The organism is Streptomyces cyslabdanicus, assembly GCF_052663305.1.
Genome location: NZ_JBQRUW010000002.1, coordinates 56,333 through 113,370 on the forward strand (window position 1 = coordinate 56,333; position 57,038 = coordinate 113,370).

Sequence of the window (57,038 nt, forward strand, 5' to 3'; positions counted from 1 at the left end):
CGCTGCCCGTGCTGCCCACGCTGTAGCCGCGTGCGCGGTGGTCCCCGGGCGGCTGCCCCGCTATAGGCTGACGGCCATGACGTACAGCGGAGAGGTGAAGGTCGGCGGCCCGGCGGACGTCCACGAGCTCAAGGACCTGATGATCACGAAGATCGCGGTCGGCCCGATGGACAACAACGCCTATCTGCTGCGCTGCCGGGCCACGGACGAGCAACTGCTGATCGACGCGGCCAACGACGCGCACACGCTGCTCGCCATGATCGGTGACGACGGCATCGCCTCCGTGGTCACCACCCACCGGCACGCCGACCACTGGCAGGCGCTGGCGGAGGTCGTGGCGGCCACGCACGCGCGTACGTACGCGGGACGGGACGACGCCGAGGGCATCCCGGTGCCGACCGACGTCCTCGTGGACGACGGCGGCACCGTCCGGGTGGGGCAGGTGGAACTCACCGCACGCCACCTCGTCGGCCACACCCCCGGCTCGATCGCGCTCGTCTACGACGACCCGCACGGCCACCCGCACGTGTTCACCGGGGACTGCCTCTTCCCCGGCGGAGTCGGCAACACCCACAAGGACCCGAAGGCGTTCGCCGACCTGATCCACGACGTGGAGACGAAGATCTTCGACGCCCTCCCGGACGAGACCTGGGTCTACCCGGGCCACGGCAACGACACGACGCTGGGCGCCGAGCGCCCGCATCTGCCGGAGTGGCACGCGCGCGGTTGGTGAGCGCACGGCGGTTGTGAGCGGACGGCGAGTGGTGGACGGCGGCGTACGGCCGCACGCCGCTACGCGTCCGCCCGCGGCACGCCGGCCAGTGCCGCGACCCGCTCCACCGCGAACGCGTAGCCCTGCACTCCGCATCCGGCGATGACGCCGTCGGCACGCAGGGAGACGTACGAGTGGTGCCGGAACTCCTCGCGCTGGTGGATGTTGGAGATGTGCACCTCCACCACCGGCAGCCCGTCACAGGTGTTGAGCGCGTCGAGGATCGCGACGGAGGTGTGCGAGTAGGCGGCGGGGTTGATGACGATTCCGCAGTGGTTCAGCCGGGCCTCGTGGATCCAGTCGACCAGTTCGCCCTCGTGGTTGGACTGACGGAAGTCGACCGTGGCGCCGTGCGCGGCGGCCGCCTTGACGCACAGCGCCTCGACGTCCGCGAGCGTGCCGGAGCCGTAGATCTCCGGCTGCCGCTGCCCGAGCAGGTTCAGGTTGGGGCCGTTGAGAATCATGATCGGGGCGTTGGCCAGGGTGCGGGGCACGGTTCCTCCGGTCCGTTCGTCCTACGGCGGCCGATGGGCGACTGCCGCTTGGGACCCCGGTCTATCACGACGCGCCGGTCCACCTAGGGGTTGATCGCCAACTCCAGATAGGCCGCGAAGATCACCAGGTGGACGCCGCCCTGGAGCGGTGTGGCCCGTCCCGGCACCACGGTCAGCGAGGTGACCACCACGGTGAGCAGGAGCATCAGCATGTGCGTGGAGCCGAGGCCGAGGACCAGCGGCCCGGGCAGCCACAGCGAGGCCAGCGCGACGGCCGGGATGGTCAGGCCGATGCTGGCCATCGCGGAACCCAGCGCGAGGTTGAGGCTGGTCTGCACCCGGTCGCGCCGGGCGGAGCGCAGCGCGGCGATGGTCTCGGGCAGCAGCACGAGCAGGGCGATGATCACACCGACGACCGCGTGGTGCAGACCGGCGGCCTCCACCGCGGACTCGACTGTGGGCGACACGCCCTTGGCCAGTCCGACCACACCGACCAGGGCCATGCCCAGCAGGCCCAGGCTGATCCAGGCGGTGCGGGAGGACGGTGCCGCCGCGTGGTCCTCGGAGGTGATCACCTCTCCCTGCCGGGTGATCGGCAGGAAGTAGTCGCGGTGCCGCACGGTCTGGGTGGCCACGAACAGGCCGTACAGGACGAGCGAGGAGATCGCGGCGAAGGTGAGCTGCACTCCGGAGAACTGCGGCCCCGGCTGGCTGGTGGTGAACGTGGGGAGCACCAGGCTGAGCGTGGCCAGGGTCGCCACCGTGGCGAGGGCGGCGCCGGTGCCCTCGGCGTTGAAGACGGCCGTGCCGTGGCGCAGGGAGCCGACCAGCAGGCTCATGCCGACCACGCCGTTGCAGGTGATCATCACCGCCGCGAACACCGTGTCCCTGGCGAGCGTCGAGGACTTGTCGCCGCCGTCCGCCATCAAGGTCACGACGAGCGCGACCTCGATGACGGTGACGGCGATCGCGAGGACCAGGGAGCCGAAGGGTTCGCCGACGCGGTGGGCGACCACCTCCGCGTGGTGCACCGCGGCCAGGACCGAGCCGGCGAGGACCAGGGTGACCAGGCCGACGAGCGTGCCGGGCAGGGAACGCCCCCAGGTGAGGATCAGCAGGACGACGGCGAGCAGCGGCACGATGATCGTCCACGCCGCCACGAGTCCCCTGAGCCGCGTGATCATGCTGCGATCGTCGCAGAGTCCGGAGACGTTCGCATGCGCGATCAGGGGGCGGGTGCGCTCCCCCTCACGCTCAGGCATCGGCCCGGCCCTTCGCCGCGACCTCGTGGCGCTCCTGGCCCTCCTGGCGCTGGCGCTCCTGGCGCTCCTCCTGTGCCTGCGTCCGCCGCGCCTCCTCCGCGGTCTGCTTCCTGGCGGCCAGCAGGCTGGTGACGGTGGTGACGGCGAGAACCGCGCAGATCACGCCGAGGGAGACCGGGATGCTGATCTCGGGGACGTGCGCACCGGACTCGTGCAGCGCGTGCAGCACCAGCTTGACGCCGATGAAGCCGAGGATCACCGACAGGCCGTAGGACAGGTGGACCAGCTTCTCGAGCAGGCCGCCTATCAGGAAGTACAGCTGCCGGAGGCCCATCAGCGCGAAGGCGTTGGCGGTGAAGACGATGTACGGGTCCTGGGTGAGGCCGAAGATCGCGGGGATCGAGTCGAGGGCGAACAGGATGTCGGTGGTGCCGATCGCGAGCATCACGACCAGCATCGGCGTCATCACACGCTTGCCGTTCTGCCGGATCCACAGCCGGGTGCCGTGGTAGCGGTCGGTCACGCCGAAGCGGCGCTCGGCGGCCTTGAGCAGCTTGTTCTCCTCGAAATCCGCTTCCTCGTCCCCGCCGGAGCGGGCCTCCTGGACGAGTTTCCAGGCGGTCCAGATCAGGAAGGCGCCGAAGAGGAAGAACACCCACGAGAAGCTCGCGATGATCGCGGCTCCGGCGGCGATGAACCCGGCCCGCAGGACCAGGGCTATGAGGACGCCGATCATCAGCACCCGTCGCTGGTACTGCGACGGCACGGCGAACTTGGCCATGATCAGGACGAAGACGAAGAGGTTGTCGACGCTCAGCGACTTCTCGGTGATGAAGCCGGCGAAGAACTCGCCCGCCGGCCGGCCGCCGCCGAGGACGAGCAGGCCGAGCCCGAAGAAGCCGGCCAGGGCGACCCAGACGGCCGTCCAGATCCCGGCTTCCTTGATCGACACGTCATGGGGTTTGCGGCCGATGAAGAAGTCGACGGCGATCAGCGCGGCGAGGCCGACGATGGTCAGGGCCCACAGGGACAACGAGACATTCACAGGACAAAACGGTACCGGAATGACCAAGGAATGGTAAAGAGCCAGGTAAAGAAAAGTGCAAAAACGGAGGTCAGAGCGGGTTTACGATTCCTTTGGGAAGGGGTGATGCGGGGCGCGTGCCCCGCCTCAGCGGTTCCCGTCGCGACGGGCCGTCGCGACCTCGGTGAGCACCAGCTGAAGCACCTGACTGCCCGGCGGCACCACCGGCGGCTCGTACGTCCAGGCGTGTCCGACCCAGGGGTCGGCCAGGTGGTCGTCAGGTACCGGGGTCAGTCGCATCAGCGAACGCCACAGCGGGTCGAGCAACGGACCGTAGGCGGCGGCGTCCTCGCGGTCGGCGACCATCATCAGGTGGACGCCGACGGCCGGGCCCTCGTCGGCGAGGTAGCGCAACCGGGTCACGGCGCGGTCGTCGAAGCCGTGCGGGAAGTCGTTGACGATCAGCAGCTGTTCGGCCGCGTCGAAGCCGGGCGGCAGCGCGTCCGGCGCGCCCCCGCGCATGGCCATCTGCACCAGGTCGACCCGCTGGGTGAGCCGGCTCAGGACGTCAGCGACCCCGGCGGCACCGGCCGCGGGCGGCCACGCGAGCACGCCCGTGTGCGCCAGGGGCGCGAGTGCCCGCGCACCGGATCCCGCCGGGTCGATGACATGGACGCCGAACTCGCCCGGCGGGTGGACGGCGATCAGCCGGGCCGCGTGCGCCACGGCCGCCTCCATCGCCAGGAGGCGCCGTTCGCCCGCGTCGTCGAAGGAGTCGTCGGGGGACGCCCAGCGGCCGCTGTCGATCCACAGGCCGCGTTCCAGCGGCAGCCGGATCAGCATGGGGATGCGCAGGAACGGGTCCTCGGGCAGGTGGAGGTCGCCGAGGCGTATCGCCATGGGGGGCTCCATCGGCACGCGGTAGCCGTGCCAGACCGGGTTGTCCCAGCGGGCGTACGCCGGCGGCAGGGCCGGCTCGACGACCTCGGACTCGTCGGTGAGCTGGGCCAGGTCTCTGTCCAGCACCGCTCTGGCCTGGTCGACGAGCTGCGCGTGCTTGGCGCGGGCCGCCTCCCGGGCGGCATCGCCCTGACCTCCGATGCGGCTGCGCGGGTCGGACAGGGCCTGGTCCAGCTCCTTGTCCATGCGCGAGTCGGCGAAGTCGACGGCGCTGCGATAGGCGGCCGTGGTGCGAGCCAGGTCCTCGAACATCCCCCAGACCTGGTTGTAGAGCCGCTCCTCCATCGACCACCCGGTCGCGTCCCCCGCGACGGGCCGCGCGGGCTGCTGGTCATGGCCCGGAAACGCGGCCGGCTGCGCGGCGGGGTGTCCGGGCGGGGGCGCGGGCTGTCCGGAGGGGTCCGGGGGTGCGGGCTGTCCAGACGGAACTGGTGCTGCGGGCCCACGCCGCGGATGCCGGTAGTCGATGGTTCCCCCCGTGGATGCCGGGGGCGGTGATCCAGCCGCGGGGGCCCCTCCTCCGGATCCCCCCGGAGCCGCCGGCTGCGGCGCCGAGGATCCAGCGGCCCCGGAGGCCTGTCCGGCGTGGGAAGAACCCTCGTGGGTGGAAAGGGAAGCCGTCGGGCCCGGCCGGGACGGCGCCGGGGCCTGGCGGGAGCGGGCGTCATCCGTCGTACGGGCGTCATCGGTCGTGCGGGGCGGAGGCACCGCCACCGAGCGGGCCAGCCCCTGGGCCACCGCCTCCTCGGCGGCGGCGGCCAGTTCACGGGACTCGGTCAGCCCCAGGTCGGCGAGGAGTTCGGTGAGTCCGCCCGCGTAGCCCTGGCCGACGGCGCGCACTTTCCAGGCACCCTGACGGCGGTACAGCTCCACGGCGATCACGGCGGACTCGGTGTCCAGGCCGGTCACCGTGTAGCTGACGAGCTCGGTGCCGTCGAGGCCGGTGACCGCGACGAAGGGTGCGGCTACCGTGCCGAACCGGGTCGGGCCCCCGCCCTCGGCGGGCAGGGCCAGCAGCACGTCGACGCGGTGCACCGCTTCGGGCATGGCAGCCAGGTCGACGGCGAGCCGGTGGTCGGCGGCGGCCTGGCGGGAGACCTCCAGACCGGGCAGGCCGGGAGCGCCGGGGTGCACCACCCACTCGGCGCCCCGCGCCCTGCCGCTGTCGTCGCTGAGCGCGGCCGCCGCCACGACCGGCCGGCCGGCCGAGATCCGGATCTCCAGGCGAACCTCGGAGAGCGGGTGGTTCTGCCCCCGCACCAACTCGGCCGTCATCGCCTTCGTCCCCCTGGTGTCATGTGCTGTCGTGCGCCACTCACCGGGCCGCCCGGCAGTCAGAACCGTGCGGACAGTCCGAACACCCCGGACAGTCCGAACGCTTCTACAGGTGCGGCAGGATCGCCGGCATCAGGTCCTGGAAGGTGCGGCCGTTGGCGGGGACGCCGAGGGCCGTCATCGTCCAGGCGCCGTTCACTCGGTGGACCTTCGCCATGATCTGGGCGGTGTAGTCGCCACCGCCCGCGAGGGTGTAGCGGGCGAGCTCCTGGCCGTTGGTCTCGTCGACCAGACGGCAGAACGCGTTCTGCACTTCCTGGAAGGTCTGGCCCGTGAAGGAGTTCACGGTGAAGACGATCTGGTCGATGTGGACCGGGACGCGCTGAAGGTCGACGAGGATCGACTCGTCGTCGCCGCCCTGACCCGCGCCGCCGACCAGGTTGTCGCCGGTGTGGCGCACCGAGCCGTCGTCGCTCACCAGGTGGCGGAAGAAGACGACGTCGACCGGCTGCTTCTCGGCGAAGAGCACGGCGGAGGCGTCGAGGTCGATCTCGCGCGTGCGTGAGCCGAACAGTCCCCGGCGCGGGGCCGCCTGCCAGCCGAGACCCATACGGACCGCGCTCAGGCTGCCCCCGTCGTTCTTCTGCAGACTGATGGCCTGACCCTTGGTCAAGTTGACGGTCACGGCTGATTCCCCTCTCGAACTACGCCCCAGTCACCGCCGTTCCGCGGCTGCCAAGAACCCTACGCAGAGGCAGTGACATCACCGCACACGGGTCCGCACTTTGTGTCGGTCTTGCAACACGGCGCAGTCGGTCAGGACAGCCCCGCCTCGCGCATCTGGCGCAGCTCCTTCTTCATCTCCGCGACCTCGTCGCGCAACCGGGCCGCGACCTCGAACTGGAGGTCGGCGGCGGCCGCGCGCATCCGCTCCGTCATCTGTTCGATCTGCTCGGCGAGTTCGGCGGCGGGACGGTCGGTGGGCACCGTCTCCTTCGCCTTGCCCTTGGCGGACTTCGCGGACTTGGCCGGCTTGGCGGCGCCGGCTCCGTCGCCGCGGGCGGGCACGGGGCTCTTCGCGCCCTTGCCGTCCTTCCCCTTGCGGTACCCGGTGCCGAGCAGTTGCTCGGTGTCGACCTCCTCACGGGCGATCTGCGCGACGATGTCGTTGATCTTCTTGCGCAGCGGCTGCGGGTCGATGCCGTTCGCCTTGTTGTACGCGATCTGCTTCTCCCGGCGGCGGTTGGTCTCGTCGATGGCCTTCTCCATCGCCGGGGTGATCTTGTCGGCGTACATGTGGACCTGGCCGGAGACGTTGCGCGCGGCGCGGCCGATGGTCTGGATCAGCGAGGTGCCCGAGCGCAGGAAGCCCTCCTTGTCGGCGTCGAGGATCGCGACCAGGGACACCTCGGGCAGGTCGAGACCCTCACGCAGCAGGTTGATGCCGACCAGGACGTCGAACTCGCCGCTGCGCAGCTCACGCAGCAGCTCGACCCGGCGCAGGGTGTCGACGTCGCTGTGCAGGTAGCGCACCTGGATGCCGAGCTCCAAAAAGTAGTCCGTCAAGTCCTCGGCCATCTTCTTGGTCAGCGTGGTGACCAGGACGCGTTCGTCCTTCTCCACGCGCCCGCGGATCTCGTGCACCAGGTCGTCGATCTGGCCCTCGGTGGGCTTGACGACGACTTGCGGGTCGACCAGGCCGGTGGGGCGGATGATCTGCTCGACCTGACCGTCCGAGCGGGACAGCTCGTAGGTGCCCGGCGTCGCCGACAGGTACACCGTCTGGTCGATGCGTTCCTGGAACTCCTCCCACTTCAGCGGGCGGTTGTCCAGGGCGGACGGCAGTCGGAAGCCGTGCTCGACGAGGGTGCGCTTGCGGGAGGCGTCGCCCTCGTACATCGCGCCGATCTGGGGCACGGTGACGTGCGACTCGTCGATGACGAGCAGGAAGTCGTCCGGGAAGTAGTCGAGCAGGGTGTTGGGCGGAGTGCCGGGCGCACGGTCGTCGAAGTGCATCGAGTAGTTCTCCACGCCGGAGCAGGTACCGATCTGGCGGAGCATCTCGATGTCGTAGGTGGTGCGCATCCGCAGCCGCTGGGCCTCCAGCAGCTTGCCCTGCTTCTCCAGCTCGGCCAGGCGCTCCTCGAGCTCCTTCTCGATGCCCCTGACCGCCCGCTCCATGCGCTCGGGGCCGGCGATGTAGTGCGAGGCCGGGAAGACGTACAGCTGCTGGTCGTCGCTGATGATCTCGCCGGTGAGCGGGTGCAGGGTCGACAGCGCCTCGATCTCGTCGCCGAACATCTCGATGCGGACGGCCAGCTCCTCGTAGACCGGAAAGATCTCGATGGTGTCGCCGCGCACCCGGAAGGTGCCGCGGGTGAAGGCCATGTCGTTGCGCGTGTACTGGATGTCCACGAAACGGCGCAGCAGCTCGTCGCGATCGATCTCGTCGCCGACCCGGAGGGGGACCATGCGGTCCACGTACTCCTGCGGGGTGCCCAGGCCGTAGATGCAGGAGACGGAGGCGACCACGACGACGTCGCGGCGGGTGAGCAGCGAGTTGGTCGCCGAGTGGCGCAGGCGCTCGACCTCCTCGTTGATCGAGGAGTCCTTCTCGATGTAGGTGTCCGACTGCGGGACGTAGGCCTCGGGCTGGTAGTAGTCGTAGTACGAGACGAAGTATTCGACCGCGTTGTTCGGCAGGAGTTCGCGGAACTCGTTGGCCAGTTGGGCGGCGAGCGTCTTGTTCGGCGCCATGACGAGGGTCGGGCGCTGAAGCTTCTCGATCATCCAGGCGGTGGTGGCGGACTTGCCGGTACCGGTGGCGCCGAGCAGGACGACGTCCGGCTCCCCCGCCCCGATGCGCCGGGCGAGTTCGGCGATGGCCTGCGGCTGGTCGCCGCTGGGCTGGTAGGGGCTGACGACCTCGAAGGGCGCCACCGTGCGTTCGATGTGAGAGACGGGCCGCATGACATCCACCGTACGACCCACCACTGACAACGGGTCCGGATCAGCGGCTCTGCGGAGCGCGGGAGCGTTCGTGGACCGTCTCGAGTTCGGGGCCGAGGTGGGCGCGGGCCGGTGGGCGACGGGCGGAGTGGGCGACGAGCTCGCGCGCCGGGACGCCCGGCTTGTCCTCGACCGGGGTCCAGCCGGACGTGCCCGTGATCATCAGCGGATCGAACAGTACGACGGCGCCGGTGAGCAGCAGGAAAAGGAGCGGGCCGATCAGCATCGGCGTGAGCAGGGCCGCCGGCGACTCGCCGGTGCCGACGCCGCCGCTGTCGTGCAGGTGGACGCTGAGCGCGGCCATGCCCGTGTAGTGCATGCCGACGACGGCGAGTCCCATGACGACGCTGGCGCCGACGCTCCAGAGGAATCCCTTCGCCCGGCCGGCTGCCCAGAGGGCCGCGGTCGCCGCGACGACGGCGATCACCACGGAGGCCGCGACGGTGAGGGTGTTGTACTCGAGCGTGCCGTCGAGCCGCATCCCGGCCATGCCCAGGTAGTGCATGCTGGCGGCGCCGAGGCCGGTGATCGTGCCGCCGGTGAACAGGGCGGAGCCGGTCGCGCCGCGGTAGCCCACGATGAAGATCCCGATCCCCGCCATGACGACGGCGACGGCCAGGCTCGCGTACGTCGTCGGCCGGTCGTAGCCGATCGACGCCTCTTCGACGGTGAAGCCGGTCATCGCGACGAAGTGCATGGTCCAGATGCCCGCGCCGATCGCCGCCGAACCGAGGGCGAGCCAGCCGGGACGCCACGAACGGGCGACGAGGAGGGCGCGCGTGGTGCAGCGCAGGCCGAGGGCCCCGCCGAGGCAGGCCATGAGACAGGCCACCACGGGGGTGACGAGCCCGTAGCTGAATCCGTCGACGGTGCCGTGCATGCGCGGTTGCCCTTCCGCCCTCTTGAAGTCCCGGAAATCGTGAATCCCCCCGTCCCAGGACTGCCACGCGAGTCAAGGTTGACGCTGAGAGTATGACTGCCGCCGGAATGGCCGAACGACTTTCCGGCAAAGAAGCACGGCCTCGTCGCAGATGTGCGGCACCCGTGAGCGGGCCGGACCGGCTCCGCGGCGGTCCGTGGCTCCACCCGTAGCCCTTCTGCGAGCGCCTCGTTGACTCTGTGCTGTCACGCTTGAGCTGTCCGTGATCACTCGTCGCGAGGAGTACGCATGCACGCGCGCGCAGTCGCCACCCTGGCCACCGCTCTTGCGGCGGCCGGCGACCTGTTCCTGCCCGTCTCACAAACGCGGGCCGCCGACGCACAGCACCCGCAGCCCGTGGTCGTCGCACAGCGGCGGCCACAGCCTGTGATCGTCGCACACCGGGGCGCCTCCGCCCACGCCCCGGAGAACACGCTGCCCGCCGTCGACAAGGCGGCGGCGCTCGGCTTCTCCTGGGTGGAGAACGACGTCCAGCGGACCAAGGACGGCGAACTCGTGGTCGTCCACGACACCACCCTGAAGCGGACGACCAACGTCGAGCGGATCTTTCCCGGCCGGGCCCCGTGGAAGGTGAAGGACTTCACCGCCGCCGAGATCGCCCGCCTGGACGCGGGCAGCTGGTTCTCCCCCGCGTTCGCGGGCACGCGCGTACCGACGCTCGACCAGTACCTGCGCCGGATCGAACACAACCACGAGAAGCTGCTCCTGGAGATCAAGAACCCCGAGTTGTACCCGGGTATCGAGGCACAGACCCTCAAGGTGCTCGCCAACGACGGCTGGCTCGACCACCGGCACCTGGCGGACCGGCTGATCGTGCAGAGCTTCAGCGCCGACAGCGTGCGGGCCGTGCACCGACTGAAGCCCGCCATCCGCACTGCCTACCTCGGCCACCCGGACACGGCGGAGCTGCGCCGGTACGCGACCTTCGTGGACCTGATCAACCCCTCCTACCCCACACTGTCGGCGGACTACGTGGCGGCCGTCCACGCGCACCGGGGGCCGCACGGCGCTCCCCTGCGTGTCTTCGCCTGGACGGTGGACGACGCCTCCGGCGCCCGGACCGGCGCCGGCTACGGCGTGGACGGTGTCATCACGAACAAGCCGGACGTGGTGCGCGCGGCGCTCAAGGCTGTCTGAGTCCGCGACGGCGCAGGTCAGAGGGTGTTGTCAGTGGCGGGCCGTACCGTAATCGCATGGACAGCCACGAGCAGGACGAGCAGCGGGTCGCTCCGGACGAGCAGCGGGTCGTGTGGGCCGTCGTCGATACCGGCATCGGCCCCCTGCTGCTGGCCGCGACCCCCGAGGGCCTGGTCAACGTCGTCTTCCACGCCACCGACGCGATACGGGAGCGCGCGCTGGACAGGCTGGCGTCCCGACTGGGCACCGAGCCGGTCGAGGCGCCCGGCTCCCCGCTGCTCGCGGAGGCGATACGCCAGGTGCGGGCGTACTTCGCGGGCGAGCGGCAGGACTTCGAGCTGCCGCTGGACTGGTCGCTGATCTCCGGCTTCAACCGGCAGGTGCTGCGCGAACTGGCATCGGGAGTGCCGTACGGCACGGTCGTCGGATACGGCGATCTGGCCGACCGGGTGGGGCAGCCGGGTGCCGCCCAGGCGGTGGGCGCGGCGATGGGCGCCAATCCGCTGCCGGTGGTCGTGCCGTGCCATCGGGTCGTCGAGAGCGACGGGGGCATCGGCGGCTTCGGCGGCGGCCTGGAGGCCAAGCGCAGGCTGCTCGCTCTGGAAGGCGTGCTGCCCGAACCACTGTTCTGAGGCACCCGGCACGAGGCGCACTGCTCGAAGTGGCATGGCGTGTTGTCGTCATGCGTTCCCGGCTGATGCCGTGCGGTACGGGTCGTGAGGGTTTGACCCGGTGCGGCACCCGCCAGAGATGAGGGGGAGCGCGACAGACGGGAGACAGGCACATGCTGCTGGTGTCCGAAGAGGTGCGGGAGGCGCTGGCCGCGCGCCGTCCCGTGGTGGCCCTGGAGTCCACGATCATCGCCCATGGGCTGCCGCGCCCGCGCAACCTCCAGGTGGCGCTGGAACTGGAGGACGCGGTGCGGCAGGAGGGTGCTGTGCCCGCGACCATCGCGGTGCTGGACGGCCACCCTCAAGTCGGCCTGGACAAGGGGCAGCTGGAACGGGTCGCGAACGAGGAGGGGATGCGCAAGCTCGGCCACCGTGACCTGCCGCTCGCGATGGCCGCGGGGGCGAGCGGGGCGACCACGGTGTCGGCGACGGCGCTGCTGGCCTCGCTGGCGGGCATCCGCGTGTTCGCCACGGGCGGGCTCGGCGGAGTGCACCGGGAGTGGACCCGGACGCAGGACGAGTCCGCCGACCTCGGACTGCTGGCGCGCACGCGCATCACGGTCGTGTGCGCGGGGGTCAAGTCGATCCTGGACGTGCCGGCGACGTTGCAGCGGCTGGAGACGCTGGGCGTCGCGGTGGCCGGGTACGGCACGGACCGCTTCCCCGGCTTCTACCTGTCCGACTCGGGTCATCCGGTGGACTGGACGCTGCGGACGCCGGAGGACGTGGCCGAGGTCATGCGGGCGCAGAACGCGCTGCGGGCACCGGAGTCGGCGCTGATCGTCGCGAACCCCGTGCCACGACAGGAGCAGTTGGACCCCGAACTGCACGCGCGTGTCCTCACCGACGCTCTGCACGCGTGCGCGGAGCAGGGCGTCACGGGGCAGGCGGTCACCCCGTTCCTGCTCGACCACCTGGTGCGGCACACCGACGGTGCCTCGCTGCGCGCCAACCTGGCCGCGGTGCGCGGCAACGTACGGCTGGCGGCACGGATCGCGGCGGCGTGGGCCCTGCGGTGACGGCCGGCGGGGCGCTGCTGGTGGTCGGGGACGTCGTGACGGACGTGGTCGTACGGCATCGCGGGCCCCTGGCCACCGGCACCGACACCTCCGCCGCGGTCCGGATGCTGCCCGGCGGGGCGGGGGCCAACGTGGCCTGCTGGGCGGCCCACAGCGGGTGCCGGGAGGTCCGGTTGCTGGGGCGGGTGGGCGCGGAGTCGGCGGTCTGGCACGAACGGGCGCTGGCCGCCTCGGGGGTGCGCCCCCACCTGGTGGTCGATTCCGGGGCCCCGACCGGAACGGTGGTCTGCCTCGTCGACTCGTCGGCGGCGGCCGAGCGCACGTTCCTCACGGACAGCGGGGCGTCGCTGCGTCTGGAGGCGGGTGACTGGTCCGACGCGCTGCTCGACGGAGTGGCCCGGCTGCATCTGTCGGGCTACCTGCTGTTCTCCGGTACGGGCCGGGCGGTGGTGGCGAGCGCCGTCGCGGCGGCCCGCGCGCGTGGTGTGCCGGTGAGCCTGGATCCCGCGTCGGCCGGATTCCTCGTCGCCCTGGGTGTGGACCGGTTCCTCGCGCTCATCGAGGGCGTGGACGTGCTGCTGCCCAGCCGCGACGAGGCCTGCCTGCTGACGGGTCTGCGCGACCCGGCGGACGCGGCGGCCGAGTTGAGCCGCCGTGTACCGCTGGTGGTCGTGAAACAGGGCTCTGCCGGGGCACGGGTGGCGCACACCGGCGCCGTCCGCGCCCACGTACCCGCGGTACCGGCCACCCCACGGGACACCACCGGCGCGGGCGATGCCTTCACCGGCGCCTTCCTCGCCGCCCTGCTGGCCGGCGCCACCCCCGAGACGGCGGCGTCCCGGGGCTGCGCGGCGGGCGCGCTCGCGGTGGCACGGGTGGGCGGGCGGCCTCCACAAGCCCGGTGACCCTCCGAGACCCCGGGGACATTCCGGTCGGCGGCCCAGAGGTACCGCGGCCGGCGGCCCGGAGGTACTACGGCTTGGTGCCCCACGCGGAGATCATCGGCGCGGTGGCCAGGTCCATGGTGCCGGAGGCCACGTTGGTCAGGTGCTGGTCGATCTCCTCGTCGGTGGCCAGGCCCGCGGCGACGAGCCGGGCGCGGATCTGCCGGACCGTGGCGGACTCCAGGGCGGTGCAGGCCGGCGAGGTGACCGGGAAGTAGGCGTCGGCCTCCACCCGGTGCAGACCGGCCTCGCGCAGCAGGCGCGGGAGTCTGCGGCCGTAGGCCAGGTCGGCGCCCCGATCGGCCAGCAGGCGGCAGAAGCCGTGGCGCAGCCGGTTGGCCAGTTCCTCCGCGGGGCCGTGTTCGTCCGGGCAGAGCAGGGGCTGGAGGGCGGGGTCGGCGTCCTCCAGCAGCAGCCGTCCGCCGGGGCGCAGCGCCCTGATCATGGACCGCAGCGCCCGTTCCCGGTCCGGCACGTGGACCAGGACGAGCCGGGCGTGCACGAGGTCGAAGCCCTCCCCCGGCGGCTCCTCGGCGCCCACGTCGTGGACCCTGACCTCCACCGGCGGGTGGGCGGCACCGGCGACCAGCGAGGTGTCGATGTCGGTCGCCACGACCGTACCCGTGGGGCCGACCCGCCGGGCCAGCCAGGACACGACGGAGGTGCCGCCGGCGCCGACCTCCCAGCAGCGCCACCCGGGTCCGACGCCGAGTCCTTCGAGGTGGCGGAACGTCGTGGGGTCGAAGAGGGTCGCGAAGGCGTCGAAACGCTCACCCGCCTCGGTCTGCCGGTTCTCGAGCAGATACCGGTCCCCGTCCGGGCCCTGCTGCCGCCCCTCGTCCCGGCTCTTGTCCCGGCCCACCGCCGGGCCCTCCTGCGGGCCGTTCTGCGGGCCGTCCTTGCCCTGGTAGGTGTCCGCGCCCGAATGCCCGCCCGGATGCTCGTCGCTGTGCGTCATACCGGGATCATCCCAGCCTCGTCCGGCGCCCGCCGCGCCCGTCCACAGGCGGGAACAGAGCGGAATGTGCGGTTTCCACAGGCTTACCCGGCGCTCGCGCGAGCCTGGCAAACTGGCTCGACCAGGCGGCAAGAAGTGCACGCGAGGAGATCCGGATGTCCATGGCGGGGAATCTGCGGAAGGTGGCTCGGCTGGCGCGAGGGCGGCGCCGGGTCGACCTGAGCCACCCTGCCCGGTCCCCGCTGGGCTCCTCCGTGGTGAACTGCGTGGCCTACCAGGACGGCGAGCGGCTCCCGGAGGCCGGCGATCTGGTGGAGGCCGTGACACGGGTGCGCAAGGCCCGTGACGGCTTCGTCTGGCTGGGACTGCACGAGCCGACGGACGAGGAGTTCGCGGGCATCGCGGACCTCTTCGACCTGCACCCGCTGGCGGTGGAGGACACGGTCAAGGCGCATCAGCGCCCGAAGGTGGAGCGGTACGGCCAGACGCTGTTCGCGGTATTCAAGACGGTCTACTACCTCGAACACGAGAAGCTGACGGCGACGAGCGAGGTGGTGAGCACCGGCGAGATCATGGTGTTCACCGGGCAGGACTTCGTGATCACCGTGCGGCACGGCCGGCACGGCTCGCTCGGTCCGCTGCGCGAGGAACTGGAGTCCGCTCCGGGCCAGCTCGCCAAGGGACCGGCGGCGGTGCTGCACGCGATCGCGGACCACGTGGTCGACGGCTACCTGGGTGTCACCGACTCGTTCCAGCAGGACATCGACGAGGTGGAGACCGCGGTGTTCGCGGAGGACGGCGCGCGGGTCGATCCGGGGCGGATCTACCAGCTCAAGCGGGAGTTGCTGGAGCTGAAGCGGGCCGTCGTGCCGCTGAGCCGCCCGCTGGAGGAGCTCTCCGCCCGGCCGATGCGGGTGATCGACCCGGAGATACAGGCGTACTTCCGGGACGTCCTCGACCATCAGACCCGGGCCAAGGAGCAGATAGCCGCCTTCGACGAACTGCTGAACTCGATTCTTCAGGCCCACCTCGCGCAGGTGACGGTGGCGCAGAACGAGGACATGCGCAAGATCACGGCATGGGCCGCGGTGATCGCGGTGCCGACCATGGTGTGCGGGGTGTACGGCATGAACTTCGAGGTGATGCCGGAACTCGACTGGCGGTTCGGCTATCCGCTGGTCATCTGCCTGATATCGGCCGTGTGCGTGTCGCTGTACCGCGGCTTCCGCCGCAACGGCTGGCTCTGAACCGTCGGCCCGCCTCGGGAGACGGCCGCCCCGGGAACCCGGTAGGGCGGGGACCCACAGCCGCGGTGATCGGGGGCGCTGGGCTCAGCCGCTCCAGGCCGGGTGCCGGGGGTCGTCGGCGCGCACCAGGACGTCGGCGGTGCGGGCCGGGTCGGTCTCGGTGTCGTAGCGCGCGAAGGCGGGCAGCGTCCAGTGCTCCGTCTCCGGGGTGCGGCGGCGCAGGGCGCCCGGGGAGAGGAGGACGTGGACGGTCAGGTCGAAGGGGAACCAGTGACGCAGCAGGAGGGGGCCGTGCAGCAACAACAGGGCACCGGGCGGAAGTTGGACGTAGGCGCTGCGGGTGGCGCGGTCGGTGACCGGGTCCCACAGGTCGGGCAGGACGCGGCCGTCACCGCCGGGTTCGAGCGGGCCGAAGACCTCGCGCCACAGGGCGCCGGTGTCGAGCCAGCCGTTGTAGTAGGACTCCTCGTCCCGGTGACCGTGTTCCAGGCGGAGGGAGGCCGGGCGCAGGAAGCCCTCGGTGCCCACGACCAGCGCGGGGCGGCCGAGCGGCCGCAGCGCCTCGGCGACGCGGTGGGCCAGGTCGCCCGGGAGCGCGGCGGGGGCACCGTCGAAGGCGACGCGAGGCCAGGGGCTGCCGTCGGCGGGCTTCAGGTCGAGCAGGCGCTCGGCGAGCAGGTCGCCGAGTCGTTCCCAGGTGATCGCTTGGAGTCGCACACGGCCCATGATGCGCCAGGGCGGGAGCGGGGTGCGGCGTGCGGCGTGCGGCGTGCGGCGTGCGGCGTGCGGCGTGCGGCGTGCGGCGAGAGTGGGAGGTGGCCAGACGGGAGGCGGGAGCGGGAGCGGAAGTCGGAGGCGAGAGTGGGAGTGGGAGTGGGAGGAGGGGCCGGGCGCGCGCTCGGGAAAGCACGTCGTATGGCCCCGCGTATGGCTCCAGGTATGGCTCCCCTTCCGGTTCCCCGGCCCTCCGACGGCCTCCTCGTCGTCCAGCCGCTGCGACGCAAGCGCTGCTCCGTGTGCCGACGCGGCCCGCTCCCGCTGCTCGTACTCGAGGAGGAAATGCCGCGGTGCCTGGACTGCGCCGACCTCGGGCACCTGGTCTTCCTGCCGCGCGGCGACACCGCGCTGACCCGACGGTCGCGACAGGAGAGCGCGCTGTCGGCGGTGGTGGTGCGGTTCAACCGGCGCAGGAGCCGGTACGAGCGGCAGGGCGTCCTCGTCGAGGAGGCGGCGCTCGCCCGCGCGGAGCTGCGCTGCCTGGCCGACTCCGAGGCCCGGCGCCGTCGCCGGGCGCGCGACGCGCGGCGACGGGCGGCGGAGGACATACGCTTCGCGGACGCGTTCACGGCGGAGATCCTGCGGCTCTTTCCCACCTGCCCGCCGGACCGCGCGCGAGCCATCGCCGGGCACGCCTCCCTGCGCGGCAGTGGACGGGTCGGCCGCAGCGCGTCGGGCCGCGCCCTGTCCGAGACCGCGGTCACCTCGGCGGTCGCGGCGTCCGTACGCCACCTGGACACGCCGTACGACCGGCTGCTGATGAGCGGGATGGCACGTCCCGAGGCCCGGCGGCGGATCAGGGCCGGCGTGGACTCGGTACTGAGGGCCTGGCGAGAGCAGGAACCGCACGGGTAGCACCCGCCCGGGCCGGCAGCTCCCCACGTACCGGTATCCGGCTCACCGCGCACCGCCACCCGGCCCCGCGCGCACCGCTCCACGGACGTATCCGGCCCCCCGCGTACCGCTCCACGCGCGTGTACCGCTCCGCGGACGTACCCCGTTCCGCGCGCACCGCGCGAGGGACATCACCAGGGGACGTACCGGGCCCTGCGTCTGCTGCGCGCCGGACGTATCGTGGCCGGAAAGAGGTGGTGCCCGAGGCAAGGGGGACGGCCATGGCCGATCCCAAGGGTTTCATGACCACACCCCGCCAGGAGTGGCCCCGCAGGCCGGTCGAGGAGCGGGTGCGGGACTGGCACGAGGTGTACGTGCCGGGCGGGTTGCTTCCGATCATCAGCAAGCAGGCCGACCGGTGCATGGACTGCGGGGTGCCGTTCTGCCACGAGGCCTGTCCGCTGGGCAATCTGATCCCCGAGTGGAACGACCTGGTGTCCCGGGAGGACTGGCGGGCGGCCGCCGACCGGCTGCACGCGACGAACAACTTCCCGGAGTTCACCGGGCGGTTGTGCCCGGCGCCGTGCGAGGCGGGGTGCGTGCTGGCGATCAACCAGCCGGCGGTCACCATCAAGAACGTCGAGTGCGCGATCGCCGACCGGTCCTGGGAGGAGGGGTTCACCCCGCCGCGCCCGCCGGACCGGCTGTCCGGGCGGACCGTCGCGGTGATCGGGTCGGGGCCGACCGGGCTCGCCGCGGCCCAGCAGCTGACCCGCGCGGGACACACGGTCGCCCTGTACGAGCGGGACGACCGGCTCGGCGGGCTGATGCGGTACGGCATCCCCGCGTTCAAGATGGAGAAGCACCATCTGGAACGGCGATTGGAGCAGATGCTGGCCGAGGGGACGAAGTTCCGTACGTCGACGGAAGTCGGGCGAGACGTCGGGGCCGGGGAGCTACGGGCGCGCTACGACGCCGTGGTGATCGCCACGGGCGCCACGGCCTGGCGGGAACTCCCGGTGCCAGGCCGCGAGTTGACCGGCATCCACCAGGCGATGGTGTATCTGCCGCTGGCCAACCGGGTGTGTGAGGGCGACTTGGAGGCCTCCCCGGTGTCCGCGGCCGGACGGCACGTCGTGATCGTCGGCGGCGGCGACACGGGCGCCGACTGCCTGGGCACGGCCGTGCGGCAGGGCGCCGCGTCCGTGACGCAGCTGGACATCTACGCCCAGCCGGGCGCGGAGCGCGACGAGGACATCGAGCCGTGGCCGACCTACCCGAAGATCTACCGGTTGTCGCCCGCGCACCAGGAGGCGGGCGATCTGGGCACGGCGCCGGTCGCGGACGCCGACGCGCGGCTGTTCGCCGCGTCGACGCTGCGCTTCGCCGGTGACGCCGACGGGCGTGTGCGTGAGCTGCACCTGGTGGAGGTGGACGCGGAGCGGCGCCCCCTGCCGGGCAGCGAGCGCACGATCCCGGCCGATCTGGTGCTGCTCGCGCTGGGTTTCTCCGGCCCGTCCCAGGAGGACGGCCTCATCGACCAGTTGGGTCTGCGACTCACCGACCGGGGCACGATAGCCCGCGACCCCGCCTTCGCGACCAACGTCCCCGGCGTGTTCGCCGCCGGGGACGCCGCCCGTGGCCAGTCGCTGATCGTCTGGGCCATCGCCGAGGGCCGCGCGGTCGCCGCGGCCGTGGACCACCATCTGACGGGCGCCTGGAGCCTCCCGTCCCCGATCGGTCCGTTCGACCGTCCGATGCGGGTGTGATGGCGACGGCGCCCCACCTGGCAGGCGGGGCACCGCGAACATCACTGCGTCATGGCTTCACTGCGTCATGCCGTCACTGCGTCACGGCTTGCGCGCCACCGCCCCGTAGCCCGGGATGACTCCGTCGTCCTGGCCCGGGATCGGTTCGCCCAGTTCCGGGTGCCACTTGTGGACGACCTCCACGCCGGGATCGACGAGTTCCAGGCCGTCGAAGAAGCGGGTGAACTCCTCGCGGGAGCGGAGGGCGAGAGTGACGCCCCCGGCCTTCAGCTTGGCCGTGGCCGCCTCCGACTCCTCCGGGGTGAAGTCGGAGGTGGCGTGGGTCATCATCAGGTAGCTGCCGGAGGGCAGTTCGGCGAGGAGCCGGGCGACCAGGTCATGGGCGCCGTCCTCGTCGGTGATGAAGTGGAGCAGCGCTATCAGGGAGAGCGCCACGGGCCGGTCGAAGTCCAGGACCTTCCCGGCGCCCTCCAGGATCATGGCGGGGTCGCGGACGTCGGCCTGCACGTACTCGGTGATGCCCTCCGGCGCGCTGCGCAGCAGGGCCGCCGCGTGGGCCAGCACGATCGGATCGTTGTCGCAGTAGACGACCCGCGCGTCGGGCGCGACCGACTGGGCGACCTGGTGCAGGTTCGGCTCGGTCGGTATGCCGGTGCCGATGTCCAGGAACTGCCGTACGCCCTGGCCGGCCAGCCATCGCGTCGCCCGGTGCATGAACGCGCGGTTGACCTTGGCCATCACCGGCACCCGCGGCTCGAGTGCCAGCATCTGCCGGCCCAGTTCCTCGTCGACCGGGTAGTTGTCCTTGCCGCCGAGGTACCAGTCGTACATCCGCGCGGGATGCGGCCTGCTGGTGTCGATCTCGGTCATACGGCACCTCGTAAGCGTCTGAAGTGAGCAATGGTCATGATCAAGTGATTACCAAGATTAGGGAGTTGAGTCAGCCAACAGACAGGGGTCGTTCAGGTCAGAAGGAAGTCCGCCTCTCCGGCCTTCGCGCCCTCGATGAACGCCGTCATCTCGTCGGTCGTGTAGATGAGCGCCGGTCCTTCCGGGTCGGTCGACTGACGGACCGCGATCCGGCCGTCGTCCAGCTTCATGGCCTCCAGGCAGTTGCCTCCGTTGCCCCCGCTCCACGGCTTGTGCCAGCCCTCGCTGCCGAGTTCGCCGGCGGGCATGCCGTTGTAGATCCCGCGGCGCAGCCGCGGCTTGGGCTGGGACGTGATGCGTTCCATTCACAGCTCCTTGCGGAAATCCCGGAGGATCTCCTTCGTGCGATGTGCAGTAGCGGCCTGCGCCGCCATGCGGTCCATGACCTCGAGGTGGCTCGCCACCTCCTCACGCGCGTCCAGGTAGACCGCGCCGGTCAGGTACTCGCTGTAAACCATGTCCGGCAGTTCGGGCACGGCGAATCGGAACAGCACGAAGGGTCCGTACGTGCCGGCGTGCGGCCCCGCGGAGAACGGGGCGACCTGCAACGTCACGTTGGGCAGCTTCGCGGCCTCCAGCAGCCGGTCGATCTGAGCACGCATCACCTCGGGGCCGCCGACCTGGCGGCGCAGCGCGGTCTCGTCCATCACCGCCCAGAACCTGGGGGCGTCCGGACGGGTCAGCAGATCCTGGCGTTGCATGCGCAGCGCGACATGGCGCTCTATGTCCTCGGGGCTGGTCTGGCCGACGGCGCCGGACTTGAGCACCCCGCGCGCGTAGTCCTCGGTCTGGAGCAGTCCGGGGACGAAGTGCGGCTCGTAGGACCGGATGAGCGCGGCGGCACCCTCCAGGCTGACGTGCATCGAGAACCAGCCCGGCAGGATGTCGTGGAACCGCTGCCACCAGCCCGGCTGGTTGGCGTCCTCGGCCAGCCGCATGAAGGCCTCGGCCTCCTCCTCGGAGACGCCGTACGCCTTCAGCAGCAGCTGGAGGTACGGGATCTTGAGGGCGACCTCGGCCATTTCCATGCGTCGCACGGTGGCGGGGGCCACGTGCAGGACGCGGGCGGCCTCCTCACGCTTGAGCCCCGCGCTCTCCCGCAGGTCCCACAGGCGCCTGCCGAGCACGACCTGCCCGACGGTCGGCGCGGACCGCGGCTCGCTCACACTCCACCTCCACTGACCCAGGAGCGAACTGTACGGACGGACGTGAGGATTCCGGAGGTTCGGTAAGGAATCCCGCACGGCCCACGGCAATCGTTCGAAGACCTGTTCGAAAGTCCGGGGATCCGGTGGCCTCAACTGGTGCCGTTCGACGTGCTGTTGCGAGCAGTGTGCCATGGCGCCTGAGCGCGACTCCAACACTCTGCAATTTCCAGAGTGACACTTGCCAAGTGTTCACGGCGGGGAGATAGTGGCAAGCGTGATTCCGTCTCCGCCCTTAGGAACAGACGCCGCCGCGAGCCTGCTGAGCCACGGCGCCAGCACGGGAGCGGGCCCCGGCGGGGCCGTTGCCGAGCGTCGGTTCCGTTTCGAACTGGCCGCGCATCCCGGTTCCCCCGCGCAGGCCAGGCGCCTGACCCGAACCTGGCTGACCGGCTGGTCCGTGTGCGAGGACACCTGTGACGCGGCGGCCCTGGTCGTCTCCGAGCTGGTCACCAACGCCATCGTGCACACGGCCAGCAGGCAGATCGTGTGCGAGCTGCACGACGGGGACGAGCTGGTGCGCATAGCCGTGCGGGACGAGGGGTGCGCGCCGGGCGAGCCGCAGCCGTCGCCGCGGCAGCCCGAGGAAGAGCACGGGAGGGGACTGCTCCTCGTCGACGCCGTATGCCTGGCCTGGGGAGCCCAGGAACAGGGCACCGGCCTGGTGGTCTGGGCGGATCTGCCGCGCCGTTCCGCGCCCGTGCGGGGCGATCTGGGCTGGGGCGCCCGCCCCAAGCCGGCTCCCGCCCGCGACACGGGCGACAAGAACGGCCCGCAGGCGCATGGGCACGGGCCGGGGCAGGGGCAAGGACAGGGGCACGGCCAGGCACACCGGCAGGCACATCACGAAACGGGGACCGCATGGCTGTGACCGGCGCCGGCTCCTTGGGCAGCTCAGGCCAGCCGCTCAACCTGGACACGCTCGTACGCCTGGGACGCGGTCTGCGCACCCACGGCGCACCCCGGCGGCTGTCCGTGCCGGAGGGCATGACCGCCCCCCTGGGCTGCGACGCGGTCGCGGTCCCCGCCCACCTCGGTCCGCAGCTGATGCCCCGGCTGCCCCGCGTCGGCTGCGTCTACGCCGACCGCGCGCACTGGTGGTGGGTCGTCCCCGCGGACTCCGACTACGCCCTGCGCTGGCCCGCTCCCGCCCACTACTCCCCGGGCGCGGCGCTCCCCGCCTCGCCGACGGCGCCCTTCCTCGTCCACCGCCCGGCGGGCACGATCCCCTACACCCCGCCGATCCCCCTCTATCTGGCCCTGTGCCGGATCACCGGGACGACCCCGGCCTGGTCGAGCCCCGTCAGCGCGTAACCGACCGGACTGATCCGGTCGACGGCCACGGGGGATGAGGGACTGATCCGGTCGAGGTCGACGCCTGCCGGGTCACGCCGTGGCGTCACCGCCGGAGTCTCCGCCGCGGACGATCACCAGGAACGTGTCTGTCGCGAGGTCCATGACAACCTCGGCGGGCAGGCCTTCCAGACGCCGCGCATGCGCGAACTCCTCCGCCGGCCACGACCCGCGCGGACCACCGGCGGGAAAGCGCTCGAGCACCGTTCGCCCGTTCACCCTGCACCTCCACGTTCACTGCTGTACTTGCAAATTTAAACGCCTAGCAGGGGGCGAACGCCTCTCCTGGTGCCCCTACTGAGACGTACGTGACACCAGCCCCCTACCAAAGGTGCGTCCCACCTCACACTTCCGGCCGACACGAGCACCGTCCGCACCGATCCGCCTACAACCCGTGCTCGACCCTCGCGCCGCGCGCGGAAGCGGGTGTCCCGTGACCCACGACGCGGGTCACGGGACCGCCCGGGAACTGCTGGGCCTGGCGCCGGAACGCGCTGCCGGGGGACGCCCGCACCCGACGATCGGCGCCACCTACCCGCTGGAGCAGGCCGCACCGAAGTTCGAACCTCAAGTCGACCCCCTCCACACCTACTTGGCGTGGAATTGTCGTGAGCACGATCTCTGCATTCCGTTCCGCAAGCGTTCAACTCGGCGTCCCCGCAGGCGTCGTGTGTCGTCCCTACGGTCCTTGAGGGCTGCGAAGGAAGGGACTCATGGACACACTCCTCGCGATCCGGGCGCGCGGGACGACCAAGTGTTTCGGCGATGTCGTCGCGCTCGACGGCGTCGATCTCAACGTGGAGCGGGGAAAGATCCACGGCTTGGTCGGGCCCAACGGCGCCGGCAAGACCACCCTGCTCGGCCTCCTGCTGGGCCTGGCCGTCGCCGACAGCGGGTCCCTCGAAATCCTGGGGACGCCGGCCGGGCGGGCGCTCGCCGCTCCCGACGGTGTCGCCGGGTTCGTGGACGGGCCCGGTCTCTACCCCTCGCTCACCGCACGGCAGAACCTCGCCGCGCTGGCCGCTCTGCGCGGCCTCGACACGCGGACAGCGGGGATCGACGGCGTGCTCGACCAGGTCGGGCTCACCGATGTCGCCGACGACCCGGCCCGCGGATTCTCCCTCGGGATGCGGCAGCGGCTTGGACTCGCCGCGGCCCTGCTCACGAAACCCCGGCTGCTCGTCCTCGACGAACCCGCCAACGGCCTCGACCCGGCCGGCAAGAACCACGTGCACGGTGTCCTCACCCGGCTCGCGGCGGACGGCACCTGCGTCGTGCTGTCGAGCCACCGCATGGAGGACCTGGAGGCGCTGTGCTCCGAGGTCACCATCCTCGCCACCGGACGAGTCGTCTTCTCCGGCCCGCTGGGCAAGCTGGCCGCCGAGAACCGTGAACTCGACTACCGGCTGCTCACCTCCGACCCGCGGGCGGCCCGCCGGCTGGCCGACGGCACGGCCGGGGTACGCGTCGTCGACGACGCCGGAACGCGGCACGGCGCCGACGCGCTCGTCGTCCGCGCACCGGTGCCCGCTCTCGACGAACTGGTGGTACGACTCGTGGGCGCGGGCATCGCGTTGCGCGAACTCGCCCCCGTCGTGTCGCCGTTGGAGGCCGCGTTCCTCGCCCTCACCGAAGAGCGGGAGGCCGGCCGATGACCGCGACCGCCACGCACGAGCACACCGCCGGCACCCACCACGTCCCGGTGACCCGCGCCTACCGCTTCGAACTGGTCAAGCTGGTCTCGCAGTGGCGGATCCGCCTGCTGGTCCTCGCCTGCTGGATCGTGCCGGCGCTCTTCGTCGCCGCGGTGAGCCTCCAGAGCACACTCCCCTCCGACACCCTCTTCGGCCGCTGGATGCACGCCACCGGGTGGGCCGGACCGCTGGTGATGCTCGGTTTCGCGGGCACCTGGGCGCTCCCGCTGCTGACCTCGGTGGTCGCCGGCGACGTGTTCGCCTCCGAGGACCGGCTCGGCACCTGGCGCCACCTGCTGGTGGCGGTCCGCTCGCCCCGGCGGATCTTCGCGTCGAAGGCGCTGGCCGGCCTCACCGTCATCCTGCTGCTCGTGGCCGGACTGGCCTGTTCCAGCACCGTCGGCGGCGTCCTAGCGGTCGGCAACCAGCCGTTGGTCGGCCTCGACGGCCATCTGCTGACGCCGGCGGACGCCGCGGGCAAGGTCCTCCTCGCCTGGCTCTGCGTCCTCGCCCCCACCCTGGCCCTCGCCGCGATCGGACTGCTCGGGTCGGTCGCGCTGGGCCGGTCCCCGATGGGGCTGCTGCTGCCCGCGCTCGCCGCGCTCGCGATGCAGCTCGCCCAGATGCTGCCGCTGCCCGTCGCCATACGCCTCGCCCTGCCCGGCTACGCCTTCATCGCCTGGAACGGCCTGTTCACCAGCCCGGCACAGCTCGGCCCGCTGCTGATCGGCATCGTGGTGGGCCTGGTATGGGCGGTGGCCGCCACGACCCTGGCGTATCTGCTCTTCCTGCGGCGCGACTTCACCAACCCGGCCTACGACGGCTCCGGGCGGCGCGCGATCACCACCGGACTCCTGCCGCTGGCCGGGCTGACCGCCCTCACGGTCGCGGTCGTCGCCGTGGCGACACCGTCGACGGGCTCCGGAATCGAGCAGGCCAAGGTGCAGCGGTCGGTCGCCACGGCGTTCGCGCACCTCTACCGCCTGCAGACCGACCAGCTCAACCGCCCGGCCGTCACCGAGGCGCAGCTGCGGGTCACGGCGGCGTGCGACAAGGGCGGCGGCCAGCTCGCCGCACGGGGGCCGGGCAACGACTGGCGCTGCGTCGTCACCTGGCATCTGCCCGGCGTCGAGGCCCCGGGCACGGCGATCTACCAGCTCGACGTCACCGCGGACGGCCGGTTCGTGGCCGACGGCGACGGACCGAAGGAAGTGAACGGCTACTTCCTGGTGCGGACCCTGACCGGGGACACACCGAACCCGCTCTGGCAGTTCGACGGCAACGTCGAACTTCTCCGGACCACTTCGAAGGGATGATCCATGCAGGTGACTCGGCGCCGTCGGCAGGTCGAGAAGGAGCAGGTCAGTCTGTTCGGCAGACATTTCAACCGCCGGACCTCGCTGGTGACGGCGTGCATCGCCACCGCGGCGCTGGTCGTCTCCGGCACGGCTTTCGCCGACACGCACCAGTTCGGCACCCAGCAGGTCGGCCAGACGACCGACCAGGGCCTGGTCGTCTCCAGCGACCAGTACATCGCCCCGTACGGTGACCGCCTCGTCATCGACAACGGCAAGATCATGTCGTCCTCGGTCAGTCCGGACGGTACCCACGTCGCGGCCTCGGTCACCGACGGTGGAGTGGCGCTCGCCATCGTGGACCTGAAGAACTGGAAGGTGCAGCAGCTCGTCGGCAACAACGCGGCGGCGGACCTGCGCATCAGTGGCAATGACGTGGGCCAGGAAGGCCCTGCGTACTCGCCCGACGGCACGCAGCTGTGGCTGGGCCAGACCGACGGCTACACCAGGTTCACGGTACGGCCGGACGGCAGCGTCGCGGACCCGACGTTCATCACGATCCCGGCGGACGGGTCCAAGCACGCACTGGTGGGCGCGGCGGTGTTCTCGCCCGACGGCTCCACCGTGTACTCCGCGGTCAACGGCCAGAACCGGGTGGTCGCCATCAATGCGGCAACCGGGGTCATCGAGCAGAGCTGGACCGTGGGCAACGCCCCGCGTGGCATGGTCCAGGTCGGCACCAAGCTCTACGTCAGCAACGAGGGCGGACGGCCGGCGAAGCCCGGCGACACCACGATCAACTCGTACGGCACCCAGGTGCCCGCCGACCCGAAGACCGGTGCCACCACCACCGGCACGGTCAGCGTCATCGACCTGGCGGACCCGGCTGCCGCAGTCGGGAGCGTCGACGTCGGTCTGCACCCGACCACCATGTACGCCAGGAAGGGGGCGGTGTTCGTCACCAACACCGCCACCAACGACGTGTCGGTCATCGACACGCGCCGCGACAAGGTCGTGCAGACCATCGCGACCCAGCCGTGGCCGGAGGCGTCGGTGGGCTACCACCCCAACGCGGTGACGCTCACCGACGACGGTCATCTGCTGGTGACGCTCGGCGGCGCCAACGCGGTCGCCGTCTACCGGTACAAGACCCCGCAGGAGCCGGTCAGCTACGTCGGCCTGCTCCCGACGGACTACTTCCCCGCGGAGATCGCCACCGTCGGCAACGAGGTGGTGGTCTCCAACACCCGTGGTATCGACGCCCGCCGCCCCACCAACAGCGCGGGGCGCGGCACCCACGACACGACGTCGAGCGTGCAGCGGTTCACGCTGCCGTCCGACAAGGTCGTCAAGTCCGAGACGTCCAAGATCTTCGAACGGAACGGCTGGACCAAGAACTCGGTCAAGCCGGCCCAGGGCAAGGGCCTGGGCCGGACTCCGGTGCCGGTCCCGGAGAAGCTCGGCGATCCCTCGACGATCAAGCACGTGTTCATGATCGTCAAGGAGAACCGGACCTACGACCAGGTCTTCGGTGACATCCCGCAGGGCGACGGCGACCCGTCGCTGACGCAGTTCGGCGAGAACGTGACGCCGAACCAGCACGCACTGGCCAAGCAGTTCGGGCTGTACGACAACACGTACGACATCGGCACCAACTCGGCCGAGGGTCACAACTGGCTGATGCAGTCCGACAACCCGGAGTACACCGAGTCCTCGGCCGGTGAGTACGCGCGCAGCTACGACACCGAGGACGACGCCCTCGGCCACCAGCGGACCGGCTTCCTCTGGACCGGCGCGCAGGCGGCGGGCAAGTCCGTGCGGAACTTCGGCGAGTTCCACCAGTTCCTGACCAAGCCGGCGGACGCGACCTGGCAGAACCTGTACTGCGACAGCAAGAACATGGAGGCGACCGGTCAGGACACCGCCTACACCCTGAACTCGTCCTCGCCGATCCCGTCGCTCAACGACGTGTCGGTGCCCGGCTTCCCGAAGTACGACCTCAGCGTCCCGGACGTCTACCGGGCCCAGATCTGGAAGCGTGACTTCGAGAAGAACGGGCCGGCCAACCTGAACATGTTCTGGCTCTCCAGCGACCACACCGGTGGTCCGGCGAGCGCGGCGGCTCAGGTCGCGGACAACGACCTCGCGGTCGGCAAGATCGTCGACACGATCTCGCACAGCAAGTACTGGAAGGACTCGGCGATCTTCGTTGTCGAGGACGACTCCCAGGCCGGCCTCGACCACGTCGACGGCCACCGTGCCCCGATCCAGATCATCAGCCCCTGGGCCCAGCACGGCACCGTCGACAGCCGTTACTACTCGCAGATCACGATGATCCGCACCATCGAGCAGATCCTCGGGATCCACCCGATGAACCAGAGGGACAGCGCGGCCAGCCCGATGGCGGGGGCGTTCACCCGGACGCCGGACTTCACGCCGTTCACCGCCCTGCCCAACCGGACCCCGCTGACCGATGGGGTGAAGAGCGCGCCTTCCTGCGGCCTGGACACCCCGGCGCCGCAGAACCCCAAGGCGGCGGCCGTGCCGTCGGCAACGGTGCCGGCGGCCCAGCAGGCGGTCGCGGCGAAGTGGGAGAACTGGAAGTCGAAGCAGCGGCTGACCGGGCCCAACGCCAGGCCCGACTTCGCGAACCCGGCTCAGATGAACCACTTCACCTGGTACGAGACGCACCAGTGGAGCAAGCCGTACCCCGGCGAGAAGAAGATCTTCGCGCCGGACGACGTGCCGGGCGCGTACATCCCGTCGCCGGAGTCGGACGGCTGACGGCTGACGGCTGACGGCTGACGGCTGACGGCTGTCTGAGCATGCGAAGAGCCCCTGACCGGCGTCACCGCCGGCCAGGGGCTCTCTCGGCTCGGGCGCCGGGCCCTCCCCTTTCACCCCTTCGGGAGGCAGCCGCCCAGCAGGGCCTCGGTGTCGGTGAGCGCGGCGGTCAGGAGCCCCGGCCTCGGTGCGAGTCCCGCCACGATGTCGTCGACCGCGCGCAGGCCCGCGCGGTCGATCAGCCCCTTGTCGTTGGTGGTCCACTCCCCCCGTGCGGCCAGCACCGCGTGGGCGGCCTGGGTCGCGGCGAGGGCGATGGCGCCGGCAACCTGGGTGAGGTCGCCCTTCGGGGCATGACCGGCCTTCGCGTAGGCCAGGGTGGCGGTGGCCAGGCCGTACCAGTGGTCGGGCGCCGAACGCCGAAGGGCGGGCGGATAGCCGGCGGGGCGGGGCAGCGCGCCGCGCAGCACCCGGTTGACGGCGAGCTCCGCGACGACCAGATAGCTGGGGATCCCTGCGAGATGGAACAGCAGCGGCTCCACACGGAACCGCCCTTCCTCCGCCTCCGCGCACTCGTGCTCCACCACGTCCAGGTCGCGGTAGTGCACGTCGACACGCCGCCCGTCGATGGTCAGCCAGGCGCCTCCGTTGAACACGCCCCCGCCCCAGGCCCCGATCCCGGACACCTCGCCCTCCCAGCCGACGGCCCGCAGATCGGCGGGGTCGAAGCGGCCCCGGTAGTAGACGGCCAGGTCCCAGTCGCTGTCGGGCCGGTGGGTGCCCTGGGCACGAGATCCGCCGAGAGCCACCGCGCGGACTCCGGGAAGGGCGGCCAGGCGGTCGGCGGTGGAGTCGAGGAACGAGGAATCACACGTCACCGTCCCTGGCTACGCCGACCGGCACCGCGACGCCAGCGAATTTCCGCTTGCGGCCCGCGGCGAGGACCTGAGGCCCCTGACCGCTAATTCGGCTGCGCCGCAGGGGGGCGAGCGCGCATGATCGGGAAGCTGCCCGTGCCTGTGTCCGTTCCCGCGCCCGTCTCCGTTCCCGTATCCGTTCTCGTTCAGGAGCTCGTCGTGATCCGTCGTGTCACCGCCCCCGGCCTCTTCGCGCCACCCGCCTACTCCCACGCCTGCGTCGTCGAGGCCGGGACGAGGCTGGCGTTCCTGGCCGGATCCGTGCCCCTGGACGCCCGGGGGGAACTGATCGGTGCGGGGGATCCCGTACGCCAGACGGAGCAGGTGATCGCCAATCTCACCGAGCAACTGCGTGAGGTCGGCAGCGACTTGACGCATGTTCTGGCGACCGACGTGTACGTCGTCAGCAGCGATCCCGCCGTGCTCTCCGCGGTCTGGGACGTCGTCGAGGCGTCCGGACTCAGTACGGGACCGCACGCGTCGACACTGCTCGGGGTCGCCTGCCTCGGGTACAAGGGACAGCTGGTGGAGATCACGGCGACGGCGGCGGTGCCGGAGGCGGAGGAAGTGGCGCGGGACGCGAGTGCGGTGAGCGGTGTCGTGCTGCGGCGGGCCGGTGAGGCGGACGCGGGGGCCGCCGCCGACGTGTGGCTGCGGTCCTTCGCCGCCGCGCTGCCGGGGGTCGTGAGGCCGCACTCCGACGACGCGGTGCGCACCTGGTTCCGGGAGCTGGTGGTACCGCGGCTGGAGACCTGGGTCGCCGAGGCCGCTGACGGCAGCGGCGTCGTCGGCGTCATGGTGCTCGACGACGACGTGCTGGAGCAGCTGTATCTCGCCCCGGACTGGCGCGGACGCGGCCTCGGCGACCGTTTCGTCGCCCTCGCCAAGGAGCGCAGGCCGGAGGGACTGTCCCTGTGGACCTTCCAGGTCAACCGGCCCGCGCACCGCTTCTACGAGCGCCACGGCTTCGTGTCCGTCGAGTACACCGACGGCGGCAAAAACGAGGAACGGGAGCCGGACGTACGGTACGTGTGGCGGCCGTGAGGCCGGACGGACGTCAACGTCGGGCGTACGTGTCCGTCGCCGCCACCAGGGCCTCCACCACGCCCGGTGCTCCCGAGTCGTGCCCTGCCTCGTCCACGACGGTCAACTCGCTGTCCGGCCAGGCCCGGTGGAGGCGCCACGGGGTGCCGAGGAGGTTTCCGAAGTCGAGGCTGCCCTGGACGAGGGTGCCGGGAATGCCCTTGAGCCTGTGGGCGTCGCGCAGCACCACGCCCTCGTCGTTGCCCTCGCCGAGGAAGTGGTCGCTGCCGAAGTAGTGCGTGACCGTACGGGCGAAGCCCATGCGGAACGCGGGGTCCTCGTAGCGCGCGACGGAACGGGGCGGAGCGGGGATGGTCGCCGTCTCCCAGTCGGTCCAGGCGCGCGCGGCCCGCTCGCGCACCGCCGGGTCGGGCAACTCGATCAGCCGGTTGAAGGCGGCCGCGAGGTTTCCGGTGCGGTCCGTCTCGGGCAGCTCGGCGAGGAAGCGCTCGAAGGCCTCGGGGAAGATCCTCCCCAGGCCTCGGGTCAGCAGGGTCACCTCGGGGTTGGAGCCGGTCGCGATCCCCGTCAGAACCAGCTCGGAGACCACGCCCGGGTGTGTCTGCGCGTAACGCAGCGCCAGCACCGCTCCCCACGAGGCGCCCCACACCAGCCACCGCTCGACGCCCAGGTGGCGCCGCAGCAGCTCCAGGTCGGCCATCAGGTGCCCGGTCGTGTTGACGCTCATGTCGGTGCCGTACACGCTCGCGTGCGGTGTGGAACGGCCACAGCCGCGCTGGTCGAGCAGCACGATCCGGTACGCGGCGGGGTCGCAGTAGCGCCGGTGGCCCGGAGTGCACCCGGAGCCCGGCCCGCCGTGCAGCATCACCGCCGGCTTGCCGCGGGGGTTGCCGCAGACCTCCCAGTACACCCGGTTGCCGTCGCCGACGTCGAGCATGCCCTGGTCGTACGGTTCGATCACCGGATACAGGCTCATCGGGGCACCGTAACGGGCCTACGGCGTCCGCGTCGCCTCGTTTTCGCAGGTGATCGGAGACGACCCCGTCGGCGCCGCCACCGGGAGCCCCGCCGCTCGTGCCGCCGTCCGCAGGACGTCCCGGAGCATGTCGGGGGTGAGTCTGCCGGTGAAGGTGTTGCGCTGGCTGACGTGGAAGCAGCCGAAGAGATCGAGGCCGTCGAGGGACACCCGGGTGCCGTGGGCGAAGGGCGGGCGGGGGCGGGGTACGGGCCAGCCGGCTTCGGTGAAGGCCGGCAGGGCCGCCTGCCAGCCGAAGGCGCCCAGGACGACCGCCGCGCGGAGGGTGGGGCGCAGCAGCGTCAGTTCCTGGACCAGCCAGGGACGGCAGGTGTCGCGCTCGCCGGGGGTGGGTTCGTTGGCGGGGGGCGCGCAGTGCACGGGGGAGGTGACACGCACCCCGTACAGCTCCAGGCCGTCGTCGGCGGAGGTCGAGGTGGGCTGGGAGGCGAGGCCCAGCTCGTACAGGGCCTCGTACAGCACGTCGCCGGAGCGGTCGCCGGTGAACATACGGCCGGTGCGGTTGCCGCCGTGCGCCGCCGGGGCCAGTCCGACGATCAGCAGGCGGGCGTCCGCCGGTCCGAAGCCCGGCACCGGGCGGCCCCAGTACGTCCAGTCGGCGAACGCGGGCCGCTTGGTGCGGGCCACCTCCTCCCGCCAGGCGACCAGCCGCGGGCAGGCCCGGCAGCCGGTGATCCGCTCTTCGAGGGCGGCAAGGCTGCTGGGGTCCATGGCTCCACGGTAATTGCCTCCGGGCCGGGGCGGTCCTGCCGCTAAGGTCGGACGCATGGCTTCGCAGGACGACCGAGACGTGGATCCGAAGACGGCCGCCGCTGTCGCCGCCGCCGAGGCGGCCGGGCCGGCGAGCGGGGAGACGGTGCGGATCGACAGCTGGATCTGGGCCGTCCGGCTGGTCAAGACCCGCTCCCTGGGCGCCACCGCGTGCCGGGGCGGGCATGTCCGGGTGAACGGGGAGCGGGTGAAACCCGCCTACTCGGTGCGCGTCGGCGACGAGGTGCGGCTGAGGCATGAGGGCCGCGAGCGGATCGTCGTCGTCAAGCGGCTGATCCGGAAGCGCGTGGGCGCCCCCATCGCCGTGCAGTGCTACGTCGACAACTCCCCGCCGCCCCCGCCCCGCGAGGCCGTCGCCCCGATCGGCATCCGCGACCGCGGCACCGGCCGCCCGACCAAGCGCGACCGCCGCGAGCTGGAACGCCTGCGGGACCTGGGCGGGCCAGGTGGTGGCGCGGGCAGCCCGGGGGACCGTCCCAGGGGGCGCTGACGCTGGTCCGGCGCCGGCCGGTCCGGGCTGCCGCGCCCGTCACACCTGCCGTCGCACCAGCCGCAACAGCTGTGCGTTGCGGTCCCGCCGCGCCCAGGCGATGAGCGCCAGCGGCACGATCAGGACGACCGGGGTCGCCGCGTTCTGCCCGTCGAAGACGGTCAGCTGCACGCTGAACGCGCCTACCATCAGCGCGCTCAGCGCCACCGCCGACACCGACTGGAGCACCGGGACCAGCAGCGCCACGCCCCCGGCCAGCTCCAGCACCCCGATGCTGTACATGCCCGTCCTGCCCCAGCCCATCTCGTCGAAGATCTCGACCGCCGACGGATGCGCGATGAGCTTGGGCAGCGCGCTGGCGAACACGAAGAACAGTCCGAGCAGCACCTGTACGACCCGCAGCGCGACACGGGCGGCCCGGCGGCCGGAGGCGGGCGGTTCGGCGGCGGCGGACGCCGGGAGGGACGTGGTGGGCGCGACGGGCGTGGTGGGCTCGGACATGTGGGTCTCCCTGCGGGGCGATGAGGAACGGCAGTCGTGCCGTGTGCTTGCGCAGGGGTAGACCGGTCCACGCCCGGGAACTCATCGCTGTCCGGGCTCCGTCAAGGACGCTCCTTCCGGGCCTCCGGCACCGCCCGCACCCAGGTACCGTCCTCGGTCAGGCACCTGTCCACCCTCAGGCCCGCCTCCGCCAGCGCCTCCTCGAACTGCTCCTCGGTCAGCGGCCGGGACCGGAAGGTCTGGGTCCAGGTCGCGTCCGGGAACACGTACTCCGCGCGCACCCGGTTGACCCCGTCCCCGACCGGCTCCGCCGACAGGATCCGCACCGTGAAACCCGTCGGGTCCACGCGCTCGCGCGGCACATTGAGGTGGTAGTCGCCGCCCTCCCGCTGGATCAGTACGCATCCGCCCTCCGCGACATGGCGGACGCAGGTGCGCAGCAGCCCTCGCCGTACCTCCGGGTCGCCCGAGTGCACCAGGAACGACGCGAGCATCACGACGTCGAAGGTCTCGCCCATGTCCAGCCGCTCGACGGGGCTGCATATGGTCCGCGCCCCGCGCACCCGCTCCAGCATGTCCGGTGACTCGTCCACCGCCGTGACGGTGAAGCCGCGCTCCAGCAGCGGATGGGTCACGCGGCCGACACCGCAGCCCAGCTCCAGGATGTGCGCGCCCGCGGGTACCGCCGCGGCGATGACGTCCGGCTCGCTTCCCACGGGCAGTCGCGCGTACAGCTCCACCGCACAGCCGTCCGGTGTGATCGCTCCCGGTCCCGTCCCCTGATGGCCTTCACGCATTCTCAGTTCCATGCCCGAACAACGGCCCGTCTCCGCACGGCCGTTCCCCTCCCGGCGTGGTTCACCCGTCCGAGTGAGGCCAGGCACGGCTTTGGTCTGTGGGCCGGGCGAGAGTACGTTGCAAGGAGGGAGTGGAGATCGGCGATGCGTACAGGCAGTGAACCCGCGACCGCGCGCAGTGCTCTGCGGGCGCGGTTCTGGCTGAGCCTGTGGGGACTGGTCTGGGCGGGCTTCGGCACGGTGGTGTTCGTGCTGGTCGGACGGCCCGGCTGGGCGACGGCCTGCGCGGTGCTGTGGCTGGTGATGGCCGTCGACTTCCTGTTGGTCGTCCGGCATCTGCGGCAGGGGCCGCACTACCAGCCGGGGCGGAACATACCGCCGTACTGGCCGCCGGACGACCGACGGCGGTAGCCACCGGAGGCGGTGGCCGACGGCGGAGACAGCCCTCCGGGTCGACCGTCCCCGTCGACCCGGACGGACGGGGCGCGGGCGGACGTCAGGTGTCGAACCGGGCCCGTTGCAGGTACTCCGGGTTCGGGTCCAGCGCGGCGGCCAGCCGGAAGTGGCGTCTGGCCTGGTCGGGGTGGCCCTGCCGCTCGTAGGTGCGGGCGAGCGCGAAGTGCGCGTACGCGTTGTCCGGTTCACGCTCCAGCACGATGGTGAACTCCAGCTCCGCGGGCCGGAGCTGGGCGGCGGCGAAGAAGGCGCGGGCGCGCAGCAGCCGGGCCGAGGTGTTCTCGGGATGGGCGGCTATGACCCGGTCGAGCAGCTTGACCGCGCCCCGCGGGTCCCGCGCGGCGAGCAGCTTCTCCGCGGCGCGGTAGTCGATGACGTGGGTCTCCGGTGTACGTTCGGGCACGACTGCTTCCTTCCCTCGCCGCACTGGTTCAACGCCCCGGGGCCGGGCAGCCCTTGTTCCTGGAGCCTCGCCCCCCGGAACCCCTGCTCCCAGGCCCCTACTCCCGGAATCCCTCCTCCTGGGCCCCCTGTTCCCGGTGTGCCTGGCGGGACGTGTGCGCCCTGCGGACCAGCTCCGCCCAGACCTCCCGCACCCGCCGCTCGAGCCGCTCCAACGGTACGTCGTTGTCGATGACGATGTCCGCGATCTCCAGACGCTTCTCACGGGTCGCCTGCGCGGCCATGCGCGCGCGTGCGTCCTCCTCGGTCATCCCGCGCAGCCGCAGGAGCCGGTCGAGCTGGGTCGCGGGGCTCGCGTCCACGACGATCACGAGGTCGTAGAGCGGGGCCAGGCCGTTCTCCGTGAGGAGCGGGACGTCGTGGACCACGACGGTGTCCTCGGCCGCGGCCTCCTCCAGCTCGCGGGAGCGGGCGCCCACCAGGGGGTGCACGATCGAGTTCAGGACGGCCAGTTTCCCGGAGTCGGCGAAGACGATGGAGCCCAGCCCGGGCCGGTCCAGGCTTCCGTCCTCCGCCAGCACCTGAGAGCCGAAGGCGTCGACGACCGCGGCGAGTCCGGGCGTGCCCGGTGCGACGACCTCGCGCGCGATGCGGTCGGCGTCGATCAGCACGGCCCCGCACTCCACGAGCAGCCGCGACACCTCGCTCTTACCGGCACCGATGCCCCCGGTGAGGCCCACTTTCAGCATGAGCGGCAGCTTAGGCCCTGTCTCCGGCGGCCCGCCCGGCGGGAGGACGTCGCCTCACGCCCTACGACGCCGGCTCGGGCCCGCCCCCTGGCGGTCGGAGGTCAGTTCTCGCCCTCCCGCTCCGCCAGGAAGCGTTCGAACTCGCGGCCGATCTCGTCCGCCGACGGGATCTCGACGGGCTCGGCGAGCATGTTGCCCCGGGTCTCCGCGCCGGCGGCGGCGTCGTACTGGTGCTCGAGTCCCTGGACGAGGGAGGTGAGTTCCTCGTCGCCCTCGCGGATCTGCCGGTCGATCTCGGTCTGGGTGCGGTGGGCCTCGTTGCGCAGGGAGTGGGCGACGCTCGGCAGGACGAGCCCGGTGGCCGAGGTGACGGCCTCCAGGGCCGTCAGCGCCGCGTCCGGGTACGGGGAGCGCGCGATGTAGTGCGGCACATGGGCGGCCACGCCCAGCACGTCGTGCCCGGCCTCCATCAGGCGGTACTCGAGGAGCGCCTCCGCGCTGCCCGGCACCTGCGCCTCCTCGAAGGGGCTGCGGTGGCCCGGTACCAGGTCACTGCGGTTGCCGTGCGGGGTCAGGCCCACCGGGCGGGTGTGCGGGACGCCCATGGGGATGCCGTGGAAGTTCACCGACAGGCGTACGCCGAGACGCTCGACGATCTGCCGTACGGCCGCCGCGAAACGCTCCCACTCCACGTCGGGCTCGGGCCCGGACAGCAGCAGGAACGGGGCGCCGGTGGCGTCCTGGACGAGACGCACCTCGATGCCCGGCACCTCGTACGCGGTCCAGCGGTCCCGCTGGAACGTCAGCAGCGGGCGGCGGGCGCGGTAGTCGACGAGCCGGTCGTGGTCGAACCGCGCCACGACCTGGTGGGGCTGCGAGTCCAGCAGCCGCTCGACGATCTGGTCGCCGGTCTCCCCCGCGTCGATGTATCCGTCGAAGTGGTAGAGCAGGACAAGACCGGCCGACTCCTGGGCGAGCGCCATGTCGACGACGGCCAGACCCTTCGGCTCCCATGCGTACAAACCCTGCGGATCAAGCACTGTGTGACCGCCCCTCCTCGTGTTCGTAGGTGCACAACGAGCTGTGGGACGTTCGCATTCCCAGCTGGCCGCAAGAAGGCCGCGTGAGGCGCTCCGAAACAGCCCGAAGGGCCGCACCCATTCCGGGTGCGGCCCCTCAAGTCAACGGCTGAGCCTCAGCGGCTGGGCCCCTGTGGGGGAGCTCAGCTCTGGCCGCCGGCCAGCTTCTCGCGGAGCGCGGCCAGCGCCTCGTCCGACGCCAGGGCGCCGGAGTTGTCGCCGCCCTCGGAGGAGTACGAACCGCCGCCGGACGCGGCCGGAGCGGCGGCCTCGCCACCCTCGGCGGCGGCAGCGGCGTCCGCCTCGCGGGACTTGATGACCTGCTGCTGGTGCTGCTCGAAGCGGGACTGCGCCTCGGCGTACTGGCGCTCCCACTCCTCGCGCTGCTTCTCGTAGCCCTCGAGCCAGTCGTTGGTCTCGGGGTCGAAGCCCTCGGGGTAGATGTAGTTGCCCTGGTCGTCGTAGGACGCGGCCATGCCGTACAGGGTCGGGTCGAACTCGACCGCCGACGGGTCGGCACCGAAGGACTCGTTGGCCTGCTTCAGCGAGAGGCTGATGCGGCGACGCTCGAGGTCGATGTCGATGACCTTGACGAAGATCTCGTCGTTGACCTGGACGACCTGCTCCGGGATCTCCACGTGGCGCTCGGCCAGCTCGGAGATGTGGACCAGACCCTCGATGCCCTCGTCCACGCGGACGAACGCACCGAACGGAACCAGCTTCGTGACCTTGCCGGGCACGACCTGGCCGATCTGGTGGGTGCGGGCGAACTGCTGCCACGGGTCTTCCTGGGTCGCCTTCAGCGACAGGGAGACGCGCTCGCGGTCCATGTCGACGTCGAGGACCTCGACGGTGACCTCCTGGCCCACCTCGACGACCTCGGACGGGTGGTCGATGTGCTTCCAGGACAGCTCGGAGACGTGGACCAGACCGTCGACGCCACCCAGGTCCACGAAGGCACCGAAGTTGACGATCGAGGAGACCACACCGGAACGGACCTGACCCTTCTGGAGGGTCGTGAGGAACGTCTGGCGGACCTCGGACTGGGTCTGCTCCAGCCAGGCACGGCGGGACAGGACCACGTTGTTGCGGTTCTTGTCCAGCTCGATGATCTTGGCCTCGAGCTCCTTGCCGACGTACGGCTGGAGGTCGCGGACACGGCGCATCTCGACGAGGGAGGCCGGCAGGAAGCCACGGAGGCCGATGTCGAGGATGAGACCACCCTTGACGACCTCGATGACGGTACCGGTGACGATGCCGTCCTCTTCCTTGATCTTCTCGATGGTGCCCCAGGCACGCTCGTACTGGGCGCGCTTCTTCGAGAGGATCAGGCGGCCTTCCTTGTCCTCCTTCTGGAGGACCAGGGCCTCGATCTCGTCGCCGACGGCCACGACCTCGTTCGGGTCGACGTCGTGCTTGATCGAGAGCTCGCGGCTCGGGATGACACCTTCGGTCTTGTAACCGATGTCGAGCAGGACCTCGTCCCGGTCGACCTTCACGATGACGCCGTCGACGATGTCGCCGTCGTTGAAGTACTTGATCGTCTCGTCGATCGCGGCGAGGAAGGCTTCCTCGTTACCGATGTCGTTGACCGCTACCTGCGGGGTGGTGGCGGTGGTCTCGGTGCTGCTCGTCATGTGGGAAAGGGCTCCGGTACGGACATTGAAGTCGTAGGTACTGCATTACGCCGGGAGCCCGTTTCGCTCTGCAGAAGCCGGACAGCCATGGAAGCGCCACACAAAACCGCTGGTGGCGCCTCGAGAACCGAGGGGACATACAACAGATGCGAGCGCAGCCTGCTCCGTCTGAGGCGCGCAGGCCCGCAGCGCAACTTGTAGCATACGGGGGCAGCCGGGCAGGGTCAATGCGCGAAGCCGCACAGCCGGGGCGGATCGCCCCATATCCGGCAGAAAACCCGTCTCCCGAGGACACGCCGCCCCGGGCGAGTCGCGGTGACACCACCGGGACCGGTCGGACGGGAGAGCCCGCAGATTAGTACGAGGGAGCCGATCATCCAAGAGCCAGCATCGTCCGAACAGTTCGAACCGGCCGAGCCCGAGGCCACCCGGCGCGAGGCCGGCGCCACGGAGAGTTCCCGGGCCAACCGGGGCTGGTGGGACCGCAACGCGGACGAGTACCAGATCGAGCACGGCACGTTCCTCGGCGACGACCGTTTCGTGTGGGGCCCCGAGGGCCTCGACGAGGTGGAGGCGGGGCTGCTCGGCGATCCCGAGGACCTCAAGGACAAGGACGTCCTGGAGATCGGCGCCGGCGCGGCGCAGTGCGCGCGCTGGCTGGCTGGGCAGGGCGCGCGCCCGGTCGCCCTGGACCTGTCGCACCGCCAGCTCCAGCACGCGCTGCGGATCGGCGGGGCGATCCCGCTGGTGTGCGCCGACGCGGGCGCGCTGCCGTTCGCGGACGGCTCCTTCGACCTGGCGTGCTCGGCGTACGGGGCGCTGCCGTTCGTCGCCGACCCGCGCGCGGTGCTGCGGGAGGTGCGCCGGGTGCTGCGGCCGGGCGGGCGGTTCGTGTTCTCGGTGACGCACCCGATCCGCTGGGCGTTCCCGGACGAGCCCGGCCCGGAGGGGCTGTCGGTGGCCGCCTCCTACTTCGACCGCACGCCGTACGTCGAGCAGGACGAGGACGGCCGCGCGGTGTACGTCGAGCACCACCGGACCGTCGGTGACCGGGTGCGCGACGTGGTGGCGTCGGGTCTGCGGCTGGTGGACCTGGTCGAGCCGGAGTGGCCGGCCTGGAACACGTCCGAGTGGGGCGGCTGGTCGCCGCTGCGCGGGAGCCTGATCCCGGGGACGGCGATCTTCGTCTGCGTACGGGACTGAGTGCGGGACCGGGTGCGGGACCGAGTGACCGGGTGCGGAAGTACACGGAGTACTGGGTGCGGGAGTACACGGAGTGGCCGGGTGCGGCAGTACGGGGGCTGAGCGCGTGATCCGTCACGACGAGCTGGGCGGGCTGCCGGTGCGCGACGCGCTGCCGGCCCTTACCGAGGCCCTGGACGGTCACGGGACCGCGGTGCTGGTGGCGCCGCCCGGCACCGGCAAGACCACGCTGGTGCCACTGGCGCTGGCCGGGCTGCTGGGCGAGGGGCCCGCGCGACGGGTGGTCGTGGCCGAGCCGCGGCGGATCGCCGCGCGCGCCGCGGCCCGGCGGATGGCGTGGCTGCTGGGCGAGAAGGTCGGCGACAGCGTCGGTTACACCGTGCGCGGGGAGCGTGTCGTCGGGCGCCACGCGCGCGTGGAGGTCGTCACGACCGGTGTGCTGCTCCAGCGGTTGCAGCGGGACCAGGAGCTGGCGGGCGTCGACGTGGTGGTGCTCGACGAGTGCCACGAGCGGCATCTGGACGCGGACACGGTGGCGGCGTTCCTGTGGGACGTGCGCGAGGCGCTGCGGCCGGAGCTGCGTCTGGTGGCCGCCTCGGCCACCACGGACGCGCGCGTGTGGGCGGAGCTGCTGGGCGGGGCGCCGGTGGTCGAGGCGCACGGCGTGGCGCATCCGGTGGAGGTGGTGTGGGCGCCTCCCGTCCGGGCGGTGCGCCCGCCGCACGGGATGCGGGTGGACCCCGCGCTGCTGTCGCACGTGGCGTCGGTGGTGCGGCGGGCACTGGCCGAGCGCTCGGGGGACGTGCTGTGCTTCCTGCCGGGCGTGGGCGAGATCGGGCGGGTCGCGGGTCTGCTGGGGGATCTCGGGGACGTGGACGTGCTCCAGGTGCACGGGCGGGCGCCGGCGGACGCGCAGGACGCGGTGCTGGTGCCGGGGCGGCGGCGCCGGGTGGTCCTCGCGACCTCGGTCGCCGAGTCCTCACTGACGGTGCCCGGGGTGCGGGTGGTCGTCGACGCGGGGCTCGCGCGCGAGCCCCGCGTGGACCACGCGCGCGGGCTGAGCGCGCTGACGACGGTACGGGCCTCGCGGGCCTCCGGGCGGCAGCGGGCGGGGCGTGCCGGACGCGAGGCGCCGGGCGCGGTGTACCGGTGCTGGGCGGAGGCCGAGGAGGCGCGTCTGCCCGCCTTTCCCGCGCCGGAGATCAAGGTGGCCGATCTGACGGCGTTCGCCCTTCAGGCGGCCTGCTGGGGCGATCCGGACGCCTCCGGACTCGCGTTGCCGGACCCGCCGCCGGGCGGGGCGATGGCGGCGGCGCGGGAGGTGCTGACGGCCGTGGGCGCCGTCGACTCCGCCGGACGTGCCACGGACCGGGGGCGGTCGCTGGCGCGGCTGGGGGTGCACCCGCGGCTGGGGCGGGCCCTGCTCGACGCGTCCGCCGCCGGTGGGGGCGAGCGGGCCGCGGAGGTCGTCGCACTGCTGAGTGAGGAGCTGCCGCGGGAGTACGGGGACGATCTCGCCGCGGCCTTGCGCGGTGCCCACCGCGGCGGTGACGCGTACGCGGCGCGGTGGCGGGCGGAGGTCCGGCGGCTGCGGGCCGCCGTGTCGGGGGTCTCCCGCGGATCCGTCCGGTCCGCGTCCGCCCTCTCACGGACGGACCGCGAGGCGGGTCCGGCGGTTTCGGAGGGTCCGAAGGAGGAAACCGCGGCGACACCACAGACCGGCGCCGCGGCCGGAAGCCGGGCCCGGCCGGGGGCCGCTGGGGACGCGGGTCCTGTCGGGCTCGTCGCCGCTCTTGCCTTTCCGGAGCGGGTGGCCCGGCTCGACGGGGGCTCGTATCTCATGGTCTCCGGGACCCGGGCGGAGCTCACGGACGGGTCCCCGTTGTGGGGCGCAAACTGGATCGCCGTCGCCGTGGCCGACCGGCCGGTGGGCAGGCGGCACGCGCGCGTGCGGCTCGCCGCGGCGGTCGACGAGGACGTCGCCCGGTACGCGGCCGGGGCACTCCGTACGGAACAGGACGAGGTCCGCTGGGGCGACGGGGACGTGGTCGCGCGGCAGGTCGAGCGGCTGGGGGCCGTGGAGCTGGCGGTGCGGCCCCTGGCGAACGCCGAACCCGGTCTCGTACGGGCGGCGCTGCTCGACGGGCTGCGGCAGGAGGGCTTCGGACTGCTGCGCTGGTCGGAGGACGCGGGCGTACTGCGGCAGCGGCTCGCCTTCCTGCGCCGGCACCTCGGGGAGCCCTGGCCGGACGTGTCCGACGACGCGCTGCACGCGCGCGTGGACGAGTGGCTGGAGCCGGAGCTGGGGCGGGCCGGGCGGCGCGCGGACCTGGCACGGATCGACGCCGGGCAGGCGCTGGCCCGGCTGCTGCCCTGGGCCTCCGGTGACGCCGTCCGGCTGGACGAGCTGGCCCCGGAACGGCTCACGGTGCCCAGCGGATCCCGGATCCGGGTCGACTACACGGACCCCGAACGGCCCGTGCTCGCCGTGAAGCTTCAGGAGATGTTCGGCCTGGACGACTCGCCCACGGTCGCGGGGGTCCCGGTCCTGGTGCACCTGCTGTCCCCTGCCGGGCGTCCCGCCGCCGTCACCGCGGACCTCGCCTCGTTCTGGAGGAGCGGCTACCGGGACGTACGGGCGGAGCTGCGCGGGCGGTATCCGAAGCACCCCTGGCCCGAGGACCCGGCGTCCGCGGAGCCGACCCGGCACACCAACGCCCGGCTCCGGCGCTGACCGGTGCGCCGCCCCGTTCGGTTTCCGTCCTCTCGGCGGGGTCGGGCGGGCGGCCGGGACGGACGAGGGCGCCCCTCCGCCGTGGCGGAGGGGCGCCCTCGTGATGTCGTCCGTGCGGTGCCGGCGTTACGAGGATGCCGACGGCTCGGCCGAGGTGTCGGCCGCCGCCACCTTCAGCTCCACGGTCAGCGTCGCCCCGCCGACGGTGGTGATGCGCAGCAGGAATGTGCCGGTGGTGTCGTCCGCGTACAGCTTCGGCAGGTTCAGCAGGCCGTCGGCGTCCGTCCGAAGGCCGTTCAGGGTGCGCACGGGGTTGCCGTCGGCGTCCTTGAAGTAGGGGCCCTGGTCGTTCTCGGCGGGGTCGTCGGCCGACTTGATCAGGGTGGCGGTGGCCGCGACCCGGTCCGCGACGGCGCCCTTGTAGGTGGCCTTGACCTCGACCCGGTCGGCGAACTCGCCGCCCGGGGTGCAGACCAGCGCGGTGTCGGCGGTGCGGGTGAGGGCGTCGGCGGCGCGCTCGGTGACCGTGGCCGTGTAGTCGACGCCGGGGAGCATACGGCCGACGACCGCGGCCCGGACGGTGAAGTCGCCCGTCTCCTCCCCCGCCCGGAGCGCGGGTGCGACGGCCACGCCGGAGGCGTCGGTGGCGACGGTGGCGACCTTCTCGCCGCCGGTGAAGGCCGCGTCGGTGTCGCCGGTGATCGTGAACCGGATCCGTACCTGGCCCACGGCCGCGCCGTCCTTGGTCACGGCACGGGTGCTGATCCTCTCCGTGAACGCGTCGCCGGCCATGGCGGTGAGCTTGTCCGTGCCCGCGTCCTGGAGGTGGTGCACGGTGTCGGTGGCGGTGGGCGGCGTGGTGGGCGTGCCCGGGGTGGGCGGCGAAGTGGGGTCGGCCGGCTTGGCCGGATTCGAGGAGCCGCCGCCCTGCCGGCCGGGCGCGGCGGGCTTGCCGGAGCTGCCGGAGCCCCCGGTGCTGCTGGAACTGCCGGAACGGCCGGGCTTGGAGGGCGCCTGCGAAGTGGACGGCTGCGGCGTCGGACCGGGGTTCGCCCCGGGGGTGCCGTCGCTGCGCTGGGACGGCAGGGGGCCGGTCCCGTCCGGGACCGAGTGGGTGCCGTCCTTGCGGTAGAACTCCAGCCACTTCAGGACCGTGTTCAGGTAGTCCGTCGAGTTGTTGTAGCTGAGGATCGCACTCCGGAGGTCGCCGGCGGTGGACAGGTCCCAGCCGTTGCGGCACAGGTAGTGGCCGGCGGCGAGGGCGGCGTCGTAGACGTTGTTGGGGTCCTTCTTGCCGTCGCCGTTGCCGTCGCGGCCCGCCCAGGCCCAGGTGGAGGGGATGAACTGCATGGGGCCGACCGCGCGGTCGTACCTGCTGTCGCCGTCGTACAGGCCGTGGTCGGTGTCGCTGATGTGGGCGAAGCCGTTGCCGTCGAGTACCGGGCCGAGGATCGGGGTCACCGTGGTGCCGTCGGCGCGGACGTCGCCGCCGCGGGCGTGTCCGGACTCGACCTTGCCGATGGCGGCGAGGAGTTGCCAGGGCAGGTTGCAGCCCGGCTTGGACGTGCGCAGCTCCGCCTCGGCCTTCTTGTAGGCGTCGAGCACGGTGGCGGGTATGCCGGCTTCGGCGGGGCCCTTGGAGATCGGGGTGCCGATGACGGGCGCCGGGCCGGGGCTGTCGAGGGGCGGCAGGTCCGTGTAGTAGTACGAGTCGCCGGTGGCGCTGCCGTCGGGCTGGGGCGTCGCCTCGGCGGCGGACTGTCTGCCGCGGTCGTCCACGGTGGCACCCGGGGCCTGCGAGGCGGACAGAGCCGCGACCGCCGCTGCGGCCACGGCCGTGGTTGCCGCTCCCTTGCGCAGCCTGCTGCCGAAATGCGCCGCCATAGAGTGAGCCCCTCCCGTGGACGCCCGAGCGTCCGTCCCTGTCTGTCCGGTCCGTTCGTCTGTCCGTTCGCCTGTTGTGACGATCGACCCGTGTGACTGGTTGTGCTCACGGAGCCGCACGGTTGACGGTCGAGGTGACCCTACGACAACTTCCTTCGCATCGGGACCCGTTCACGTCCGATTTTCACCGGTTGGCCACGACTGATTAACGGGGGTGCCCGCCGGCGTGCCGCACATACTGGACGGCGGTGGTCACACGGGCCGGCCGGCCCCGTCGACGAGCGCCAGGAGGAGCCCCGTTGCCGTTCACTCTGAGCCATGCGGCGGCCGTACTGCCCGCGGTGCGCGGCGACGGCACCGGGCGGGGCCGGCTGGTCCCGTCGGTGCTCGTGGCGGGCTCCTTCGCACCCGATCTGACCTATTACGCGGCGGGTGTTGTGCCCGGGGCCATGGAGTTCGGCGCGGTCACGCACTCGTTCACCGGGGTCTTCACCCTCGATGTGCTCATGGCCTGGCTGCTGGTCGCGGTGTGGCTGCTGCTGCGCGAACCGCTCGTCGCCCTGCTGCCGCGCGCGCGGCAGGGGCGGACGGCGGCGCTGACGCGGTGCGGGACGCCCTGGACGCGACCGCGCCCGGCGTCGGTGCCGTGGTGGTACGCCTCCGCCGCGCTCGGCGCCCTGACGCACGTGGTGTGGGACGCGTTCACCCACCACGACCGGTGGGGGATGCGGCTGTTCCCGGTGCTGGGGCGGCAGTTGGCCGGGGCACCCGTCCACTGGTACCTGCAGTACGGCGGCTCGGCGGTGGCCGCGGTCGTGATCGCCGGGTTCCTGGTGTACGCGCTGCGGCGGACCCCGGCGGACGAGCCGGTGGGGGTCCCCGAGTTGTCGGTACGGGACCGCCGGCGCGCCTGCGCCGTGATCACGGTCTGCGCGGTCGCCGGCGCCGTGCAGCGGACCTTGCGGTGGTGGACGGGCCGGGGGTCGACGACCGCCTACTGGGAGCTGGTTCCGACGCTGTGCTTCGGCGCGGGCGCGGGACTGGCCGTGGGCCTGCTCCTGTACGCCCTGGACCTCAGGCTCCGGCGCGGTGCCGGACCTCCGCGCGACGGGGACGGCGTGACGGAGCCGGTCGGATCGGCCGGGTCAGCCAGGTCAGCCGGATGAGCCGGATGAGCCGGATCGGCCGGTTCGGGCCACGAGGGGGACGGCGCCGGTGCCTCCGGCGGTCCGGGCGGCGGGAGGGGCGCGGCCCCGGCAGGCCGGGGCGGCCCTGTCGCTTGAGAGCGGCGCGGTCGCTCGAGGCCGGTTCGGCCGGTCTCAGCGGTTCCGGTGGTCCTGGCGGGCGCGGTGCGGGGGCGGGCCGCCCGGCCGGTCGCCGGTGCCGGTCGCGGTGGCGACGAAGACGGTGACACTGCGCACCGGGCGGGGCCGTTGCAGCGGGGACAGGAGCAGCGCGAGGTAGCCGCGTGCGGTGTCCGCCCACACGTACCAGCGGCGTGTCTCCCCGAGGACCGGATCGCCGGGGCCGAACCGGTCGCGGAGCCTGCTCGCGGCACGGCGCACGGTCGCCGTCGGATCCGCCGGAACGCGGGCGGTGCTGGCGGCGGCCGCGACGGGCCGCACAGACGGAGGCGGCCCTGCGGGAACCTCGCCGATGTCCGCCCGTATCACCGCCGGCCGGCGGTGGAGCATGTGTGTACCCATGCCCGCATCCTGTCCGGCGCGGACCGCGGCTGCGCCTCCGCGGGGTCCACGGGAGTGACGGACCTCACAGGAGCATCCGCCACAGGAGGGAGGCCTCGGCCCCGGCCTGCTCTGCCTCCGGATTGACCGATGGCCACCATCGCCGGTTCACAGCGGCGCTCGGGCCCTAATGCCTCTCGTTTGGATCGTGCCGGGCTCGCGGGGTCTGGCATCGCTCCCCCACTGCCTGAACGGCGTGGGAGGTGCCGCCATCACCAGACCCCGCTCCCTGATCCGGCCCGATCCAAACGAAAGACCCTAGTGCGCCGCCGACTCCCAGTCCGGGCCGACGCCGACCGAGACGTCCAAGGGGGCCCTGAGCTGGACCGCGTCGGCCATCTCGCGGCGGACGATCTCCTCCACGGACTCGCGTTCGCCGGGGGCGATCTCCAGGACGATTTCGTCGTGGACCTGGAGGAGCATGCGGGAGGTGAGGCCGGCCTCGCGCAGGGCACGGTCCACGTGGAGCATGGCGATCTTGACGATGTCGGCCGCCGTGCCCTGGATCGGCGCGTTGAGAGCCATGCGCTCGGCCATCTCGCGGCGCTGGCGGTTGTCGCTGTTGAGGTCGGGCAGATAGCGCCGGCGCCCGAAGAGGGTCTCGGTGTAGCCGGTGGCCCGCGCCTCGTCGACCACGCGGCGCAGATAGTCCCGTACGCCGCCGAAACGCTCGAAGTAGGCGTCCATCAGGCCGCGCGCCTCGGCCGCCTCGATGTTCAGCTGCTGGGAGAGGCCGAAGGCCGACAGTCCGTACGCCAGGCCGTAGGACATCGCCTTGATCTTGCGCCGCATCTCCGGCTCCACCGCCGAGCGGTCGACGCCGAAGACCTGCGAGGCCGCCGTGGTGTGCAGGTCCTCGCCGGAGGTGAACGCCTCGATCAGGCCCGCGTCCTCGGACAGGTGGGCCATCACGCGCAGCTCGATCTGGCTGTAGTCGGCCGTCATCAGCGACTCGAAGCCCTCGCCGACCACGAAGCCGCGCCGGATGGCCCGGCCCTCGTCGGTGCGGACGGGGATGTTCTGGAGGTTCGGGTCCGTCGACGACAGACGGCCGGTGGCGGCGACCGTCTGGTTGAACGTGGTGTGGATGCGGCCGTCGGCCGCGATCGTCTTGATCAGGCCCTCGACGGTGACGCGCAGCTTCGCCTGCTCGCGGTGGCGGAGCATGACGACCGGCAGCTCGTTGTCCGTCTGGGTGGCCAGCCATGCCAGGGCGTCGGCGTCGGTGGTGTAGCCCGTCTTGGTCTTCTTCGTCTTCGGCAGGGCGAGCTCGCCGAAGAGGACTTCCTGGAGCTGCTTGGGCGAGCCGAGGTTGAACTCGTGCCCGGCCGCCGCGTGCGCCTCCTTCACGGCCTGCTGCACCGCGCCCGCGAACATCTGCTCCATCGTCTCGAGGTGGGTCCGGTCCGCCGCGATGCCGTGCCGCTCCATGCGGGCCAGCAGCGTGGACGTCGGCAGCTCGACGTCGCGCAGCAGGTCCGCCGCGCCGACCTCCGCGAGCCGGGCCTCGAAGGCCTCGCCGAGGTCGAGGACGGCCCGGGCCTGGATCATCAGGGCCTCGGCCTCGGCGCCCTCGTCCGCGCCGAAGGCGAGCTGCCCGTCGGCCGCGGCGGCGGGGGCCAGCTCCCGGTGCAGGTACTCCAGGGACAGCGCGTCCAGGTCGAAGGAGCGGCGGCCCGGCTTGACCAGGTAGGCGGCGAGCGCGGTGTCCATGGTGGCGCCCCCGATGGTCCAGCCGTGCTCGGCGAAGACCCGCATGGCGCCCTTGGCGTTGTGGAAGACCTTGGGCCGGTCCGCCTCGGCCAGCCAGGCCGCGAACGCGCTCTCGTCCGCCTCGTCCAGCTCGGACGGGTCGAACCAGGCGGCCGCTCCTCCGGGCGCGGCGAGCGCGATCTCGGCGACCGAGCCCGCGCCCAGCGCCCAGGTGTCGACGGTGGCGACACCGAGGACCTGCGTGCCGTGCTCGGCGAGCCAGCCGGCCAGCTCGCCGGTGCCGAGCACGGTGCCGTCCAGCTGCACCCCGTCCGTGGCGATCGGGGTCGTCTCGGCCTCCTCCGCGCCCGGGTCGACGGCGAAGAGCCGCTCGCGCAGGGACGGGTTGCGGATCTCCAGGGTGTCCAGGACCAGCGCGACGGCCTTGCGGTCGTACGGCGTGCGGGCGAGGTCGGTGACCGCCTTCGACAGCTCCACGCTCCGCTCCAGCTCGGTGAGCCGGCGGTTGAGCTTGACGGACTCCAGGTGGTCGCGCAGGTTCTGCCCGGCCTTGCCCTTGACCTCCTCGACGCGCTCGACAAGCTCAGCGAACGAACCGAACTGGTTGATCCACTTCGCGGCGGTCTTCTCGCCGACGCCGGGGATGCCCGGCAGGTTGTCGGACGGGTCGCCGCGCAGCGCCGCGAAGTCCGGGTACTGGGCCGGCGTCAGGCCGTACTTCTCGACGACCTTCTCCGGGGTGAACCGGGTCAGTTCGGAGACGCCCTTGGTCGGGTACAGCACCGTCGTGTGCTCGGAGACCAGTTGGAAGGAGTCGCGGTCGCCGGTGACGATCAGCACCTCGAAGCCCTCGGCCTCGGCCTGGGTGGCGAGGGTGGCGATCACGTCGTCCGCCTCGAACCCCTCGACGGCGAAGCGGGAGGCGTTCATCGCGTCGAGCAGTTCGCCGATCAGCTCGACCTGGCCCTTGAACTCGTCCGGGGTCTTGGAGCGGTTCGCCTTGTACTCGGTGAACTCCTGCGAGCGCCAGGTCTTGCGGGAGACGTCGAAGGCGACCGCGAAGTGCGTGGGCTGTTCGTCACGCAGCGTGTTGGCCAGCATCGACGCGAAGCCGTAGATCGCGTTCGTCGGCTGTCCCGTCGCGGTGGTGAAGTTCTCCGCGGGCAGCGCGAAGAACGCGCGGTAGGCCAGCGAGTGCCCGTCCATGAGCATCAGCCGGGGACGGGTGCCGCCGGGACGGGTGTCGGTCTTCTTCGATGCTGTCTCTGCCACGTCCCCGATCCTGCCACGTGCCACTGACAGCCGGGGCCCACCGCCCGCCTCCGCCGCCCAGGCCCGCGGCCCGCACGGTCGGCGCGGCCCGCACGGTCGGCACGATCGCCGCAGTCGCCGCGGTGCCGTCGTGGTCCGCGTCCCCGGCCGCAAGCCCGGTCACAGGGCCGTGCGAGGATCGGAGACGTTCTTCACATACCGCAGTCGAAGGAGAGCGTGCGATGGCCACGAAGCCGCCCATGGGTGATCCGGTTCAGGACGCGCCGCAGGTAGCCGAGCCGCAGCACGCGGCGGCCGGGCTGCCGGCCATCGGGCACACCCTGCGGATCGCCCAGCAGCAGATGGGGGTGAGGCGCACCGCGCTGACCCTGCTGCGGGTCAACCAGAAGGACGGCTTCGACTGCCCGGGCTGCGCCTGGCCCGAGCCGGAGCACCGGCACACGGCGGAGTTCTGCGAGAACGGCGCGAAGGCGGTCGCCGAGGAGGCCACCCTGCGCCGGGTCACCCCGGAGTTCTTCGCCGCGCACTCCCTGTCCGACCTGGCGGACCGCAGCGGGTACTGGCTGGGCCAGCAGGGGCGGCTCACCCACCCCATGTACCTGCCCGAGGGCGCCGATCACTACGAACCGGTCACCTGGGAGCGCGCCTTCGACATCGTCGCCGAGGAGATCGCCGCCCTCGACTCCCCCGACGAGGCCCTCTTCTACACCTCTGGCCGCACCAGCAACGAGGCCGCGTTCCTCTACCAGCTCTTCGCGCGCGAACTCGGCACCAACAACCTGCCCGACTGCTCCAACATGTGCCACGAGTCCTCCGGCTCGGCGCTGTCGGAGACGATCGGGATCGGCAAGGGCAGTGTGCTCCTCGAGGACCTCTACCAGGCCGACCTGATCATCGTCGCCGGGCAGAACCCGGGCACGAACCACCCCCGGATGCTCTCCGCCCTGGAGAAGGCCAAGGCGGGCGGCGCGAAGATCATCAGTGTCAACCCGCTGCCGGAGGCCGGTCTGGAGCGGTTCAAGAACCCGCAGACCCCGCAAGGCATGCTCAAGGGCGCCGCGCTCACCGATCTGTTCCTCCAGATCCGCATCGGCGGCGACCAGGCCCTCTTCCGCCTCCTCAACAAGCTGATCCTCGACACCGAGGGCGCGGTGGACGAGCAGTTCGTCCGCGAACACACCTATGGCTACGAGGAGTTCGCGAAGGCCGCCCGCGAAGCCGACTGGGACGAGACGCTCACCGCGACCGGGCTCAGGCGCGCGGAGATCGACCGCGCCCTCGACATGGTCCTCGCCTCCGAGCGCACCATCGTGTGCTGGGCGATGGGCCTGACCCAGCACAAGCACTCGGTGCCGACCATCCGCGAGGTGGTCAACTTCCTGCTGCTGCGCGGCAACATCGGCCGCCCGGGCGCGGGCGTGTGCCCGGTGCGCGGCCACTCCAACGTGCAGGGCGACCGCACGATGGGCATCTTCGAGCGCCCCGATCCCGCCTTCCTGGACGCCCTGGAGAAGGAGTTCGGCTTCGCGCCGCCGCGCGGGCACGGCTACGACGTCGTCCGGGCCATCCGGGCCCTGCGCGACGGCGAGGCGAAGGTGTTCTTCGCCATGGGCGGCAACTTCGTCTCCGCCTCCCCCGACACCGACGTCACCGAGGCCGCCATGCGCCGGGCCCGGCTGACGGTGCACGTGTCGACCAAGCTCAACCGCTCCCACGTGGTCACGGGCGCGCGGGCGCTGATCCTGCCCACCCTCGGCCGCACCGAGCGGGACGTGCAGGACGGCGGCGAGCAGTTCGTCACCGTCGAGGACTCCATGGGCATGGTGCACGCCTCCCGGGGCCGACTGCGGCCCGCGGGCGCGCAGTTGAAGTCGGAGCCGGCCATCGTGTGCGCTCTGGCCCGCCGCGTGCTGGGCGACAGGAGCGTCGTGCCGTGGGAGGAGTTCGAGAAGGACTACGCCGCGATCCGCGACCGGATCGCCCGGGTGGTCCCCGGCTTCGAGGACTTCAACGCGCGCGTGGCCCGCCCCGGCGGCTTCACGCTGCCCCACGCCCCGCGCGACGATCGCCGCTTCCCGACGGCCACCGGCAAGGCCAACTTCACCGCCGCGCCGGTGGAGTACCCCGAACTTCCCGAGGGCCGACTGCTGTTGCAGACGCTGCGCTCGCACGACCAGTACAACACCACGGTGTACGGCCTCGACGACCGCTACCGGGGCATCAAGAACGGCCGGCGGGTGGTGCTGGTCAACCCGGAGGACGCGCGGGCGCTCGGGGTGGCCGACGGGTCGTACGTGGACCTGGTCGGCGAGTGGAAGGACGGCGTGGAGCGGCGGGCACCGGGCTTCCGGGTCGTGCACTACCCGACGGCCCGCGGCTGCGCCGCCTCCTACTACCCGGAGACCAACGTGCTGGTGCCGCTCGACGCCACCGCCGACACCAGCAACACCCCGGCCAGCAAGTCCGTCGTGGTGCGTCTGGAACAATCGGCGGCCGACTGAGCGTTCGCTCAGTGAACACGGTGCCGATCGGCCCCGAGCCGGTCGGCGCCGACCCGATCAAGGACGAACGGAGCCGGACCCCATGGGCGAGCAGCAGCACCTGAAGTTCCCGCAGGAAGTCCTCGACGAGTACGCCGCGCTCGGCGTCGACCTGCCCGCCCTGTTCTCCGCCGGGCACCTCGGCACCCGCATGGGCGTGCAGATCCTGGAGGCGTCCGCCGACCGTGTCGTGGGCACCATGCCGGTGGAGGGCAACACCCAGCCCTACGGACTGCTGCACGGCGGCGCCTCCGCCGTCCTCGCCGAGACCCTCGGCTCGGTCGGCGCCATGCTGCACGGCGGCAGCTCCAGGATCGCCGTCGGAGTCGACCTGAACTGCACCCATCACCGCGGGGCGCGCTCCGGTCTGGTCACCGGCGTGGCCACCCCCCTCCACCGGGGGCGCTCGACGGCGACGTACGAGATCGTGATCAGCGACGAGGAGGGACGGCGGGTGTGCAGCGCCCGTCTGACCTGCCTGCTGCGCGACGCGCAGCCGGGCGACGGCCCCGCCGGCACGGCCGGCTGAGCCGCGAAGCCGCCTTCTCGACCGTTGCCCCCGGGCACCGGGCCGCCTAGCTTCTTGCCATGACAACGGGAGGAACGCCCCGGCCGCGGGCGCGGTCGAGCCGGTCCCGCCGCCTCCAACCGCCGCCCACGGCGGGGCATCTGACGCCCCCTCGGGTCTCCGGCAGGAGACCCGGACCGTGAGCGGGATCGGGCCGCTCGAACCGGGCGAGGGGACGCGTGAGTGGGGCACGTCCGGCCCGGACGACCCACCCCCCACCGGCGGCCTCGCGCAGGGACCCCTCGCGCGGCTGTACCGGCGGCACCGCCGGGCCGCCCTCACCGCTCTGACGGTCGCCCTTCTCCTCGCGGGCGGCGGCTACCTGTTCGCCACCCGCCAGCACGCGCCGCGGCCCCGGCCCGCGGCGCCGCCCTACCCCTCCCAAGTGACCGACGTGTCCTACCTGGACGACGTGGCCGCACCTCGCGACGGCAAAACCAGGACATTCAGCTTCGCGGTGCTGGTCAGCGTGCGGTCCGGCCCGCCCGTGACCGTCACCGGCATCACCCAGCCGTACGAGGGACTTTCCCTCACCTCCGCGCCCCGCACCCCTTTCCGCACCAGGGCGGGATCCGCCCATAAAGTGGTGATCACCATGCATGTGAGGGAATGCGGAAAAGTTCCGGCGGACGCCGGACTCCCTTTCCTGGACGTGACACTGCGTAATAAACGCGCAATCCAGGTGCACAGTTTCATCCTCGGGTCACGCTATGCACAGAACCTCTCCCAGGCCCTGCGAGCCGCCTGCGTCACCGGTTCCAGGTAATCACCAAAACCGTTGACACACCTGAACGGAGCGCGGCGCGTCCTGCGGGTTCTCAGAATCCGGACCGGGCGAATCAGCCTGAATTCCGCTGTTCCACCCGCCGCGTACCGCTCTGCAATACGTCGTGTCATAACAAGAGCGTCACAGCCTTGGCCAAGCCCTCCTCCCCGTTCCCCGCGCACGCCTAGAGTCACGGCCAGTCACGGCGCCGTCGGAATACCCCTTCGACTCCGCGCTCGACTCGACCTCTTCCAGGGGGGAGGGGCCGTGCCAGGGAAAGGACTGATCGTGCGTCAACGTTCACTCATCGCCGTTACCGCAGCACTGGCAGCGGGAGCACTCACCCTCACCGCCTGCGGCTCCCGGGGCGGCGACGACAAGGGTTCGGACTCCGGCAAGGGTGGCACCGTCGTCACCATCGGCGTCGACGCTCCGTTGACCGGCGGCCTGTCCGCCATGGGTCTCGGCATCAAGAACTCCGCCGACCTGGCCGCCAAGACGGCCAACAAGCAGAACTTCGTCAAGGGCGTCACCTTCAAGGTCCAGGCTCTGGACGACCAGATTCAGGCCTCCGTGGGCCAGCAGAACGCCACCAAATTCGTCGCGGACAAGTCCGTGCTCGGCGTCGTCGGCCCCCTGAACTCGTCCGTCGCCGAGGGCATGCAGAAGGTCCTCGACGACGCCCACCTCGTCGAGGTCTCCCCCGCCAACACCGGCCCCGCCCTCACCCAGGGCGCGGACTGGCGCAACAAGAAGGTTCGCCAGTACAAGTCGTACTTCCGTACCGCGACCACGGACGCCATCCAGGGCCCGTTCGCCGCGCAGTACCTCTACAACACCGCCAAGAAGACCAAGGTCTTCGTCATCGACGACAAGAAGACCTACGGTGCCGGCCTGGCCGGAACCTTCACCGGGGAGTTCAAGAAGCTCGGCGGCAAGGTCGTCGGCACCGAGCACATCAACCCCGAGGCCAAGGACTTCTCGGCGGTCGCCACCAAGGTGAAGAACTCCGGCGCCGACGTCGTCTACTACGGCGGCGAGTACCCGCAGGCCGGCCCGCTCAGCAAGCAGATCAAGGCCGCCGGCGCCAAGATCCCGCTGATCGGCGGCGACGGCATCAAGGACGACAAGTTCATCGAGCTGGCCGGCTCCGACAGCGACGGTGACCTCTCCACCTCCGTCGGCGCGCCCGTCGAGACCCTCGACTCCGCCAAGCAGTTCGTCGCCGACTACAAGGCAGCGGGCTACAAGGACGAGTACTCCGCCTACGGCGGCTACTCCTACGACTCCGCCTGGGCCATCATCGAGGCCGTCAAGAAGGTCGTCGAGGACAACGGCGGCAAGCTGCCCGACGACGCCCGCGCCAAGGTCACCGCGGCCATGCAGGACGTCTCCTTCGACGGTGTGACCGGCACGGTCTCCTTCGACGAGTTCGGTGACGCCACCAACAAGCAGCTCACCGTCTACGCCGTCAAGAACGGCGCCTGGGACTCGGTCCACTCCGGCACCTTCACCGGCTGAGCCGCACCAGCACCGCTCACCAGTCGCGCGGGGCGCTGTTCCACTGGCGCCCCGCGCGCACACGCATCCGGCCACATTCGACAAACATCCGAAGTCTCGGAGGACATGCGGTGAACGAACTGCCGCAGCAGCTGGTCAACGGCCTGCTACTGGGATCCATGTACGGGCTGGTCGCCATCGGCTACACGATGGTCTATGGCATCGTCCAGCTCATCAACTTCGCCCATGGCGAGATCTTCATGACGGGGGCCTTCGGCGCCCTCTCCGTGTACCTGTGGGTGCTGCCCGACGGCACGTCGATGTGGGTCGCCCTGCCGCTGATGCTGGTGGGCGCCATCATCGTCGCCGTCCTCGTCGCGGTCGGAGCGGAACGATTCGCCTACCGGCCCCTGCGCGGCGCGCCACGCCTGGCCCCCCTGATCACCGCCATCGGCCTCTCCCTCGCCCTGCAGCAGGCGGTGTGGGCCTGGTACCCGGGCGCCAAGGACGCCCTCACCTTCCCGCAGATCGCCGGGGGTCCCTTCGAGATCGGCAGCGTCACCATCCAGACCGGCGACATCTTCCTGCTCGTCGCCGCGCCGCTCAGCATGGCCTTCCTCGGCTACTTCGTCATGAAGACCCGCACCGGACGCGGTATGCAGGCCACCGCCCAGGACCCGGACACCGCCCGGCTCATGGGCGTCAACACCGACCGCATCATCGTGATCGCCTTCGCCCTCGGCGCCGCCTTCGCCGCCGTCGGCGGTGTCACCTGGGGCCTCAAGTACGGCCAGATCGACTTCCGCATGGGCTTCCTCCTCGGCCTCAAGGCCTTCACGGCCGCGGTCCTCGGCGGCATCGGCAACATCTACGGCGCCATGATCGGCGGCCTCGTCCTCGGCGTCGCCGAGACCCTCGCCACCGCCTACATCGCCGACATCCCCGGCATGGACAAGTTCGGCAGCAACACCTGGGCCGACGTCTGGGCGTTCGTACTCCTCATCCTCGTGCTCCTCTTCCGGCCACAGGGCCTACTCGGCGAGCGCGTCGCGGACAGGGCGTGACACCGATGACCACACAGACCACAGCACCCGAGACCCCCAGCGCCCCCGCCGCGGACGCCGCCCGCACCGGCCTGGTCCCGATGCCGGAACACATCGGCCGCGCCCTCGCCACCGGCGGTGGCGTCCTCACGCTCGCCGCCACCTTCCTCGCCTGGACCTGGACCTCCGACTTCCCCGGCGACCTCACCGTCTACGGCTACCCCGGCGGCCTGCAGGTCCTCGTCCTCATCGGCGCCGCCCTCACCATCCTGTTGGCGCTCTCCTCCTACGGCGTCAAGGGCCTGCGCTGGCTCACCCCCGCAGGCGCCGACGCGGCCATCAAGCTCGCCGCGCTGGGCACCGCCGCCACCGCGCTGTACACGGTCATCGCCATCAGCGCCAAACTCGGCGGCGTCGTCAACCTCGAACCCGGCGCCTACGTCGTCGCCGTCGGCAGCCTCGCCGCCCTCACCGGCGCCCTGGCCCTGCCCTTCGAACGCCCCGAGCCGGACCCGGTCGACCCCGACGACAGCGGCTGGGAGCACTTCAAGCACAAGACGGGCCACCTCCGGGACATCGTCAGGGCGAGCTTCACGACCGGCACCCCCCGCCCTGTGGGCACGCTGCCGACCTACGCCGAGCTCCTGATCATCGTCGCCATCCTCGGACTCGGCCTGACCGTCTTCACCTACGGGATCGGCACCGAGTACGACGAACTGTTCATCGGCTTCCTCATCCTCGCCGGTTTCGGCTTCGCCGCCTTCAACAAGTCGGGCCTCATCGCCCACGCCTCCCAGATCACCAGCCGGCACCAGAACGTCACCACCTTCGGCGCCTTCCTGGCAGCGGCCGTCTTCCCCTTCACCCAGACCGACGACCAGTACGCCACCCTCGGCGTCTACATCCTGATCTTCGCCACCGTCGCACTCGGCCTGAACATCGTCGTCGGCCTCGCCGGCCTCCTGGACCTCGGATACGTCGCCTTCCTCGGCGTCGGCGCCTACGCCGCCTCCCTGGTGTCCGGGTCGCCCAACTCCCCCTTCCACGTGCACTTCCCGTTCTGGGCCGCCCTCCTCGTCGGCGCCGCCGCCTCGCTGGTGTTCGGCGTCCTCATCGGCGCCCCGACCCTGCGGCTGCGCGGCGACTACCTCGCCATCGTCACCCTCGGCTTCGGTGAGATCTTCCGCATCACCGCCAACAACCTGGACGGCACCTCGGGGCCCGACCTCACCAACGGCTCCAACGGCGTCTCCTCCATCCCCAACCTGAAGATCCTCGGTTTCGACTTCGGCCTCCCGCACGACATCGCCGGATTCACCATCGGCCGCTTCGCCAACTACTTCCTCCTGATGCTGCTGATCACCGCCGTCGTCGTGCTCGTCTTCCGGCGCAGCGGCGACTCCCGCATCGGGCGCGCCTGGGTGGCCATCCGCGAGGACGAGACCGCGGCCCAGGCCATGGGCATCAACGGCTTCCGGGTCAAACTGATCGCCTTCGCCGTCGGCGCCTGCCTGGCCGGCCTCGCCGGCACCGTCCAGGCCCACGTCACCTACACCGTGACTCCCGAGCAGTACCTCTTCGCCAGCTCCACCCCGCCCAACTCCGCCTTCCTGCTCGCCGCGGTGGTCCTCGGCGGCATGGGCACCATCGCCGGGCCCCTCATCGGCGCCTCGCTGCTCTTCCTGATCCCGAACAAGCTCCAGTTCCTCGGCGACTACCAACTCCTCGCCTTCGGACTGGCGCTGGTCCTGCTCATGCGCTTCCGGCCCGAGGGGCTCATCCCCAACCGCCGCCGCCAGCTGGAATTCCACGACGAGGCCGACGCGCCCACAGTCCTC

Annotated in this window: 51 protein-coding genes and 1 pseudogene (2 of these 52 running past the window's edge); 27 read left to right on the forward strand and 25 right to left on the reverse strand. The window is 71.6% G+C overall.

Going from position 1 to position 57,038, the window contains the following annotated elements; genetic code table 11:
* Window positions 1-26: the end of a maleylpyruvate isomerase family mycothiol-dependent enzyme gene (locus ACTYVM_RS00850; protein ID WP_445524024.1), read on the forward strand. It extends 679 nt beyond the left edge of the window; the window shows 26 of its 705 coding nt (coding positions 680-705); the start codon falls outside the window, past its left edge; it ends in the stop codon at window positions 24-26.
* A gap of 50 nt (window positions 27-76) precedes the next feature.
* Window positions 77-733, forward strand: a complete 657-nt coding sequence (locus tag ACTYVM_RS00855) for an MBL fold metallo-hydrolase (RefSeq protein WP_445524025.1) — start codon at window positions 77-79, stop codon at window positions 731-733.
* 59 nt (window positions 734-792) lie between these two features.
* Here the strand turns inward: ACTYVM_RS00855 and aroQ are convergent, their stop codons facing one another.
* From aroQ to ACTYVM_RS00890, 7 genes are all read right to left on the reverse strand, one after another.
* Window positions 793-1,266: a type II 3-dehydroquinate dehydratase gene (gene aroQ, locus ACTYVM_RS00860; protein WP_445524026.1), complete on the reverse strand. Its 474-nt coding sequence runs from the start codon at window positions 1,264-1,266 to the stop codon at window positions 793-795.
* A gap of 83 nt (window positions 1,267-1,349) precedes the next feature.
* On the reverse strand, window positions 1,350-2,450 hold the full coding sequence (locus ACTYVM_RS00865) for a calcium:cation antiporter (protein WP_445524248.1): 1,101 nt from the start codon (window positions 2,448-2,450) through the stop codon (window positions 1,350-1,352).
* Between the two features lie 70 nt (window positions 2,451-2,520).
* Window positions 2,521-3,573, reverse strand: a complete 1,053-nt coding sequence (locus ACTYVM_RS00870) for a TerC family protein (RefSeq protein ID WP_445524027.1) — start codon at window positions 3,571-3,573, stop codon at window positions 2,521-2,523.
* A gap of 126 nt (window positions 3,574-3,699) precedes the next feature.
* The gene (locus tag ACTYVM_RS00875) at window positions 3,700-5,787 is read right to left on the reverse strand and encodes a TerD family protein (RefSeq protein WP_445524028.1); all 2,088 of its coding nucleotides are present in this window, start codon (window positions 5,785-5,787) and stop codon (window positions 3,700-3,702) included.
* Window positions 5,788-5,893: 106 nt separating this feature from the next.
* Window positions 5,894-6,472, reverse strand: a complete 579-nt coding sequence (locus ACTYVM_RS00880) for a TerD family protein (protein ID WP_445524029.1) — start codon at window positions 6,470-6,472, stop codon at window positions 5,894-5,896.
* Window positions 6,473-6,603: 131 nt separating this feature from the next.
* Window positions 6,604-8,757, reverse strand: a complete 2,154-nt coding sequence (uvrB, locus tag ACTYVM_RS00885; RefSeq protein WP_445524030.1) for an excinuclease ABC subunit UvrB — start codon at window positions 8,755-8,757, stop codon at window positions 6,604-6,606.
* Window positions 8,758-8,797: 40 nt separating this feature from the next.
* A complete protein-coding gene (locus ACTYVM_RS00890; protein ID WP_445524031.1) occupies window positions 8,798-9,676 on the reverse strand; it encodes an MHYT domain-containing protein in 879 nt (292 codons plus the stop codon).
* Between the two features lie 288 nt (window positions 9,677-9,964).
* Here ACTYVM_RS00890 and ACTYVM_RS00895 point away from each other — a divergent pair, with 288 nt between their 5' ends.
* The 4 genes from ACTYVM_RS00895 to ACTYVM_RS00910 all read left to right on the forward strand — a co-directional run bounded on the left by ACTYVM_RS00895 (window position 9,965) and on the right by ACTYVM_RS00910 (window position 13,468).
* Window positions 9,965-10,873 carry a glycerophosphodiester phosphodiesterase gene (locus ACTYVM_RS00895; protein ID WP_445524032.1) on the forward strand — a complete coding sequence of 303 codons (909 nt, stop codon included), beginning with the start codon at window positions 9,965-9,967 and terminating at the stop codon, window positions 10,871-10,873.
* A 56-nt stretch (window positions 10,874-10,929) separates the two neighbouring features.
* On the forward strand, window positions 10,930-11,505 hold the full coding sequence (locus tag ACTYVM_RS00900; protein WP_445524033.1) for a methylated-DNA--[protein]-cysteine S-methyltransferase: 576 nt from the start codon (window positions 10,930-10,932) through the stop codon (window positions 11,503-11,505).
* Between the two features lie 152 nt (window positions 11,506-11,657).
* A complete protein-coding gene (locus tag ACTYVM_RS00905) occupies window positions 11,658-12,563 on the forward strand; it encodes a pseudouridine-5'-phosphate glycosidase (protein WP_445524034.1) in 906 nt (301 codons plus the stop codon).
* On the forward strand, window positions 12,548-13,468 hold the full coding sequence (locus tag ACTYVM_RS00910; RefSeq protein ID WP_445524035.1) for a carbohydrate kinase family protein: 921 nt from the start codon (window positions 12,548-12,550) through the stop codon (window positions 13,466-13,468). Before ACTYVM_RS00905 ends, ACTYVM_RS00910 begins: the two co-directional genes overlap by 16 nt.
* Before the next feature lie 67 nt (window positions 13,469-13,535).
* Here the strand turns inward: ACTYVM_RS00910 and ACTYVM_RS00915 are convergent, their stop codons facing one another.
* Window positions 13,536-14,465, reverse strand: a complete 930-nt coding sequence (locus ACTYVM_RS00915) for a methyltransferase domain-containing protein (RefSeq protein ID WP_445524036.1) — start codon at window positions 14,463-14,465, stop codon at window positions 13,536-13,538.
* A gap of 155 nt (window positions 14,466-14,620) precedes the next feature.
* Here ACTYVM_RS00915 and ACTYVM_RS00920 point away from each other — a divergent pair, with 155 nt between their 5' ends.
* Complete coding sequence (locus ACTYVM_RS00920) at window positions 14,621-15,712, forward strand: magnesium and cobalt transport protein CorA (protein ID WP_445524037.1); 1,092 nt, start codon at window positions 14,621-14,623, stop codon at window positions 15,710-15,712.
* 84 nt (window positions 15,713-15,796) lie between these two features.
* On the opposite strand, the gene ACTYVM_RS00925 is transcribed toward ACTYVM_RS00920, so the two are convergent.
* Window positions 15,797-16,438 carry a nucleoside/nucleotide kinase family protein gene (locus tag ACTYVM_RS00925; RefSeq protein ID WP_445524038.1) on the reverse strand — a complete coding sequence of 214 codons (642 nt, stop codon included), beginning with the start codon at window positions 16,436-16,438 and terminating at the stop codon, window positions 15,797-15,799.
* Between the two features lie 213 nt (window positions 16,439-16,651).
* On the opposite strand from ACTYVM_RS00925, the gene ACTYVM_RS00930 reads away from it, so the two are divergent.
* Both ACTYVM_RS00930 and ACTYVM_RS00935 read left to right on the forward strand, forming a co-directional pair.
* Window positions 16,652-17,344, forward strand: a complete 693-nt coding sequence (locus tag ACTYVM_RS00930) for a DUF2293 domain-containing protein (RefSeq protein ID WP_445524039.1) — start codon at window positions 16,652-16,654, stop codon at window positions 17,342-17,344.
* Window positions 17,345-17,604: 260 nt separating this feature from the next.
* On the forward strand, window positions 17,605-19,092 hold the full coding sequence (locus ACTYVM_RS00935) for a glutamate synthase subunit beta (protein WP_445524040.1): 1,488 nt from the start codon (window positions 17,605-17,607) through the stop codon (window positions 19,090-19,092).
* Between the two features lie 81 nt (window positions 19,093-19,173).
* On the opposite strand, the gene ACTYVM_RS00940 is transcribed toward ACTYVM_RS00935, so the two are convergent.
* The 3 genes from ACTYVM_RS00940 to ACTYVM_RS00950 all read right to left on the reverse strand — a co-directional run bounded on the left by ACTYVM_RS00940 (window position 19,174) and on the right by ACTYVM_RS00950 (window position 21,188).
* Window positions 19,174-19,962 (reverse strand): SAM-dependent methyltransferase, encoded by a 789-nt coding sequence (locus ACTYVM_RS00940; protein ID WP_445524041.1) that lies wholly within the window; start codon window positions 19,960-19,962, stop codon window positions 19,174-19,176.
* A 92-nt stretch (window positions 19,963-20,054) separates the two neighbouring features.
* A complete protein-coding gene (locus ACTYVM_RS00945; RefSeq protein ID WP_400026271.1) occupies window positions 20,055-20,327 on the reverse strand; it encodes a DUF397 domain-containing protein in 273 nt (90 codons plus the stop codon).
* Entirely contained in the window at window positions 20,328-21,188 is an 861-nt protein-coding gene (locus ACTYVM_RS00950; protein WP_445524042.1) for a Sco1979 family transcriptional regulator, read from the reverse strand.
* 247 nt (window positions 21,189-21,435) lie between these two features.
* On the opposite strand from ACTYVM_RS00950, the gene ACTYVM_RS00955 reads away from it, so the two are divergent.
* Window positions 21,436-22,098, forward strand: a complete 663-nt coding sequence (locus ACTYVM_RS00955; RefSeq protein WP_445524043.1) for an ATP-binding protein — start codon at window positions 21,436-21,438, stop codon at window positions 22,096-22,098.
* A complete protein-coding gene (locus ACTYVM_RS00960; RefSeq protein WP_445524044.1) occupies window positions 22,089-22,541 on the forward strand; it encodes a hypothetical protein in 453 nt (150 codons plus the stop codon). Before ACTYVM_RS00955 ends, ACTYVM_RS00960 begins: the two co-directional genes overlap by 10 nt.
* Before the next feature lie 72 nt (window positions 22,542-22,613).
* Here the strand turns inward: ACTYVM_RS00960 and ACTYVM_RS00965 are convergent, their stop codons facing one another.
* Entirely contained in the window at window positions 22,614-22,799 is a 186-nt protein-coding gene (locus tag ACTYVM_RS00965) for a DUF8839 family protein (RefSeq protein ID WP_445524045.1), read from the reverse strand.
* A gap of 494 nt (window positions 22,800-23,293) precedes the next feature.
* Here ACTYVM_RS00965 and ACTYVM_RS00970 point away from each other — a divergent pair, with 494 nt between their 5' ends.
* Genes ACTYVM_RS00970 through ACTYVM_RS00980 form a run of 3 tightly spaced genes read left to right on the forward strand, consistent with a single transcriptional unit; the run spans window position 23,294 to window position 28,353 of the window.
* On the forward strand, window positions 23,294-24,235 hold the full coding sequence (locus tag ACTYVM_RS00970; protein WP_445524046.1) for an ABC transporter ATP-binding protein: 942 nt from the start codon (window positions 23,294-23,296) through the stop codon (window positions 24,233-24,235).
* On the forward strand, window positions 24,232-25,590 hold the full coding sequence (locus ACTYVM_RS00975; RefSeq protein ID WP_445524047.1) for an ABC transporter permease: 1,359 nt from the start codon (window positions 24,232-24,234) through the stop codon (window positions 25,588-25,590). The genes ACTYVM_RS00970 and ACTYVM_RS00975 overlap by 4 nt, the downstream gene beginning before the upstream one ends.
* 3 nt (window positions 25,591-25,593) lie before the next feature.
* The gene (locus tag ACTYVM_RS00980; protein WP_445524048.1) at window positions 25,594-28,353 is read left to right on the forward strand and encodes an alkaline phosphatase family protein; all 2,760 of its coding nucleotides are present in this window, start codon (window positions 25,594-25,596) and stop codon (window positions 28,351-28,353) included.
* Between the two features lie 113 nt (window positions 28,354-28,466).
* Here the strand turns inward: ACTYVM_RS00980 and ACTYVM_RS00985 are convergent, their stop codons facing one another.
* Window positions 28,467-29,231: a nucleotidyltransferase domain-containing protein gene (locus ACTYVM_RS00985; protein ID WP_445524049.1), complete on the reverse strand. Its 765-nt coding sequence runs from the start codon at window positions 29,229-29,231 to the stop codon at window positions 28,467-28,469.
* Between the two features lie 117 nt (window positions 29,232-29,348).
* Here ACTYVM_RS00985 and ACTYVM_RS00990 point away from each other — a divergent pair.
* Both ACTYVM_RS00990 and ACTYVM_RS00995 read left to right on the forward strand, forming a co-directional pair.
* Window positions 29,349-29,762 (forward strand): annotated as a pseudogene (locus tag ACTYVM_RS00990) (RidA family protein); the annotation flags it as partial.
* Between the two features lie 96 nt (window positions 29,763-29,858).
* Entirely contained in the window at window positions 29,859-30,314 is a 456-nt protein-coding gene (locus ACTYVM_RS00995) for a GNAT family N-acetyltransferase (protein ID WP_445524249.1), read from the forward strand.
* Between the two features lie 13 nt (window positions 30,315-30,327).
* Here the strand turns inward: ACTYVM_RS00995 and pip are convergent, their stop codons facing one another.
* Window positions 30,328-31,290 carry a prolyl aminopeptidase gene (pip, locus tag ACTYVM_RS01000; protein ID WP_445524050.1) on the reverse strand — a complete coding sequence of 321 codons (963 nt, stop codon included), beginning with the start codon at window positions 31,288-31,290 and terminating at the stop codon, window positions 30,328-30,330.
* Between the two features lie 18 nt (window positions 31,291-31,308).
* A complete protein-coding gene (locus ACTYVM_RS01005) occupies window positions 31,309-32,061 on the reverse strand; it encodes a uracil-DNA glycosylase (protein ID WP_445524051.1) in 753 nt (250 codons plus the stop codon).
* 55 nt (window positions 32,062-32,116) lie between these two features.
* On the opposite strand from ACTYVM_RS01005, the gene ACTYVM_RS01010 reads away from it, so the two are divergent.
* Entirely contained in the window at window positions 32,117-32,611 is a 495-nt protein-coding gene (locus ACTYVM_RS01010; protein ID WP_445524052.1) for an Hsp15 family ribosome-associated heat shock protein, read from the forward strand.
* Between the two features lie 39 nt (window positions 32,612-32,650).
* Here the strand turns inward: ACTYVM_RS01010 and ACTYVM_RS01015 are convergent, their stop codons facing one another.
* On the reverse strand, window positions 32,651-33,112 hold the full coding sequence (locus tag ACTYVM_RS01015) for a DoxX family protein (RefSeq protein ID WP_445524053.1): 462 nt from the start codon (window positions 33,110-33,112) through the stop codon (window positions 32,651-32,653).
* 101 nt (window positions 33,113-33,213) lie between these two features.
* Window positions 33,214-33,909, reverse strand: a complete 696-nt coding sequence (locus tag ACTYVM_RS01020; RefSeq protein ID WP_445524054.1) for a class I SAM-dependent methyltransferase — start codon at window positions 33,907-33,909, stop codon at window positions 33,214-33,216.
* A 144-nt stretch (window positions 33,910-34,053) separates the two neighbouring features.
* Between ACTYVM_RS01020 and ACTYVM_RS01025 the strand changes: the two genes are divergently transcribed.
* The gene (locus ACTYVM_RS01025) at window positions 34,054-34,320 is read left to right on the forward strand and encodes a DUF6343 family protein (protein ID WP_445524055.1); all 267 of its coding nucleotides are present in this window, start codon (window positions 34,054-34,056) and stop codon (window positions 34,318-34,320) included.
* Window positions 34,321-34,405: 85 nt separating this feature from the next.
* On the opposite strand, the gene ACTYVM_RS01030 is transcribed toward ACTYVM_RS01025, so the two are convergent.
* From ACTYVM_RS01030 to rpsA, 4 genes are all read right to left on the reverse strand, one after another.
* A complete protein-coding gene (locus tag ACTYVM_RS01030; protein ID WP_445524056.1) occupies window positions 34,406-34,768 on the reverse strand; it encodes a tetratricopeptide repeat protein in 363 nt (120 codons plus the stop codon).
* Window positions 34,769-34,865: 97 nt separating this feature from the next.
* Window positions 34,866-35,516, reverse strand: a complete 651-nt coding sequence (gene coaE / locus ACTYVM_RS01035) for a dephospho-CoA kinase (RefSeq protein WP_445524057.1) — start codon at window positions 35,514-35,516, stop codon at window positions 34,866-34,868.
* A gap of 101 nt (window positions 35,517-35,617) precedes the next feature.
* Entirely contained in the window at window positions 35,618-36,556 is a 939-nt protein-coding gene (locus ACTYVM_RS01040) for a PAC2 family protein (protein WP_445524058.1), read from the reverse strand.
* 182 nt (window positions 36,557-36,738) lie between these two features.
* Window positions 36,739-38,232 carry a 30S ribosomal protein S1 gene (rpsA, locus tag ACTYVM_RS01045; protein ID WP_445524059.1) on the reverse strand — a complete coding sequence of 498 codons (1,494 nt, stop codon included), beginning with the start codon at window positions 38,230-38,232 and terminating at the stop codon, window positions 36,739-36,741.
* A gap of 315 nt (window positions 38,233-38,547) precedes the next feature.
* Between rpsA and ACTYVM_RS01050 the strand changes: the two genes are divergently transcribed.
* Together ACTYVM_RS01050 and hrpB are read left to right on the forward strand one after the other, a co-directional pair.
* Window positions 38,548-39,435: a class I SAM-dependent methyltransferase gene (locus ACTYVM_RS01050; RefSeq protein ID WP_445524060.1), complete on the forward strand. Its 888-nt coding sequence runs from the start codon at window positions 38,548-38,550 to the stop codon at window positions 39,433-39,435.
* Between the two features lie 106 nt (window positions 39,436-39,541).
* Complete coding sequence (hrpB, locus tag ACTYVM_RS01055) at window positions 39,542-42,169, forward strand: ATP-dependent helicase HrpB (protein WP_445524061.1); 2,628 nt, start codon at window positions 39,542-39,544, stop codon at window positions 42,167-42,169.
* 126 nt (window positions 42,170-42,295) lie between these two features.
* Here hrpB and ACTYVM_RS01060 read toward each other — a convergent pair whose 3' ends face one another.
* A complete protein-coding gene (locus tag ACTYVM_RS01060; RefSeq protein WP_445524062.1) occupies window positions 42,296-44,053 on the reverse strand; it encodes a lytic transglycosylase domain-containing protein in 1,758 nt (585 codons plus the stop codon).
* A 299-nt stretch (window positions 44,054-44,352) separates the two neighbouring features.
* Between ACTYVM_RS01060 and ACTYVM_RS01065 the strand changes: the two genes are divergently transcribed.
* Window positions 44,353-45,219 carry a DUF4184 family protein gene (locus ACTYVM_RS01065; RefSeq protein WP_445524063.1) on the forward strand — a complete coding sequence of 289 codons (867 nt, stop codon included), beginning with the start codon at window positions 44,353-44,355 and terminating at the stop codon, window positions 45,217-45,219.
* A 153-nt stretch (window positions 45,220-45,372) separates the two neighbouring features.
* Here the strand turns inward: ACTYVM_RS01065 and ACTYVM_RS01070 are convergent, their stop codons facing one another.
* Together ACTYVM_RS01070 and polA are read right to left on the reverse strand one after the other, a co-directional pair.
* On the reverse strand, window positions 45,373-45,759 hold the full coding sequence (locus ACTYVM_RS01070; protein WP_445524064.1) for a hypothetical protein: 387 nt from the start codon (window positions 45,757-45,759) through the stop codon (window positions 45,373-45,375).
* A gap of 297 nt (window positions 45,760-46,056) precedes the next feature.
* A complete protein-coding gene (polA, locus tag ACTYVM_RS01075; RefSeq protein ID WP_445524065.1) occupies window positions 46,057-48,783 on the reverse strand; it encodes a DNA polymerase I in 2,727 nt (908 codons plus the stop codon).
* A gap of 221 nt (window positions 48,784-49,004) precedes the next feature.
* Between polA and ACTYVM_RS01080 the strand changes: the two genes are divergently transcribed.
* From ACTYVM_RS01080 to ACTYVM_RS01105, 6 genes are all read left to right on the forward strand, one after another.
* A complete protein-coding gene (locus tag ACTYVM_RS01080; RefSeq protein ID WP_445524066.1) occupies window positions 49,005-51,284 on the forward strand; it encodes an FdhF/YdeP family oxidoreductase in 2,280 nt (759 codons plus the stop codon).
* A gap of 82 nt (window positions 51,285-51,366) precedes the next feature.
* On the forward strand, window positions 51,367-51,852 hold the full coding sequence (locus ACTYVM_RS01085) for a PaaI family thioesterase (protein ID WP_445524067.1): 486 nt from the start codon (window positions 51,367-51,369) through the stop codon (window positions 51,850-51,852).
* Between the two features lie 178 nt (window positions 51,853-52,030).
* Window positions 52,031-52,657 carry a Tat pathway signal sequence domain protein gene (locus tag ACTYVM_RS01090; protein WP_445524068.1) on the forward strand — a complete coding sequence of 209 codons (627 nt, stop codon included), beginning with the start codon at window positions 52,031-52,033 and terminating at the stop codon, window positions 52,655-52,657.
* A gap of 288 nt (window positions 52,658-52,945) precedes the next feature.
* Window positions 52,946-54,178: a branched-chain amino acid ABC transporter substrate-binding protein gene (locus tag ACTYVM_RS01095; protein WP_445524069.1), complete on the forward strand. Its 1,233-nt coding sequence runs from the start codon at window positions 52,946-52,948 to the stop codon at window positions 54,176-54,178.
* 110 nt (window positions 54,179-54,288) lie between these two features.
* Window positions 54,289-55,221: a branched-chain amino acid ABC transporter permease gene (locus ACTYVM_RS01100; protein ID WP_445524070.1), complete on the forward strand. Its 933-nt coding sequence runs from the start codon at window positions 54,289-54,291 to the stop codon at window positions 55,219-55,221.
* 5 nt (window positions 55,222-55,226) lie between these two features.
* Window positions 55,227-57,038: the 5' portion of a branched-chain amino acid ABC transporter permease gene (locus ACTYVM_RS01105; protein ID WP_445524071.1), read on the forward strand. 18 nt of this gene lie beyond the right edge of the window; only the first 1,812 of its 1,830 coding nucleotides appear in the window; its start codon is at window positions 55,227-55,229; its stop codon lies off the right edge, out of view.

Coding starts and splice junctions, on each gene's coding strand:
- ACTYVM_RS01005 (WP_445524051.1), bottom strand. CDS start 32,061: ATGGACCCCAGCAGCCTTGCCGCCCTCGAAGAGCGGATCACCGGCTGC.
- uvrB (WP_445524030.1), bottom strand. CDS start 8,757: ATGCGGCCCGTCTCTCACATCGAACGCACGGTGGCGCCCTTCGAGGTC.
- ACTYVM_RS00975 (WP_445524047.1), top strand. CDS start 24,232: ATGACCGCGACCGCCACGCACGAGCACACCGCCGGCACCCACCACGTC.
- ACTYVM_RS01010 (WP_445524052.1), top strand. CDS start 32,117: ATGGCTTCGCAGGACGACCGAGACGTGGATCCGAAGACGGCCGCCGCT.
- ACTYVM_RS01085 (WP_445524067.1), top strand. CDS start 51,367: ATGGGCGAGCAGCAGCACCTGAAGTTCCCGCAGGAAGTCCTCGACGAG.
- ACTYVM_RS00940 (WP_445524041.1), bottom strand. CDS start 19,962: ATGACCGAGATCGACACCAGCAGGCCGCATCCCGCGCGGATGTACGAC.
- ACTYVM_RS01025 (WP_445524055.1), top strand. CDS start 34,054: ATGCGTACAGGCAGTGAACCCGCGACCGCGCGCAGTGCTCTGCGGGCG.
- ACTYVM_RS00875 (WP_445524028.1), bottom strand. CDS start 5,787: ATGACGGCCGAGTTGGTGCGGGGGCAGAACCACCCGCTCTCCGAGGTT.
- ACTYVM_RS01080 (WP_445524066.1), top strand. CDS start 49,005: ATGGCCACGAAGCCGCCCATGGGTGATCCGGTTCAGGACGCGCCGCAG.
- ACTYVM_RS00945 (WP_400026271.1), bottom strand. CDS start 20,327: ATGGAACGCATCACGTCCCAGCCCAAGCCGCGGCTGCGCCGCGGGATC.
- rpsA (WP_445524059.1), bottom strand. CDS start 38,232: ATGACGAGCAGCACCGAGACCACCGCCACCACCCCGCAGGTAGCGGTC.
- ACTYVM_RS01070 (WP_445524064.1), bottom strand. CDS start 45,759: ATGGGTACACACATGCTCCACCGCCGGCCGGCGGTGATACGGGCGGAC.
- ACTYVM_RS01015 (WP_445524053.1), bottom strand. CDS start 33,112: ATGTCCGAGCCCACCACGCCCGTCGCGCCCACCACGTCCCTCCCGGCG.
- ACTYVM_RS00960 (WP_445524044.1), top strand. CDS start 22,089: ATGGCTGTGACCGGCGCCGGCTCCTTGGGCAGCTCAGGCCAGCCGCTC.
- pip (WP_445524050.1), bottom strand. CDS start 31,290: ATGAGCCTGTATCCGGTGATCGAACCGTACGACCAGGGCATGCTCGAC.
- ACTYVM_RS00980 (WP_445524048.1), top strand. CDS start 25,594: ATGCAGGTGACTCGGCGCCGTCGGCAGGTCGAGAAGGAGCAGGTCAGT.
- ACTYVM_RS00970 (WP_445524046.1), top strand. CDS start 23,294: ATGGACACACTCCTCGCGATCCGGGCGCGCGGGACGACCAAGTGTTTC.
- ACTYVM_RS01020 (WP_445524054.1), bottom strand. CDS start 33,909: ATGCGTGAAGGCCATCAGGGGACGGGACCGGGAGCGATCACACCGGAC.
- ACTYVM_RS00865 (WP_445524248.1), bottom strand. CDS start 2,450: ATGATCACGCGGCTCAGGGGACTCGTGGCGGCGTGGACGATCATCGTG.
- ACTYVM_RS00925 (WP_445524038.1), bottom strand. CDS start 16,438: ATGGGCCGTGTGCGACTCCAAGCGATCACCTGGGAACGACTCGGCGAC.
- ACTYVM_RS00920 (WP_445524037.1), top strand. CDS start 14,621: ATGTCCATGGCGGGGAATCTGCGGAAGGTGGCTCGGCTGGCGCGAGGG.
- ACTYVM_RS00900 (WP_445524033.1), top strand. CDS start 10,930: ATGGACAGCCACGAGCAGGACGAGCAGCGGGTCGCTCCGGACGAGCAG.
- ACTYVM_RS00905 (WP_445524034.1), top strand. CDS start 11,658: ATGCTGCTGGTGTCCGAAGAGGTGCGGGAGGCGCTGGCCGCGCGCCGT.
- ACTYVM_RS00855 (WP_445524025.1), top strand. CDS start 77: ATGACGTACAGCGGAGAGGTGAAGGTCGGCGGCCCGGCGGACGTCCAC.
- ACTYVM_RS00935 (WP_445524040.1), top strand. CDS start 17,605: ATGGCCGATCCCAAGGGTTTCATGACCACACCCCGCCAGGAGTGGCCC.
- ACTYVM_RS00895 (WP_445524032.1), top strand. CDS start 9,965: ATGCACGCGCGCGCAGTCGCCACCCTGGCCACCGCTCTTGCGGCGGCC.
- ACTYVM_RS00890 (WP_445524031.1), bottom strand. CDS start 9,676: ATGCACGGCACCGTCGACGGATTCAGCTACGGGCTCGTCACCCCCGTG.
- coaE (WP_445524057.1), bottom strand. CDS start 35,516: ATGCTGAAAGTGGGCCTCACCGGGGGCATCGGTGCCGGTAAGAGCGAG.
- ACTYVM_RS00915 (WP_445524036.1), bottom strand. CDS start 14,465: ATGACGCACAGCGACGAGCATCCGGGCGGGCATTCGGGCGCGGACACC.
- ACTYVM_RS01060 (WP_445524062.1), bottom strand. CDS start 44,053: ATGGCGGCGCATTTCGGCAGCAGGCTGCGCAAGGGAGCGGCAACCACG.
- ACTYVM_RS00930 (WP_445524039.1), top strand. CDS start 16,652: ATGGCTCCCCTTCCGGTTCCCCGGCCCTCCGACGGCCTCCTCGTCGTC.